A 42,058-nucleotide genomic window follows, 5' to 3' on the forward strand; every position below is an offset into this window, starting at 1 on the left:
ACTGCCATTTCAGTCTGCCACTGGACTTGGCAGTCCTCTCATCCCATCTGAGGTGGGTGGCGAAAAGACGCAGGGCGGCCAGAGGCAAGGGAGGAAACTTCCTCCCTTCCTAGGTGCTAAGAAAGAGTTTTTGGAAATGGAGAAGAAGAATTAGCTAGGGATTGCGGGCGTGGTGTAGTCCTTCAAAACCTGTGGCTGTCCGCCTTCGTCGCGCGTCCACTTGGCTTCGAGTGTCATTTTGACGCCGAGACAGGCATTGAAGCTGGAACCGTCCTGGAAATCAATGATGATCTCCGGACCGTATCTGCCGTCTTCAAAGAGTGTGATGGACCGGACGACTTTTCCGGCAAGGTCGCTGCATTCAATCATGGGGATGTCCTCCCGGGGTGATGGAAATTACGTTAGTGCAAGACTGCCCAAACTGGAACGACTTTCGGTGAGAATTATCGCTCTTAATCGGCTATCCCCATAGTCGTTTGCCGTTCTCTGGCACTGCCTCTGGGGCGGTTGATCGGAGGCTACGTTATACGCGGATCGGCTTCCGCAACTATTATACGCAGCGCGTAATATACTTGCGGTGCCACAGTGAGGTGTGGCGACATCAAAGACAAACAATCCGAAGAGCGATCCTTCCGTTGTCTTTGGTGAATTGTTACGCAAGCGACGCACAGAGCAAAAAATGAGCCAAGACGCTCTGGCGGCGAAGGCCGGATACGAGAGAGCGTTCATTAGTCTCATAGAACGCGGCAAGACCAACCCATCTCTACGTTCCATATTCGATATCTGCACTGCGTTGGATATCCGGCCCTCGGTCTTTCTCCGTCGGGTGGAGAAAGCGGCCAACTTTGAATTGCCTTCGTGAACCGCGCGCATAGAAGCTAGGCCGCGATCTGATGCACATAGTAAGGCACTTCTTTCTCGCTGAGAATTTGTTCGAGACGCCGCTTGTCGAGGCCCATCGGATTCAGCCACTCGGATAGGTAGGCTTCCTGAATCGCGATGACAGTGCGCTGATGACCTGTCGCTGACACTTCCGGCGTCGGTTCATCGGTGATCGCCGCGAACGAATCGAGCACAACTCCGTGCCGGTCGCTCCAATGATCCCAGAGACAGGCCACAAGCATGTCTCTGGAAGGCTGCGGATCGAACTCCAGGACAAGATTCTTTTCCTTCTCGTCCGGCGCAAGCTCTCGATGTTCGTAGAGGTGGAGCGGCACGTTCTCATAGAAACCGCTAATGACCATGACAGCGTGATGCTTGCCATAGATTTCGCGCCAGTAGTCGTCCAAGCTGTCGCGGCGCGCGTTATACGTCCCCGGAAACCTTTTGTCATAGGCTTCCGGCTTTCCAGCGAGACGGCAGGTGTAACGCATGGGGCGAATCACGGTGCGTCTATTCTCTGCGATGAGCACGGGCGCATACGTCATGGGAAAGATGCGCGCGTCTTCGTTGTTCGGTTCGGTCCGGCGAAGGTCGGCAAGGCGGTCAAGGAACGTCTGCACTTTCTTGGTCCCGATACGCAGGTCTTCTCTCGCCTTCTTTGTTTCACGCTTGGCGAGTGATTCCTCCGCGGCGACCAGGCGGCGGCGCTGGACGAAGATCTCGTTTTCCCATTCCGCCTTTTTGTCCTTCAGGTATCGCGCGATGTACTCGGCCGTGCGGCGTTCGGTATCGGTCTCGGGATTCTGAAAGTTGCGCTGGAGGTCGCGCGAGGCTTTGATGTCTTCTCCCTCGGCGCGGCGGCGAAAGAGATCCTCGAACGCAGCCCAATCCACCTCGGCGCTGTATCGCCGTGAGAGGTGTTTGAGATTTTGTTTCACCCGAGCCGAGTAGCACATCCCCGCATTATAGAACTCCACCAAAAGAAACTTCCCGCTTTAAATCTATGACTTACAAAGACTTGCACACGAAATGGGGCGCTCTGCGCTTGACTCAGGGCGGGGAGGAAAGGCGAATATAAAGCGAAGGTGTCTCAATGGTCTCCGCCGCCACAATCCGAATGCAGGTGGAATCCGCGCTCGCGCGGAAGATTCCGTCCGCACTGACACCGCAAGCGAAGATGGTGCGGCCCGTGGCCGCAACGGGGATCAAAGCTCTCGACGACGTGCTGCGAGGCGGTCTACCGATTGGGGCGGTGAGTGAGCTGGTTGGCCCGGAATGCTCCGGGCGAACGTCGTTGGCTCTCTCGTTTCTCGCTCAAGTCACGCAGGCCGGCAAGGTGTGTGCCTGGATTGATGTTTCCAACACCTTCGATCCGCTGTCGGCAGCGGCCATCGGGGTCGATCTGGCACGACTTCTTTGGGTGCGCTGCGGCGTGCAAGCTGGCAGAGTCGAACCGACGAGCCGGCACTTCTCTCTGCCGGAGAAATACCTGGCTCCTCCGTCGATCAAGAAGGGGCTGCATGGGGGTGGGTTTGGCCCTCATCCACGAACGGAAGCAAATGGGCTTTCAACGGCAGTATCCGGTTTGCTGCATCCGCAGGCCTTCGCGCCACGCTGCGCGGAACCGCAGCGTTCGATTCGGCCAAAGCAACAGACGGTCGAACCCGTTCGCTATGCAACGGAGCGTACTGTGCCGGTTGCGCGTTCTTCCAAGCCCTGGACGCGAATGGAGCAAGCCTTGCGGTCGGCAGACTTGTTACTCCAAGGCGGCGGTTTCAGTGCCATCGTGCTTGATATGGGCAGCTTGGCGCCCGAGTTCGCTTCGCGGGTCCCGTTGGCAACGTGGCACCGCTACCGGCTTGCCAGCGAACGAACGCAGTCCAGCATCCTGCTGCTAACGCAGCATCCGTGTGCGAAAAGCAGTGCGGAGCTACTGCTTCGTCTGTATCCCGCAGCTCCCCTTGCTGATGAAACCACGGTCTTTACGGGCATACAGCCGCACGCGGAGGTAGCACGGCAACGGTTCACGCAAAACGAGAGCAACGTCGTTTCGATACGCAAGCCGCCACAGCGGGTGAATACCGCATCCTGGCAAAGCCGGATGACATGGGCAGGTCGGCGATGACGCAAACCACGGAAGTGTATGCCTGCCTCTACGCAAAGGAGTTTCCGGCACAGGCATTGTTGCGGCTGCGGCCTGATCTCCATCCCAAGCCTTGTGTCGTGCTGGAAGGCAAAGCGCCTACCCAGCATGTGTGTTCGCTGAATACAAAGGCTCGACTGCTGGGCATGGAACGTGGCATGACGCGCGTAGAGGTCGATACATTTCCTGAGCCGGTGGCTCTCTTGCGCTCACCTCAATCCGAGGCAGCAACGAAAGCTGTGTTGCTCGAATGCGCTGGGGCATTTTCGCCTCGTGTCGAAGATCGGAGCGAAGCGAACGCATTTCTCTGTGGCATTGACATCGCAGGAACAAAGAACCTCTTTGGGCCACCGGAGATGTTGGCGCGGAATCTGCTGCAACGGGTGAGAGTTCTTGGTATCTCGGCGTCGGTAACGGTGAGCACGAACCTTCACGCGGCGGTGAGTCTTGCTAAGGGGCTGTCTCGGAAAACTCCGTTGCATGTAATCGCAACGGGGCGTGAGGCGGCAACCCTCTCCGTTCTGCCATTGTCGGTTCTCGACCTGACGGAAAAGCAGGTGGAGACGTTCGGGCTTTGGGGCATTCACACGCTTGGCATGTTGGCGGCCCTGCCGGAAAAAGAGCTTGTGGCCCGCATGGGTCAAGAGAGTCGCCGTCTTCGGCAACTGTCGCAAGGTGAACTGCCACACCTCTTTCAACCAGTCGAGCCGACCTTCACGCTGGAAGAGCGTGCGGAACTCGACTCCCCAGTAGAGATTTTGGAGTCCTTGCTGTTTGGGCTTGGCGTCATGCTCGAACAGCTCATACTTCGCGCGAAGGCCCGCATCCTGTCGCTGGCCTCGGTTACGGTGACGCTCACGCTTGATGGCGGCGGGACACACACGCGCACCGTTCGGCCTGCTCTTCCGACAACAGACAAACAACTCTGGATCAAGTTACTTCACCTCGACCTCGAAGCTCATCCGCCTTCGGCTGCGATTGTCGGCGTCATGCTTCACGCGGAGCCAGGCAGTACCACCAAAATGCAACTCGGCCTATTCTCGCCGCAGCTTCCCGAAGCATCTCGACTCGACGTGACACTGGCGCGCATCCGTGCGGTTGTTGGAGAGGACTGCGTGGGTCGCGCTGTCTTACAGGACACGCACGCGGCAGAAGCGTTTCGTGTAGAGCCGTTTACCGTGCCGACTGGGGAGTCGGTCGTGCCGACCAGCCCGCACTCCCGCGCATCGATGCGCCAGCTTCGACCACTGGAAACGGCCTCGGTGACCTTGCAGCACGCAAGGCCGACATACTTCTACTTTCGGGAGAAGCGGTACAACGTCGAGCACGCCTATGGCCCGTGGGTCGTGAGCGGCGACTGGTGGAACCCCACGCTATGGGGGGCCGAGCAGTGGGATCTTGTCGCTCGGGCGCAGGACGGAGCAATGCTTTGTTGCTGCATGATGCGCGATGTTTTGCAAAATCGCTGGCAGATGGCGGCGCTCTATGACTGAGCGCTATATCGAGCTTCACGCCGCCAGCGCCTTTTCTTTCCTGGAGGGAGGCTCCCCACCGGAGGCATTGATAGAACGGGCCGTCGCATTGCAAATGCCCGCACTTGCGCTGCTCGATCGCAATGGCTTCTATGGGTCGGCGCGTTGCCATACCAGTGCGAAACGGAATGACATCCGGGCACATGTTGGCGCGGAGGTTGCCGTGTCGAGCTTGGGTTCAAGGCTCACGCCTCCGGCATGGCTGCCGTACCAGCATCTCCCGGAACCCGCTCGTGTCTCCCTTCTGTGTGAGTCGCGCGAAGGCTATCAAAATCTCTGCCAGCTCATCACGCGCTTCAAGATGCGCGAAAAGACAAAGCAGGAAGGCGCAGCAAATCTCATCGACCTGCGGCAGTATGCTAAGGGACTCGTTTGCCTGACAGGGGGCGACGAAGGGCCTTTGGCGACGGCGCTTATGCGTGGCGGCGACGAAGCTGGCCGCGAAGTGGTCGAAAACCTAATCCGCATCTACGGCCCCCAAAATGTCTATGTTGAACTGCAACGGCATGGTGAGCGAGAGCAAGAGTGGAGGAATCAGGCAGCGATGCGCATTGCTGCGTCGCTTCGGCTCCCGTTGCTCGCGACAAACGGGGTTCGATACGCCACAGCATATGACCGGGAAATCCTCGACCTCTTCACCTGCGTTCGCAATCACACGGAGCTGGACAAGGCGGGGCGGTTGCTCACGGTGAATAACCATCGTCATCTGCGCTCGGCTAAAGAAATGACGACGGTCTTTCGGGATGTTCCCAAGGCAACGGAAAACACCGTGGAACTATCATCGCGCTTGCAGTTTGAGTTGAGCGATCTGGGCTACGAGTTCCCGCGATACCCGGTGCCGGATGGTGAAACGATGGACAGCTTTCTGCGGAAACGTGTGGACGAGGGTGTTGTTCGCCGTTATGGTCCAAAGCGCGACGCAGGGTTGTTGGGCCGTGCGCAGAAGCAAGTGGCGCATGAGTTGGAGCTGATCGCGAAGCTGGGGTTTGCGGGATACTTCCTCATCGTTTGGGACATCGTAGAATTCTGCAAACGCCACGACATTCTGATTCAGGGTCGAGGGAGCGCCGCAAACTCGGCCGTCTGCTATGCGCTCGAAATCACCGCGATTGATCCGGTAGGCATGGAACTACTCTTCGAGCGATTCCTGAGCGAAAGCCGCGGAGAATGGCCGGACATTGACCTCGATCTGCCCTCTGAGGACAAACGCGAACAGGCAATCCAGTACGTGTATCAGCGCTATGGAGAACTGGGCGCGGCCATGACAGCAAACGTCATCACGTATCGGGGCAAGTCCGCAGCGCGTGAGGTTGGCAAAGTCTTGGGATTCGATCAAGAATCGCTGGCTCGACTGACGAGCCTGGTCAGTCACTTTGAATGGCGCGGCCCAACCGACACGATGGCTCATTCGTTCCAAAACGCGGGCTTTGACGTAAACCATCCACGCATAGCGAAGTATCTCGAACTCTGTATGAGGATTCAGGATTTGCCGCGACATCTCGGCCAGCACTCAGGCGGCATGGTGATCTGCCAAGGGCAGCTCAACTCGATTGTTCCGTTGGAGCGCGCCTCCATGCCGGACCGAACCGTCGTGCAATGGGATAAAGAGGACTGCGCCGACCTCCATATCATCAAGGTCGATTTGCTCGGCTTGGGCATGATGGCGGTCCTCAAGGACTGTCTCGAACTGATTCCCAAGCACTACGGCGAAAAGGTCGATCTCGCGCAGTTGCCGGAAGATGGCGAGGTGTATCGCACGTTGCAACGTGCGGACACGGTGGGGATGTTTCAAGTTGAGAGCCGTGCGCAAATGGCGTCCCTGCCCCGAAACCATCCGGAGAAGTTCTATGACGTGGTGGTTCAGGTGGCCATCATCCGGCCTGGGCCGATTGTGGGCAAAATGATGCACCCGTACATGCGGCGACGCCAGAAGAAAGAGGCCATCACGTATCCGCATCCTTCGCTGGAGTCTGCGCTGAAGCGAACGCTCGGCGTGCCGCTCTTTCAGGAGCAACTTCTTCGCATGGCGATGGTGGTGGCGAACTTCACGGGCGCGGAGGCCGAAGAGCTGCGTCGTGCTGTTGGGATGCGGCGCTCTTGGGAGCGCATGAAGAATCTCGAAGGAAAGCTGCGAGCGGGCATGACCGCGAACGGCCTTGATGCTGCCACACAGGAGAACATCATTCAGAACATCAGCTCCTTCGCGCTCTACGGTTTTCCTGAATCCCACGCGGCGAGCTTTGCTCTCATCGCGTATGCGTCCGCGTACCTCAAGGTGAAATACCTTGCCGCGTTCACCTGCGCCATCCTCAACAACCAGCCAATGGGTTTCTATTCCGCTGCCGTTCTAGTGAAAGATGCGCAGAGGCATGGTCTTCGGGTAAAGCCGATTGATGTGCAGGTATCCGAATGGCCCTGCACGCTTGAACGTGAAGGTGATGATAGCTTGTCCCTCCGGCTCGGTCTGGGCTATGCGCGGGGCTTACGGAATCAGGCGGGCGAAGCGATAGCCACGTCTCGCAACACGGACGGAGCCTTTGTATCCGTCGAAGAGCTTGTAACGCGGGTGCCTTGGCTCAATCGCAAAGAGCTGACGTTGTTGGCTCGGGTTGGAGCCCTCAACGAACTAGACGGGATCGGACATCGTCGCGACGCGCTTTGGCAGGTCGAACGAGCCGGTAGACCCGAAGGCCCTCTATTTCGACAGCGGAGCGAGTTTTTGCAGGAAGAAGCTGGTGATATGCCACTTCAGCAGATGACCACCGAAGAGCGATTGATAGCAGACTACGCGGGAACGGGCCTTACGATCGGGAAACATCCGATGGCCCATAGGCGCCATGATCTGCGGAGACAAAACATCCTCTCGGCGGAAGACCTGAAGACCAGAATGGATGGTGAATTCGTGCGAATCGCTGGCTGTGTCATAGCGCGACAACGGCCCGGTACAGCGAAGGGCTTCATTTTTTTGTCGATGGAAGACGAAACCGGGATAGCCAATGTCATCGTCACTCCTGACCTGTACGAGCGGCAACGGCTGATTGTGACCGGCAGCAAGTTCCTCCTGGCAGAAGGGCCGTTGCAGAACCAAGACGGCGTAGTTCATGTAAAAGCGACGCGCCTTCTGTCGCTGTCCGACCAAACTTTGGAGGTTCGTTCCCATGATTTCCACTAACGGAGGGCCGCAGGTTGGTGGCTATCGGCGTGATGTCGACTACCAGAAGCTAGGGCCTGCTCTGCTCATCGCCTCCAGCCTAGTGCTTGCAATTCGAACAGCTCGATGGAGTCCTACAACCAGCGATGGCCTCGCTCATGTGGAGTGGGAGAAGGAAGTGGAGCACAGCGTGCGGATTGCGAAAATCGTGCTTTCACACCTGACTGCTCGAAGTCCTGAGCTTTTCCAGATGAAAGAGGTCCCTTGGTACGTTGCCACAGATCAAGAGGTGCCAAAATGACGAGTAGATCGCGTTTGTCGCAATGACGATCAGTTCACGAAGCCGCTCTTCGTGAACTGTTTGAGGAAGCTTCCTGAACGGTATTTATTCCGACTATAATCTTTATAATCAATACTATAAGCTCTAATGCTGAGGCTCCTATGGCCCCACTGTCTCTAGAAGAGAAGGGTGGTCCCGCGAAAAAATTGCTTCAGATTGCTCAATTCGAGCAAACGGGAGGAGGGGCAATGACCCATTTCGAGGAGATAACCAAAACGATTTCTACGATGCCAGCGGCCGCGATGCTTACGATTGTTCTGCTTGCAGCGTTCGCTCTTGCGGGGTACGCCATTTACGCGATCCTTACCGTCACGAAAGGAAAGCCCTGATGTTGATGAATAAGTGGGTGCGACTTCCCTCGGGCTGGATCGAAGCTCAAGGTCTCCGCAAGCTCCGCTGGGGTAAGCATGGGGGCTCAGGCAGCACCGCGGCTCTAATGGTCCTTGCGCCTATCGGCCATTTCGCCAATCCGGTCGATGGAGTGGCCCAGCTCACATACGATCAACTGCAGGTGGCCACCGGCCTCAGTCGGGCGAAAATTTCCGAAGGATTGGGTCTGTTGACCGAATTGGAGATCATCGCTCGATCGAGCGACCGCCGAAGCACGTTCGCGATTCAGTCTTATGGCCCTCCGGAGGCCGGCGGTTGGGCCAAGTTTCCGACGCGGCAAATGTATAACGCCGCCGGAAACATCATCGCCTTCGAGGATTTCAAACTTAGAAGCCGCGCCGAACTCGAGGCTCTCAAGCTCTTCTATCTTTTTGTGGCTCGAAGAGCGAATGACACGAATATGGCGAACATCAGTTACGACAAGATCGAAGACTACACGGGGATAGACCGCAAACGGATCAAGATTGCACTCAGTGTTCTGACAACCAACAACATGGTCCATGTTGAACAGTTACCGCGATCGTCGGGAGATCAGGGAATATCCTATGCGTATCGCGTCGTAGGAATTGACCCGCATGTACATCAGGGCACTCGTAATCGGCGAACTCTTTAGCTGCAACGAAGGTATGCGCATGGCAGAGCAACCGGACCTCCCACACCTACGTGATCTCCTGGGCGATGCTTGGGTCGATGCGGAAATATTCGGCGAAAACCCACAGCACGCTCTCGGCCGGTGGTGCCGTAAAGACCCTACAAACGCTTGGCTCCCGCATGTTGAATCGCTCGTGCGCAATCTGCTGACAAGCAACAGGGTCACGCTGGATCGTGCCGCGCTTGCCGTCAAATTGAAAGCTGAGTACGTGTCCACCCTGGCAGAGCTAGAAACCGCAGTGTTCCTCGAACAGTCTGAATTCCAAGTTGTACTGGAGCCTTTCGCTCCCGAGCGAGGAGCGGACCTCCGTGCAGATTTCAATGACGTGCCTTATTACTTGGAGGTTCGGGCGGTTGGTGACTCCGAAGAAGATGATCGCTTCAATGGCGTAAGCAATGAGCTGTTCGCTCTCCTCAACACAATTGATTCACACTATTCTGCAAACATCACTGTCGGAGAGGAATATGCTCCGCGTGGGCCACGTCTTCGTGAAGCAATGAAGGTGGCAGTTGAGGGTCTCAAGATTCTTGAGGAAGAACTGTGGGAGCGAGCGACCCTCTACTACTCACCGAAAGGCGGTTCATTGCTGAATCCTGGGGGCGACTACTCCGGTCATGCGACTGGCGCTTCTGGAGCGCTTCACCGGAACGTCGTCGAGACTGCCGACTTCGTAGTACGTTTTCAAAATACAGGACGGCGGAATGATCGGACAACTGCGACTGCCGCCCGACCGTTCAAACATATCCCAGAGCCCGATCAGACGCACAAGAGACTGAACAAGATCATGAACAAAAAAAGGGAGCAACTGCCTAAAGATTCTCGTGGGATTGTAGTAATTGATTGCTCAGATCTCTTTATGTTGACGGACTTCTCAATCGATGCCGCGCTTTACGGTGACCTGATGGTTCACTTCGAGCCAGTGGCGCCGGGCCAACCGGTTGGGCCGCCTATCCCGTATCGGAACGGCCGCGGGCTCTTCGCCAAGACTTCAAGAGTTTCAGCGGTCCTGTTCCATCGACGATTCGTGGAGACTGGAACGATTAAGCAGGATTGGCAGGTCTACCCCACAAACAGAGCGAACGCAGACACGATTCGCCTCAGTGCGGTCGAGCTGGCTCGGTTTGGCCAGTTGGGTGATCGCGCGAACCTCGCCGCCGAGGAAGCACCCGGCAATACTGCATAGTGTCCGGGGCGGTCACGGCTGACTCGAACTACCGACCCGGTTGTTGAGCAGTAAGACACATGGGTCACCTTGTGGGGTCAGAATCAGAGTCTTCTGTTTTGCGCGAGTGATTGCGACTCGGAAATTCTGCCGTGTCTCATCGTCGGCATTCGACAGGAGATTTGATTGCACGATGCGGTCGGGATTGGCAACGATTTGCCGCTTTGCGGTGCGCGGCCATCCTTCGAAGATGATGACTTCATCGAATTGTTTGCCTTTCGCTTTGTGCATATTCATGACGACAACGCCTGCCTCCGGTTTCGCTGTAGTGGCAAAGTGCTCCTGCAAGAAAGCATGTTGGATGATCTCAAGGGCGTTGCGATAGTATCCGTTGTCGCGCCAATCTTGCGAGAGACCCTGGCGTAGAACAGTTCCACGCTCAAGGAGGCGGACATTGCGCACTTCATGCGCAATGTCCCGCAGCTTCGGACAGCTACTATCTTTGAGAATGCGGCGCACGGCAATCCAATCTTTGTCTGGGTCGCCCAACAGTACTAACTGCCGCACTTCGTTGTAGGAGGAGAGAAGATTCACTAGGATGCTGTTCGCTCGAATTTGCTTTCCAGCTCCCTGGCGTGCAATGAACTCCTCGAATGCACTGCGAACACCTTTACTCGCTTGCATGTCCCCCTTGGTGATTTCTCCACCGCCACGTCCTTGAAAGTACTCAGACACCAAATCGACGAAGCGAGCGAAATGATCGGATGAAGGATCAGGTTGCAGTAAATAGGCAATGACATAAGCACTCAAAATCGGCCCCTCCATATCCACAGAGGAAACGTGACGAATGGCGGTCATGCCTGCAGGCGGTTCGCTAAAGACATCCGAGACAACCTGCATCAGTTTTTTAGTAGGAACAAGCACAGCCAGACACCAGTCGCGCCTACCTGTCTCAGCAAGTCGCTTCCGGGCGTTGTACACCTCCGTCACAAGGGACGAGTATGCTTGGCCGTCATTTGCGGGATAGAGTTTGCGTTCCACTCCTCGATAATCTGCTTGGCGAAAATGTCCCTTAAGGACATCGTTGCCGAAAACGGCGATGTCGGTTCCGTTACTTCGGTGGTTATCGTCGCTCAAATCGTTACAGGTCGGGGCGAACGCTTCGATGAAATGATTGAGTCGTTGCGGGTCCGCTCCAATCCACCCGTAGATACGTTGTTCCGGGTCTGCCAAGGCATGGAGAACGGAGGTTTTGCCCAGCTGCTGAACCACGTACCACTGAGCACCATTGGTGTCTTGAAATTCGTCCAAGACAATGACGGGATATCTGTTCGAGACAAGGGCTCTGACACGTTCACTCTCTGCGAGAATCTTTCCCGCGTACAACGCAAAGAGGTCAAAACAGATTCGCCCTTCTATCTTTGCCAACCTTTCACGTTCAGCCGCCTCCCGCGTACTTCTTTCAAGTTTCTCTTCCTTCGTCGCCTTGCGCCCGTACTCAGAACGGATCTCGGAAAGAGCTATGGACGCCTCGGGCGGAGTCATAATCGCAATGGAGCGCGGCAATCCGATCAAGTAGCCGTGGCTTTTCAGAATGCGCCAAAAGAACGAATGATAGGTGTCGACTTCGATTTTTTGTTGAAGGGCTGCCGGAATCTTCTGCTCGTATTGGATCGCCTGTAGGACGCGAGACACGGTGGCGCGGGCGAAACTGAGAAACAGAACTCTCTGCTCGGGCATGAGCTGTCTCTGAGCGAGATCGGCGGCCTTGATGATCGCAACTGTTGTCTTCCCAGAGCCAGGCCCACCCTTCACAAGCATGTGGCTTGTGGCGGCTAAGATGTCGAGTTGTCGCCGAGTTAGCTCCATTGGGCTATGGCGCAGACTGTGATGGGGGCGGAGGCACTGATCCCGCTGGAGGGGGAGGAATCGGTGGGGGCGGTGGGGGGTCACAGAGAAACGCTAGCGATTTGCAAGCATCACGCAACCATTGAGGTATTTCATCCTCGGTACACTGAGCGAGGAAATCCGCGATGCTCCATTCAGCTTTCGTAGCGCAAAAATATTCGAAGAGTGCGTCTTGAACCGATGAGCCTGGTGGCGAATATTTCACGGAGAGATGTGGCGGCCAAGTGATCATCTGCGCGAACCGCACCATTGCGGCTTGGGTCGTGTTTTTGAGAACGAGGTTCTCGAAACCATCTTCGGGATGCATGTAGAGTTGTTGCACTTGGCCCTCAATGAGAAGCCTGGCCGGGTCGAGCTGCTTGTCACACAAGGCAAACGTCGTTTTGCCAATGTCTTTATAGAGCTTTGCGAGATCGGCGATGTTCCCTTCGCCGCCCGCGTCGATTGTGCAGATTCCGAGCGATTCAAGAGCGCGATAGATGTTGGGGTGCATTTCTGCTAGATGGCGGCATACCACTGGGAAAGCCGAAGCCTCCGTTGCTCCCTCAGCAATCAGAACTCGACGAGCCAGCAAGCCTTCACAAAACCGAGTCCGAAACTCTTGCCGATACCGCTTGAGTTTTACGCTGTGGGGCAAAGCGATCTGCGACTGCGATAAAGTTCCAGAACTGGTTCGTGCAAGAACTATGGTCTCTTCGAGTTTGAACTCTTCTAGCACATACGGAGAGTGCGAGGTAAAGAGCGTCTGGGAGGCGAGCTTTCGAATCTCGTGAACGATGCGCTTCTGCGCATACGGTGGGATAGCGGTTTCAGGCTCTTCCATCGCAAAAATTACGTTCTGCTTGTCTTGAGCGATCTGCGAGAGCATCGCCAGCACAAGCATATTGATGAATCGCAGAGACGTCTGGAAGGTGATGGCGTCAAACTTCCACGGTGTTGCTGATGTAGTAGCAGCCGTAAATAAGGTAGAGGGCCACCAGCCCCGTCCGAAGCAAGGTCTAGTGCCATGACTGCATCTTCTTGGGAGATCGTGCCAGTCATCGATATCGCATGGAGGCCTAACAACTGTAGGAGCGGTACATCGGTCTCCCTTGCTGCGACGCTTATCGAGTGTAAGGCTGGATGACTCGGGACAGCACGTACCAACGCTTCGATACAGGCAGCTCGTTGACTTACGGAGAAAGCTTGTTGTGCACGTTGTGCTAGATCATCGATCATCCCCGAATCGGAACGAAAAATTGTCGAGAGCGTATTTGCCGCTCCTCGGACAACATAGTCGTCTTCATCGTTAAGGGCTCGCAGAGCAGTTACGCGCGTGAGTTCATCGGCGGGCCATCGCTCCAGTTGGCTAAGCCAGTTTGCCCTCCAAAGTCCACGAGCAACACACCATTGATCCAATTTGGGCTGAACGAGCTCGCGAGTCCGTCGAGCCTGCAGTCCGTTCAAACATAGATGGAGAATGCGGCGCCGACGCTCCAAGTGATTCGAATGCTCGATTACCTCGAAGGCAAGTGTTGCGATCTCTTTGACCTGCTGCAAGGGGAGATTGAAGTCACTGAAGGCGACCTCAATTCGAAATTCTTCGAATCCTTCGCGGGCATATGCGCTCACGGAGGAGTCAGGAAAAGCCGCTAGAAGGCGGGAAAGCTCATCTGCCCGTGGCGTTAGTGAGCAGAGGTGAAGCAAGGTCTCGCGCCACTGTGGATCGCCGCAATATTTCGTAACAATCTGCGTCTGGTCATCGATCGGCAGATTAGAGCAATAAACTGCAGCAAGCCGCTCCTGGAATGATCTGTGTAGGAACCCAAACGTGCGCAGTCCTTGGGGCACAAGCAAACCCAAACTGCCCTCTTCAATGTTGATGAACCCTTTAGCCACCTTCCTAGCATCGGCGTTTGGAAGTCCTAACCCAGCTCCCTCGTGTGACATGAGAACTTCCAAAAGCAATTTAAGGAAATCGTCTTCAGAAATCGTTCCGCCCGTCTGCCCAGTTTGAATTTCAAATGCGAGCCGGGCCAAGACGGTCTGAATCTCACGTTCGGAAAGCTGATCCGTGGGAATGATCGCAGCTGCTGTTCGCTTCCTTTGAGGATGATCGCGAAGCATGTGTTGAATAATCGAAGCGTATGCGTCGAACCTTCCCCCGGGAAGAGCTGCCCCCTGCAAACGAAGTGTGATGAGGAGCAGAAGGAACAACGGCACCCGAGACAACTCGTCTAGGTCACTTGATCGGTCAAGATCTGAGATCAGCGATTCGATCTCATGCTGAACGGCTTTTGGCCCGTCTAAATGTTCCCCTGGCGAAGTCATTAGAGAGAACCATATTTCGCAGACGGCGGCGCGCTGCCTACCAGAAAGACCGGCTACTCGTGCGACCCGCCATTCACCGGAAAGCTTTAGCCAGTTAAGAGCATAAGGGCGCGCAGCTGCCAGGGCCGGCAGTTTCCTCATGTCGAGAAAGCGTTCGAGTTGTGCAAACGCCAGCGAGCCTGTCGGTTCATCGACCCATTCGTCGAGCCCATCGACAATAAGAAGAAGCCGCTCGTCGACAATTGCTTCTTCGACAAGCAAAAAGAGCTGATCTTCTCCCCAACTGTGAAACCACGAGCGAAGTACATCCACGAGCGAAGCTTGTGGTTGCCGTTGAAGAGTGTGGGTCCAGTACGCGAAGGGTATCCATACTGGTAGATGCCTACCCAACCGTTCAGCAATTGCCGGAAGAGTTGGCTCCTCCGATAACAAATCTAAGATCATGTACCGTAGGAGCGTCGTTTTGCCGCTCCCGGCTGCCCCTACAATTAGCGCCCGATCGGTTCCACTGATCCAATCGTCTACCGGGAAACGGATCTCTCTGCTTTCAGAAGTTTCAGTTTCAGAAAGAAGCGAAAACGGTCGCGGGACGGCATTTTCATCGTCGATGGTCAGATCGAAAGCATCCGGTTTCCGACGCTGGCTTGAGGTCAATACCGTTTCTCTATTTGTGAGGTCTGGCAAAACAAAGCGCTTTGAGAGGTTCGTTCGTGGCGACATTGAACTCGCCAGTGAAGGAATTCCCGGATCGTTTTGCTCGAAGCTGTGTCGATAAAATGCTTCCAAACGCTTTCGGTATTGCTCCACCTTGCTCGGAGTGAGACGTGTCGAGAAACCTCCGCTACGTTCGGAACCACAAAACTTCGCGAGCCAGGAAGGGCCAAAAAAGTCGAACACGATTTCGGGCAGGCTCTTGAGCTTGATGGAGAGACGAGTGCGGTTCCAAACCTCGAAACCCGTCTTATATTCCTGTAGGCGTTTTTCTTGATTATTGATTTCATCTGCACATGCGGTCGTCCGCAGGGCATGTGAGGTGCAGAGAACGAAGTTCGCGGCCGTGCCGCACCAGCTTTGCGAGAGAAATTTCGTAACTGCAGCGGCTATGTCGGACGGCCCGAACTCTTGAACTCTCTTGCATTGGTAAACGGAAACTATCCCGTCCGTTCGATGCCGAGATAAGAGATCAATGCCTTGTTGGTCTTGTCCGCGAACTCCATATTCGAGGCATTGTTCAACGGTTGCTTCTGCCTCGACCACACGAAGGCACAGCCTCTCAAAGTTTTCCCAAGTGAGTTCATCAAAGGGTAAATCCTGAGCAAGCGTTTCTGCAGGAGGGTCCGGGAGCGGAGATTCTGGCCCGGGCACGAGCAAATATGTTGGGATGCCGGTGAGAGTCGCCGTACTGGAATGTGAGGTCATCGGAGTCCATCGTAACAACTAAGCAAGTTTTGCCTGTGATAATTCGGGCGTGACCGGGCCACGCAGGCCATTAGCCACGTTATAAAGATTGTTCAGTTTCGAGACTTTGGCCGACAGCCGCCTTGCCGATGCCAAACTCGATCGCAGAACTCTTTCCCGTCTCGTGGCTCAGTCTCTGAGCTAAGTCCGTTGCATCATTCGTGAAAATTTGCGCGTCGTGCGCCGCACGCGATACCGAAACATACGCAAAGCGCGAGTTAATCAGCTCTGGGTGAGTATTGGTGTCGATATTCACCAAGACGCGGTCCGCGGTGAGTCCCTGGGAGCTGTGGCTGGTGACAGCGTAGCCGTGGTCGAAGTGCCGCATTTGGTGGGTGTCGAAGCTGACGGATTTCCCATTGTCCATCTTCACGAGGAGATGGCCGTCTTTGTCGATCTGCTGGAGCGTGCCAAGGTCACGATTGGCAACGCCTAATTCTTTGGACGGCGCGGTGAATCCCAAACGGTCGCCAACCGCAAACTCCCCCTCCAACTCGCGATAGACGTTCACACCATACAGCCGCGCGGGGTTGTAGATGACGATGGTTCCATCTTCTTTCTGAACGGTCAGCAGGTTGTCTTTGGGTTGGGTAGCGATCACCTTCGTATAGCTTTGTCTCTCGATTCCGATGTCTTGGCTTCCACGGGGATAGTAGAGAACGTCATCTACGGCGTAGCGAGCAGCCCAGGTCCTATCGGCACCGGTCATGTCCGAACGGGGGGCGAGTACGCGCACCGCGTGGTCCTCCGAGGCGACTTTGCCAAGGGCCTGCAATTCGGAACGCACCGCCTGATTGATCTGACGGCGCGAGGCATTATCGGGGGAAACAACGATGGTGTTTTCCGGGCTGGCGGCGTAGCTCCGCGCAATCGACGCGATGCGCTGTTGCGGGTCGGCAATCTCGGTGACGCGGCCCTGCTGTTCCAAAAGCGCCACACCTTCGGCGATTTCGCCACGCGACAAATGTTCGACGGCCTTCAATAGCTCGGGGGCCTCTCGTTGGCGGACGATCTGGTCAAGCTGTGCCGTCCTCATCCCTGCATTCACTAACTGCTCGAATGGCTTGCCGGCTTCGACTCCCTGATGCTGTCGGGTATCTCCAATGAGCAATACACGATCGCCAGATTCTAACTTTGCGAGGAAGTCGCGCACCTGTTTGGTGCTGGCGAGGCTGGATTCATCGACCATGTACAGATGCCGGTCGGCGGTAGGCTGGCGGGCGCGAACCAGGAAGCCCTGTAAGGTATCGGCGGAAATCCCGGCATCGCGGAGCTGGTTCGCGGCGCGAGAGGTCGGGGCGAAGCCTTCGACCACATACCGACGCTGTTCTGCCGCTTCGCGTACCGATTTTAAGAGGGTCGTCTTGCCGACACCGGCCCGCCCCTCCAGCCCTTGCACCACATCGCGCGACGTCAAAATTTCTTCAGCGGCGGCCCGCTGTCCGGCGTTCAAATGCTGCTGCTTTTCTGTGTGGGCGACAGCGGCCTGGATAGACATGATCTGTTCGGCACGTCCGTGGCCCTGCTGCATCTGGCGCAGAATTTCTTTCTCGGTGCGTATCGTCTCTGCCGTCGTGAACTGCCGCCCGGTCTCATGTTTATCGCCGGGCACAAGCTGGAACTCGCCGGAGGCAATGCGCGACTCGAAGTTGGCGCGTACTTCGGCATAGTTGACTTCGCTCATTCCGCGGCGCAGGGCGTCGCGGAAGAGGTCGCGTTCATCGGTGACGGCTTCGCGCTCGAAGCTGCGCTCACGGGCAAAGGTGACCGCTTCGCGGGCTACTTTCTGCACGGTTTCGGGAGTGCGTTCGGCGGTGTGCATTCGCGCGCGCTCCTGGGCCTCAGCCACGACTTGATCGGGCTGGTTACCGTATTCGGCGGCAAGCTGCCGATGGGCGGCAAGCACCTCGGCGGGCGTCTGCATGAGTTTTTCGCTGCGGCTGGCGTGTGCCGCGATATCCGCCGCTTCATAGCCGTGGAGGCCGTGCTTTTCCATCCGCTCGCGTATCTGATCGCGGCGTGCGCTAGAGGCGTCGAGATACTCCAACGTGTATCCCTTGATCTCAGGTGCTCCGCTTCTACCGGCTTCGATTTCATAGCCAAGATTCCGAAGTCGATACGTCAGTTCTGATTGGTATACGGCAGTGGCGAACTGCTGGGAATCGAAGTAGCCGTGCTCTTGGAGTGCGCGGGTCTGCCCGTTCTCGCGCTGCGTGACATTGAAGATGACAGCGTGGGTGTGGAGCTGCGGCGCAGCATAGCCGTCAACTGGACGGGCGGTGTCGTGCTCGAACTTGGCAACGACGAACTGCCCGGTGGTTTCGGCTGGGTGGTTTCCGCCAAGCCGCGCCTGGGTATAGCGTTCCAACTCCGTCAACGCGATGGTGACGGCCTCGGAGTGCGCTGTTCGTATCCGTTCATCGCCGCCTACCAGGGCGGTCAGCGACACCGACTTGGGAGGCGAAAACGTAGCATCCCAACCTGCGCGATGTTGTACGGAGTTGACGGTCTTTCCATCAGCGTTCGCGTACTCAAAGGACTGCCGGTGCATGACAAGCTGCTCGGCAGTGTATGGATGTTGCCCTTCAGAGAGACGTTGAAACTCTTCCGCGCCTACCGCGCCGGACAGGCCAAACTTCTCCGCAAGCTGCCCCTGCCACTGGCCCTGCACTTGCTGTCCCTGACTCCAGTAGTTCTGGTCGGGCGAGGTGAATTCGCGCTTGTGGTAGTCCTGTAATTTAGAGGCTGAAAGCGCCTTGGAGATTTGCAGCATGGCCTAATCTCCAAGGGAGAATCCGGCCTGTACGGATTCTGCGGCTTCTGCGATCGCATCGGGTTGAGACGGCTTCTTCGTCAGCGTCTTCGGGTCGAAGGTAAGGTCGTCATCGTCCAGCGGGCGCGGCACGAACGCGGGCTGGGTGGCGGGGATGTCGTGATAGGCGAAGGAGAATCTGGCTACCGTGTTTCCCAGCTTCAGGAATGCGTGTCTGTCGGGGAGCCCGGAGATTTCCGAGTCCAGTACCAAAGGCTCAACCTGGCGCTCCACACTGAAGTTGTTGCCAGCCCGTAGACCTGTCGAGTGCGTCTCCCGCAGCCGCTCAATCTCGACCTTGCCGATGGCGTTCGACACCCATTCGGCAGCCTTGGGTTCCGTGATTTTCAGGAATATCTTGGTCGCCGGCTGAGACAGCATCACCTCGGCCAGATGCCCGTAGATCATCTCAAGCTGGGCCTTACCTTGGAAGCCAAGGATAAGGGGGTTCTTTGCCTTTCTGTTCTCGGTGATCGCAGTGTGAAGCTGTGGGAGACGCTGCAAACTCGCCAACTCGTCCAGGACAAACCAGACCGGGTGCTGGCTCTCTTTAGGCTCATTCAGGAGACGGAGCACAAGCAGGTCGATCCATAGACTGTGCAGTGGACGTAGTGCCTCCCGCTCGCTCGGTTTGGACGTAATGAAGATCCATCCCTTGCGATGCTCCGACCATTCGGTCGCGGTCCAATGGCTCGTCGCTTTCTCTTTCCGTGGGAGCATTCGCAAGCTGTCCGCGATTAAGCCAAGGGAGGCCAGGACGCCATTGCGCTGCTGCTGCGCACCTTTCGCAATCATCATCGCCATCTCGGTATTTTGCACCCGCCGGTCGATCTCGTCGGGGTTCGCCATCCACTCCACCAACTCCTGCGGAGTTGGCCCGAACGTCAGCAGGTGGGCAAAGATTTTCTGCGGTGTCTCGGTGAAGAATTCACCCTTCTTGTCTGTGGTCGGTTGGTACAGGGACGCGGCAATGGCTCTGGCTTCGGCACGACGACGCAGCTCCTCGGACGGTCCCCAATAGGGGCAGCGCGCATCGAGCGGATTCAAAATGATGTCGCCGCGGTCGGCGTCATAGAACCGCTGCACGAACTCGCAGGCGGGGTCATAGACGATGGCGGAATGGCCGCGCTCCTTGATCTGTGCGAGAAGCTGCATGACCAGCCGGGACTTGCCCGCGCCGGTATCGCCCATGATTTCGATGTGCTGCCCTTCGGCGCGTAGGGGGATGCGCATGAGCTCTTTGGACTCGGTGGTTTTGAACCCGATGCCATCGCCCTTAACGACCTTATTGAAGCCGTTTGGAGAGACCAGGACGGGGCCTTTTAGCAGTCGTCCATACTTCAGTTTTTTGAGCCGTCGAACGTCTTTGCGGACGGCGAATGGGAACTGGAGAAGAAACACGGAAAGCCCTGACCACAGCGGTATGCCGAAGATGCCTAAGAGAGAAGCACCGTCATAAACGAAGCGGCGAAGGTAGTCATGAAGAGGGCGGTTCATGTAGGCAACCTTAGGTCCCCGATAGAGAACAACGACGCCGGAGGCCTGGGCCGTTGGGGAGAGCGCCAAGGGTATCGGCCTGCCGATTAGCTGCGGCGTAGAACCTGGTTGCACATCGGCCTCCGTGACAGGCCGGGTGTGGCGCTGGCGGTCTGCCACCGTAACAAGCTGGTACTCGCTGCTCTGGCGCATGGTGCCAAGGAAACCCGTTTCGGCATAGCAGGAGAGATAGTAGCGTTGCAGCGGACTCATGACAAAAGCGAAGTGGAGGTAAACGCAGACGACGGTCACCATGAGCGCAACAAACACGGCTCCGAAGCTGTAGACGGGATAGTGCGGCGGACGAACGATGGTTTCTTTGCGGCCCCATTGTGTGTCTGTCATGGCTGTTCTGTTGTCCCTTCCGCATAGCTGGCGAGCATGTCTGCAGCCGCTTTGCGCTTATTGGTTTTCACGTACCGGAGCATTTCCTTGAACTGCTCCGGCGTCATCTTTTCGCCGCGCAGCAACGGCTCAAGGGTGTTGATGAGGAGGAGACGTAAGGCTTGCACTTCGGCAAACAACGCCGCCCCATCGCCGTGTTGCTGTGCGTTCGCGGCATCCAGCAAAACTTCCCGCGCCCATTCGCGGAGGTTCTTTCCGCAGCTTGCGGCAACCCTCAATAACGCTCGTTCTTCAGTGCGGGTAAACCGCGTGGCAATGCTTTGGGTGCGGGTTTCTCGTCCCTTGAGCCGCTGCAGGCGGCCTTCGATTTCAGAGGTCTGTGAAAGCATCGCTGATCCTTCTGAGGCCAGGTTCGGGCGCGGTTCCCAATGGAACCGCCCGAATTTGGCCTCGGCGGCAAGCCACTTGTTTTCTGCATGTTTCCCGTTGGAACCAATTGGTTCCCAACGCAACCCTTTCAGGGATGGATTGTCTACGTTCTTCCGGCGCGCAGCGCCGTAGTGGCCCTGCCCCGGAATTGGATGGAGGATCATGCTTTCGATCCTGCCGCTACAGCCGGGGTTTGTACTGCGGGCTGCGTCGCCACAGCAGGCTTTTTGCTGGCCTGCTCAACGGCATCAGAAACGGGGGCCTTACGAACTCGCAGGGTCTGCGTGACATTGGCCGCCTGTGGCGTTTTCAAATACTCCTGAAACTCACGATCCTTGTTGAAGGTGTAGCCGACACCGTGCTCGATCACGTCATCGGCAGTTGCGCGAGGCTGTCCATGGGAGCGGAGGAAGGTGACATACTGATCGACCAAGCGAGCGGTTGAGTCAGTAAACCGAACTAAGGCGTTGACGTGGCGGGTTTGAGTGATTTCTAGCAGTGGCATTGCATTCTCCTTTGGTTGATGAATCAGGCAATCTTCGAGCGGGCAATCATGCGGTTAGCCGTCGTCGCGATCTCTCTCGCACGAGCGGAACATAGCGTGGCGGGCATCTCGGAGCGACGGCGTAGTTCGAGCATCGTGATTACGTCGTCTATGGGTGCGCCTTCGAGCAGCCAGAGACGGGCTGAAGCCATGTCCACGGTGCGCTGGGCGTAATAGAGAGGGTTGGGTTTGTCGGCGCGGTGGGAAGCCAGCGTATGCGTGAGCTTCACCGCATCCTTGCCGTGGGCCAGTTCGTCGAGAACCCAAACCCAATCCTGCTCGGAATGTGTGTGCTTTCCGGGCTGCATTGGCCGTGAGATTCCGCGCAGCGGGAGCGCGGCATTGTGGAGATGAAAGTCGCCAGGATTCCAGACTGAATCGGATAGATATTCAACGGTGACGAGGTGTGCCGGCGAATACTTCTGATTCAAGAATCCGGGAATGCGGAGTACCCGGTTGCAGTCGGTGCAAGCGCGGTCACCACCAAAGGCAATGGAGAGCTGCTTCAGCGTGGTCTCCTGACGCTCGAAGTCAAAGCCGTCAACACGCCAAAGCGCTTGATACTTGCCTGGGGATGTGGCGAGGACCACGGTCGGGGAAGGAACCACATCTGAAGCCCTAAGCGCAGCGACACGGGCATCCCCATCGAAGTCGATATCTATATACAGGTGACGGACGGATGCAATGCACTCTTTAGTGCGACGGCGGCTGCCGGAGCGGAGCGGATTGGCAGCGACATAGACGTTGGCACCAGCATGGTTCTCGTGAGCGAGCCACCGAATGTAGGCAGGCGCAAGCGCCTGTTCTAGTCGAACGATCCGCTGCGCGGGGCGGTCGGCGCTCTCACTGCGCAGCAGGAGAGCAATGGTCTCCCCCGCAGCGAAGCAATGGGTAAGAAAGTCTTTGGCAGTTTGGCTCATGGCGAATACCTCGGATGCGATGGAATGTTGCAGGTCCTTTAGCGTGAGGAAAGCCCGGCTCTCACCGGGCCTTCCTGCGCATGATGACAAGCCCTAGAACGGGATGTCATCGGACGGCTCCGGCTCGTTGTCGAGATCCTCTTGGGCCGCCTTCTCGGCCCGGTCAAGTTTGAGGATGGTGAGAACCTGGATGCTGTCGGTGCGTACCGGCTTCTTGGCCTTCTTGGGCGTGTACTCGTAGTGGCGAATCCTGCCTTCGAGGTAGATGTGCTCGCCCTTCTTGAGCGTGGCGGCAAACTCGCCGAACTTGCCGAAGACGATGCAGCGGTGCCACTCGGTGATCTGCTTGTACTCGCCGCTCTCTTTGTCCTTGTAGCGTTCCGATGTGGCTAGGGAGAAGGTAGTGAAGTTGCTGTCGTTCTTGCCGGTGCGAACTTCGGCATCGGCTCCGAGGAATCCCATCAGTTCTGCTCTGTTCTTGTTCATGGTCGTGTCTCCGTTTTGAATTCCCGTTCTTGCTCGGGTCACCCTTGGCAAAGCCAGCGAGTGGGCCCGGCTCCCAAGTGCCAAGGAGTGCTTTCTTGGTGGGGCCCGGAAGAAGTTTGTGCGGCGTTCTCGGCCGCGTTTACAAACTTGTTTTGGGAGGAGCCGAGACCCCGCAGGGGCGCTGCAAGCGAAGCAGAACGACGCCGAGCCGCAGGGCGCCGGTTTGGCCCCGAAGCAGTGACCGAGCATGACGAGGAATTCATGTGGAGAGATACGCCTGAAAGACAGAGCGCCTGAAGGGGTTCCTGACGATGCCGTATCCCGGCAATGCGACTTCTTTCTTCTTGCCACGAACGCTGGAAAGACGAACGGCAAAGCACCACCGTTGGCACCGCGATTCAGGCTGCGGTCTTCACGCACAAGAGCACAGCTTTCCGTCAAAGGTCTCGACACCCGATGCCCAGTAAGAAGACCGTCTGCAACGAATCCGGTTGTCATTCTTCACCTCATGCCCGGGCGTTAGTCGGCCTCGGCCGGAGCGCGGTAGATTTCTTCCGTCTGGAATGCTTGCTCGGCATGGGCGTATCCGGTGACCAAGATCAGCTCGCGCACGCGGCGGCGGCCTGCCGCATTTCGCTCGCAGTAGAGAACGAAGTCGATGGCTTCTGCGGTCTCTGACCGCACGAAACCATGATTCAGATTAGGTCTGGCACTGAGAGCCAAGTCGGATAGCCGATTGAGAGCGTCCCACGCCGACTTTGCGTGGATGGTCGAAAGCGTTCCGCCGTGGCCGGTGTTCATGGCTTGCAAGAGGTCATAGCCGCACTCATCACGGATTTCACCCATGACGATGCGGTCGGGCCGATGCCGAAGAGCGGCGGCCAATAGCTGGCTAGGAGTGACGGCGACTTGGCCAGGAATGGCCTCCACTGCTTCCCAACGAACCGCATTGGGATGCGCAATCTTTAACTCCGCCGGTTGTTCAATAACAATGAGGCGATCATGGTGGGGTACATGATCGAGCAGCGACTTCATCAAAGTTGTCTTCCCCGAACCGGTTCCGCCGCTGATGATGCCGTTCTTTTTCGCGTTGACAAGCTCGACAACCGTATCCCGGACATGCACCGGTAAGCTGCCTGAAGCGATCAATTCATCGCTGGTGTACCAGCGGTTGAATTTGCGGATGGTCAGCGTAGGCCCATGAATGGAGGATGGAGAGCCGACGACGGCGACACGGGAGCCATCGGGCAGGCGCGTATTCAGGATCGGATTCTGGCTCGTGAGGTCTTGTCCCAGGAGCCGTGCGACGCGCTCAATCGCCGCCTGCAGCCGGTCGTTCGTGTACGGGGTCGTCAGCGGGATATGCTGAACGACCCCTCCACGATCTGCGTAGACACCCGTAGTTCCATTAATCATCAGGTCAGAGATGGACGGGTCTAGCAGAAGCTCACGCAGCTCTTCCGGGAAGAACGGCAGGATCAGTTGGTAGCTCACCGCGATACTCCTACCGCTGGCGTCGCCGGTACAGCCGGCGACGCGGTAGTTGCTCCGGGTGCAATCGGATCTACGGAGAGCCGGTTCTCGTGGAACTCTGTGATGGTCAATCCAAGCGGATTGATCGTCTCGAACTGCGGGAAGATGCGGGCTTGATCGCTGACCTGTTTGGGGTTCAGGTAGTAGGTCACGCTGATTCCCCAATGCTCCACGCGCGGTTCGTGCGAGTAACGCGGAGAGTAGAGCTTGTCGATCGCTACAAGCGCCGTTCCACGCGCCATCATGACGCCCTGCACCACCTCCTGTGACATGGACGTGATCGTGACGTTCTTGACTTCAACATCGCTCTGCTCGATCTGACCGGCGATAACTTGCGAGACGAGGTGATTGGCGTTGTCGTCAGTCATGAGTTGCGAGGATAGATTGCCTGACAAGAAGTAATAGTTCAGCGGATATTTCTTGGCGATGGTCTCGCGACTGATGGTGTAGCGATAGTTGGCCCAATCAGTCAGGTATGTACGCACCTCACCCTCGCGCGGGCTGTAGTTGAGATCGCTGTATTGAATCGCCTGGGCGCGACCCATCTCATCGATGCGGATGTAGCGATTGGCGATAGGACGACGGGCGAGCGAAAGATTCAAGCCCATCGAACCTAAAAGCAGAACCGTTCCGCATCCGATGGTGAGGCGGTACGCCTTCCGTTCGGAGTAATGGGAGGCGTAGACCTCATTGCCGATCTCGTCGGCAAGCGCAGCCTGTTTCGGGGTAAGAGACGTATCAATTGGAAGAGTGTGGGTGGACATGGCTCGGATGACTCCTTTCCGTTACCGCACGGAACACGACAGCCGTATAAATCAGCGCGGCAATCAGTGCTCCGAATAAAAAGAGCGCCAGCAAACGCCGAAGGACACTTGACCTGCCTACGGCTCGGGCAGAGAAAAACGCGAGTAAGAAATTCCACATATCAAGCACCTGCTTTCACCACTAACGCGGCTACACCTGCGGCTGTTTGCGTCGCTGCGGACGTGAGTCCAGCGGCGCCGCCAAAGATCGCCTGCGTCATGCTGGGGATAAAGAGCATGTTGATGATGAACGCCACAAACACCATCAAGCACGGAATGAGGTTCGCCATCCACATCTCCATCGAATAGTTGCCGTTGAACGTCTGCTGAATAAACCCGTTCATGAACCCCGCCCAGACGAAGATAAATGCAGCGGCAACGGCGCGAATCATGGCGAAGCTGATGAGCACATCAAGGAAGTGAAAGAACTTGGCGCGGAAATTCTTGGTCATGAGAAGGGGTATAAACACCGGACCGAAGAGAGCAGTCACGCCGTACAGAATGAACGCGCTGCAATTAATCAAAAACAGGATCGCGGATGCGAGTCCAAGCATGATCTGAACGACGACGTAGCAAAGGATCTGGAGCGGCGCGGTAAAAGACGGCATCGTCGTACTGTCGCCAGCCGTTTTCAAGAGCTGCAGCAAATTGTTGAGTGAGCTTTGATCGAAGGCCGCGACCATTGCCTGGGCAATGTAGGAAAAGAAGTGATTAATACCGAAACTCGCGCCGGGGAACGGGTTCACCCAATAGTTTTCGAGCAGACAGCAAATAATGAGTTTCAGGAGAAAGTTCGTAAGGTCGCCCACATGGACATGATCCTGATGAAGCCGGAAGGTCATGCCTGTGGTGCTCCAGTTGATCGACATGCTGACCAATGTAAAGAGAGCGATACAGCTCAATTCTGTAAGCCCAAGCTGGGTCAACACCCCGCCGTTCTGAGTGGTGAGGTTCGTCAGATTGTTGGTGAACTGATACAGCCAATCGACGCCGGAACTGGCGGAAGGAAGGGCCTGCGCTAACACAAGTATGGATGCCATATCGCTCTCTCAATCGTGGGTTGTGGTTGGATTAGGGAAGGTAGGTCGTCCAGGTACTACCTTCATTCGCGGCGCTCACATCGTTCGTGGAACGCTGCTGCTGAACGAACGCTGCCGTATTCATGTCCTCCGCAGCGGCGTTGCGGCGCTCCATGTTGGCGACGGTCATCTGTCCAGCAAGGCAGACCTGCAAGCTGCCCTGGGACTGCATCTCCGACATCCGCTGACCTGCTGCGGCGTTCAGGAGATTGAGCTGCTGGACCTCCGCGTTGGTCGAATCGCTGTTGTCGAACTGGTTGGACATCAGCGAACCATTGGCCGTGAGGTTCGTTGTTCTGCTTGAGCGGTACTGACCCATCGCCGTGAGGCAGTCGGGCGAGACGCCGTCGGACGTTTCGATCATGGCGAGCTGCGACATGCGGGAACTGCCGAGTTGCTGTCCAGCAAGGTAGGTGTTGGCATTGCTGTTCATCGGCACCGTGGCGGTCTGCCAACCGGTCAGCGAAGCACTCGGGTTGTTAGAGTTCAGCGCAATCTTGATGCCGGCAGTTTCGCCGAACATGCTGGCGACGTTGACGTTCTCTAGGGCATGGAGTTCGGTCTGCCACAGTTGCTTTGCAGAAAAATGCGTGATGTTGTTCTTCAGCATGTTGTACTGCGATTCCAGCGTGGTGAGTTGCGATACAAGGCTGGCGTAACTGGTCGGGTCGAAGACGATATCTCCGATGCCAAACAGGGCAAAGCTCGGGGTCGCGGTGAGAAGCAGAGCCGTTCCTGCCCCTAAGAGCCACTTACGGCGGTTGGTCAGTGTGACTTTCATAAAGCCTCCTGTGCTTGGGTTGAACTACATGCATTGCGGGCAGGTCGCGTCGAGCCTGTCCAGGGGAAAACCGTGGACGTGGGTTGCATTTGCAATCGCGTCCGTGGCTGTGAGGTAAATCCATGCAAGCGTTTCGCGCCCGGTAGTTGTCCCGATGAGCAGGAGAGCGAGCACTAGAGCGGCCGTGATTGCGGAGACCTGATAAAAGCGATCAAGACTAATCCTCTGCATAGCGTTCACTCCTCCTCTGCAAGCTGGCGGGCAGTCTGCGGAATCATCGCTATCCACTCCACGCCGCTGCGCTCGATAGCCTCCGGAAACGTCTATCCGATCGCGGCGAGCCAATCGGCGCGATTGAGAACCAGGGCGACGGCAACTTTCTCACCGGTAGATTGCACGGCCCAGGCTTCGTGACCGCCCTGCTTGGCATCACGGGACTTGCGAAGCAAATGTGCGAAGCGATCATTCATCACAGTGCTCCTCTCTACAAAGTGGGGCTGACGCGATGCTCCGCGTAGGACGGGACAAGCAAATCCGTGCCGATATACACACGCGCGCGGGAACCTTCCTTGAGCGTGATGACAGGCAGGCGATTCAGGAAGTGATTGAGAACCTGCTCACCCTCTTGGGCGGACTGCTCGGAGATGCCGTTGCGAATCTCGGTTGAAGGCGTGAAAACGCTTCCGTTGTTGCCGATCTGAGCAAGGCCGCCCAAGCCACCGATCGCAGCCGCGGCTGCGAATGCTTCGAGATAGCCGTGATTCACCTTCGTGGCCATACCGGTCGTGCCGATCTGGTCAAGGCCGATGAACTTCGCGAACTCCAAAGAGAATCCGTCCGGGCAGATTGCGCGATGGAAGGTGACGAACATCTTGCGCTGCTGTTCGCTACCAACGCTCTGTACAGTTCCAAGCAACCGCGTTCCTTGGGGCAAGAGAAGCTGCTGGTGGTCATGGGAGTAGAGGTCGGTGGTCAGGTCCAGCATGATCGGGCCGCTGAATCCGCCGTCGATGTGGTTGGTGACGACCGCCTCCAACACTGTGCCCTCAAAGATCCGATACAAGCGCCCATCGTAGGTGTCGAAGTCATACGGCCCCATCGGGTCGGCCTTTGCGCTCGCTCTCGTTTGTTGCTCTGCGCTCGCCTCTGCAATGGGCGGCTTCTTGGCAGGTGCATCAAGAGCAGGAGTAATGGTTTCGCCGGTTGCCTTGGGCGACGCCTCCTGACGCTCGCCGAGTACGGCGGTAGCTGTGGGCGCGGCCACAGCGGTGCTGCCGGAGTGCTGGAAGTCGATGGCGACGGTATCGCTATTGATGGCATCCTGTTGTTGTTTCTCACGCGCAAGCTGTTTTTGCTTGGCCTCCGCCTGCGCTTCCGAGACGTTGGAAGTGTGGGACGGTGCATTCGCGCTGTTGCCGTAAATCGCGTCGCGCTGGGCGGCGGTCATTGGAGGTGCGCCTGGGGCCTCCGGGCCGGGTGTCTCCTGCGCCGCCTGTAATTGCTGCATGGCGGCTGCGAGCTGCTGTTGCCTCTGGGCGAGGTCGGCATCTTGCCGGGCTTGAGCCTGCTGCTGGGTCTCGAAGCTCGACACCTGCTGCGGGTTTGCTGTGGCCGGGCGCATCGGCAACGCGCTCAGCGACGCCGCCCTTTTGTTGCCGCTAACTAGGGTCGATAAGTTGGCGATGCCAATCAGCGCGATGATGACGACAAGCGCGATGACCAAAGGCATTCCTTTGCGCACGGGCGGCTTCGCTTCGGGCTGTTCTGGAACGGTGGCGGGTTGATTCAGATTTTCGTCGGCCATGACTACTCCTTTCCTTCCGCACGGTGAAACTCGACTTTCTGCTTGCCGATGGCGAGGTAGCCGTTGTCGAGCTCCTTCGGCACTGTGTAGAGACCGTTACTGAAATCGAAGTTGATGAGCGACGGCTTCTTCTCCTTCACCTCATAAAGCGCGGGTGTCTCTTGGAAGTGGCCGCGCAAATAGGTGAACTTGTCGTCATGCCATATCTGTTCAAGCCCCAGCGCGCTGCCTTTCTTGGTGTCCCAGGTGTAGTCGAAGTGCAGTGTGCCGGGATATTTGCTGCGGTAGGTCTCGGCCTTGGTGTCCTCGGCCTTCAGCTCGGCGATCTGGGCGGCTTTGGCGGCTGCCGCCTCCTGCTTTGCCTTCTCCAAGTCAGCAGCCGGGACGAACACCGGCAAGTCGGTCAGCCGCTCCTTCGCGGCCTTGTCGCCCGGCGTGATGAAGACTTTGGAATCGAAGTGAGAGTCGGCGTCACTCGACACTTCGCGGAGTTGAAGGGTGTACTCATTGCCGTGGTCGGACACGATGTGAATGTCCGTCGTGGCGTTCGCTACCTTCGGCTTGACACTGATGAAGCGACTGGCGACGTGGCCACCGTCAAATACCCAATTCACCGTGTCGCCGGCGAACACGTTGGCTACCTTCTCCTCAGCAGGCAGCATGATGAGCGTCGATTGCAGCAAGCCAGTGCGGATGGCGGGAGGAGCATCCGCCTCCGACACCGTAACGGCGCGCGGCGCAGCGGGTTCAAGGTGGTGAGGCTGATCCGTTGCTGCGTGGGCGGCGGCGGTCAAGCCGAGACCGAACGAGATGATGAGAATGATGGGCGGTTTCACTGGTAGTCCTTTCGGTGGAGGGGGATTGGTTACACAGTCTCGCCCTGGGCGAAGCGCGTGATGCCCTCGGTGAGTCCGTACTTTTCGATCAGCTTGGTGCGGCGAACACGATCCTTCGGCTTGGTAGAGAACGTGGCGTAGCTGCGCTTATCAAGCCGCAGCGTCACCACTTTGGTGAGCCCGTCGCGACGGATGTATAAGCCCTCCCGATCCTGCAAGCTCTCGAAGAGAGCGAGTTGCTGTTCGTTCATCTTGAACAATTCGGCGTAACGCTTCCGATTGAAAGTCGCATCTTTGAGAAACAGGAAGGACGTGCAGGAGTTCACGATGCTGTCGGCGTTCGCGCCGAGGTCATCGGCGGACTGGCCAATCATGGTCACGCCACCGAGGTTCTTACGAACCGTCTTGATGGAAGCGAGCGCGCCATCCAGGAGCTGCTTGTTTTTCATCGATGAGAAGATTTCTTCGATGAGGATGTGCTTGGGCAATCCGAGATTGGCAGGGTTATAGAGAACATCGTTGATGCGGCGGAGGAGCCATACCATCAACGGCTCAATCAGGTCTGCATACTGTTCGTTGTTCACGCCCTGGAAATCGAAGCACTGAAGGCGCGAGAGCGAGAGGCTGTCCTCAACGTTGTCGAAGACGGCGTTGTAAATGCCCTTGCCAACCCATTTCGAGAGATAACGGTCGAGCTTCTTGGGCAGAAAGAGATTCGAGAGGCGGCGGTTCTCAGGATCGAGCAGGTACATGTCCTGCACGGCCTTATGGATCACGTCGTCGTCTTCAGGCTCCAGCTCTGCGCCGCCATTAGTGAGCAGCAACTTGATGAAGGAATACAGGAACTTGATATTGCTTTCGGTGGGTTCAAGAGAGAATGGATTGATGCGCGGGCCGTCTTTGCCTACTCGATCAACCTTGCCACCGTACAGCTCGACTACGCTTTCGTAGCTGCCGCCAATGTCGAAAATGTAGGTAAAACCGCCATACTTCTGCTCAAGAGCAATCGCCGCGTTCCCATGCACGGACTTACCGGAGCCGGTTGGCCCAATGATGAGCATGACGCGAACGCCATCCACATAGACATCCTGAAAGAACGGCGTGCGCGTACGCGTCTCGAAGATGTTGAGATATTCCGAATCCAAGTCGTCCGAGTGTGGATGCCCGATACTGGGCGCGAAGACGGAGCACAGCCGCGCGTGATGATCCTCTGACAACCACAGCGGGAAGACGTTGACTTGTGATTGCCCGGGAACAGAGCGTAGAAGCCTGAAAGGTTTCCAAGCGTCTCTTCCATCACTTGGGCCCGTGCATCAACGAAGATCCGATGCACAGCCGGGACAACATCGCGAAGTTGCTCCTGGCTTCGCGCTGCAAGTAGGAGACGGAGGGAGAATTCACCCTGGGCCTTCTTGTCGAGTCCCCGGATAACTTCGCTGAGGTCATCGACGTTGATGTTTGCGGCCTTCGCTCCCGCGCCGGTTTCTAACGACGCAGTATCGCGTCCGCTCATCACACGGGTCAGAACACCGACCTTGAAAAAGGAGATGAACTTTTCCTGGGAGTCGATTTCCTTGCGAGCTGCCGCCGTGGACTTCACTCGCCATGTGGAGCACAGCACGCTATCGCAGTCGAGAGTGAGCAAGCCAGAGAAAAGGCAGGGCCGCGACGCTTCAGGTGTTGTCTTGAGAGAGAACATCTGTACGTGGCGTTTGCCAACCGTGACGTGGTCGCTGTGCCATGCGACCGGACTCTTCACGATCTGCCTGTCCACTCCGGTGTCGCTGCGAAGCTGGTCCTGCTCGGCCCACTCTTCGAGGTTGAAAAGATAGCTGAAAAACTGGAAGATTTCGGTCTTGTCGAGCAAACGCAGTCCCAACGAGCTGCCGAGATGGGACTGAAGAATGGTTGCGGTCTTCTCAAGATCGGACAACATGCGCGAGGTATCGATGGCGTTCTCTTGTGGCTTGCGCTCGAACGCTTTGGCTTTTGATGGCTCCAGCGTGAGGCACCAGTGAAGGTCAATGCGGCGGAAGGCTGCATTTTGGTTCAGGAAGTTCAAACGGTCGGACGCAAACACCTCAGTGATGGGGTTGGCATACTTTGCCTGGCGTGGAAGCTCGAAGCCCGACATCACGCGCGTGTACTGATAGAGACAGGAGCCTTCGGGGAGTCCACGGAGTGCGCCTTCAATGGAGCGCATACGCGAGTCAAGCTCAAGATCGGTGACACCCTCTTCGTCGATACCGGTCAGGGAGAAAAGGCATCCATAGCCACCCCCCTTCAGCGCGAAGATATTGGGGCTAACGAAGCGTGCAATCGGAACGATGCTGCACGCGGCTCCGGCCTTCGCGAACCACGGCGTATGTTTTATTTGCTCAGTGTTTGCGCGGGTCATAGTAGCTCTTCTGGTTGAGGCTCAGGCCCCAGAGCTGGAACATCTTTGGGTGTTTGCGAATGATGAGCCAAGCCGCGACGGCCATCGTCGGGAAGCTCAAAATCGCCAGCAGTCGGAACCCAACGAGGAAAACCGTCACGTTCACAAACACAATGGCCATCCATGTCGAGAGGTCGAGCCCTAGCTTGGCTCTGGGCCTGTTCATGGCCTGATTGATCGGTAACGGTTCTCCCCGCTTGGTCATGTCGATGCAGCTCCTACATCGACTGTCCGGTCAGGCTGCCTATCCAACCGGCACCCCAGCCGAGCACTCCGGCACCGAAGAGCGCACCGAAGAGGCCTGGTATAGCATCCTGAAAACGACCACTCATCATGCGGATTCCCGCGAAAATGAGCCCGCCGAAGCAAATCACGGCACCTGCGTAGATCGCAAAAGTTTTGAAGGTGCCCATTAAGGTTTGCGCCCCTGAGAAATCCATCGTTCCCTGGGCATGAGCAACGCCGGCGAAGGTAAGGGCGACCAGAGTCGGCCCCATCACGCGCGCGGCACGGAGTATCGTCTGTTTTGAGAAGAGTCTTGCCCACCTCTGGATGGGCCGGGAATCGAGCCTAACTTTGATCTGCATTGGCACCTCAATCAACCGTGGATTCGGTTGCGATATGGGCAACGTAGAATTACTCGGTCGGCGAAGTCCAATAAATGGCAGAGGGTCGCTTATTCATCAGAGGAATAAGGGGCGGTCTTGAAACGCCGTTCGCGGCTGCTAATACGCGGTGGTTCGGCACTCGCACTATTTGATCAGCCGATTTGGCGTTACGCACTTCTGCGTGGCGCAAACGTACGTGATGAATGCCCGGTTTGCGTCGAGCGGTCCAACAACGCACGGTCCGTATGTGAGTGGAAAATCCTACTACCGTCTCCAGTCGTGCCCTCTTGATCGAACATGCCCCACTAGAAGGCGATCAATGGGCAACAAACTGCACGTTCACACCATGACCTACTGAAAGGAGAAGCGGTTATCTCCTTGTACACCGACCCTGGATGAGATCAAGAACGTTAAAGACACGAAAGAAAGCTTGACGACTGCTAACTGTGCTACACGAGATTTCTTATGAGGCGACCATTGCGATCTGGAATTAGTCTCCAGAATCCTCGTCTGGCAATGCCAGGGTCCAGATTTGCTTCAGCGGTAGTTCAGCTTTGATTTCGGCATCTAGCTTGTCATAGTTTGCGAATAGCGCCTCGAAAAGCTCCGTGGCTGACCATAGCCGCAGCCTGAAGAATGTAGTCGCAAGGTCCTTCTGAACATTGGTCTTGAAGCCGCTCAGAGACACGAAAAGCCCCTCTTGCGCGCCGAACTTAGTCATAGCGCCGAGGAGTTTGTCGACTGTCGGGCGGTCTATGGCCGAAGCCTCGGACTTTACTTCGACACAGAGCCTGGGCGAGCTAAAACCTAATGGACCCAACCCGGCGAGAATGTCTACACCGCCATCAGCTCCTCTCGGGCTGACATAGGTCGTGTATCCCTGAGCTTTGAGGATTGCGTCGACGAGCCTAGTGAGACCATGACCAGAAAACTTCGCCTTCACTGTCGCAGCGATCTGGTCCTGGGCAACCTGCCCGATATCGAACTCCGTATCATCCGCATCAGTCGCTTCCTCTGGGAGCCTACTCTCAACCAAGGCCTTGCCTCTCCCTCCAACAACGTCGGACAGATTCTCTGTTCTCCACTGGTTAGACCTCATGGCTTCGATCCGCGCCACCGCATTGTTTCGCGTGATTCGGCAGATCGTCATGAATGCCCCGAACGAATACAACAAGTCTTGGCTAAAATTGCTCCTTGGGATAGCGTCGCTGATCCACTTCACACTACGCCAGTGGAAGAATGGATCAGGCCCCTGTGGCGCGTACTGGTAGTCCCCCGATATCTCGGCCACAAAAATTGAGGCTTGCATCTTCGACGGAAGGATTAGAAGATCCCCGCGCTCCATTGCATGAGCAAACGGCCACACCTGGCTGACATTGTTCTGAAGTGCTCGGAGCTTACTTCCCGGGTACGTGTTCACCATCGTTTCGAGAAGCTGCTTGCGATCGGTCATCTTTCCGATATCGACGGACAGGTGATCCCAGGTAACGTAGACGCGTCCCTCTTGCAGGAACTTTTCTTCGAACTCACCGTGTCTTCCAGCTCTGACCAGCCAAACATTCATAATAGGTCTCCGGTACAGCAAGTCTAAAGCTTTTCTACGTTAACTCGCCCTGACTAGACTGCCTTGCCCGCTGCCTCCACGCGATTGATAGTGCCGATCTGGAGGCCACTGGCACAACAGTGCTCATCCGACGCAATTGAGAAATCGCATGACGATACGGTAAGCCGGTTCGTAGCTTTTAAAAGCGCGCTCGTCTGGCTGCAACTCGCCGTGCAGAAGCGAATTCCGTAGTGCATAGATCACCTCGACCAATCCAAAGAACAACTCCTCACTCGAACAGCGGAAAGATTGCTCTCCTGCAATGATTGGCCTCTCCGTTCCTGCCAAAAGATTGCTCAACGGACGCGGGCAGCAAGCTTGGTAGAGACCACGCAAGTGCCCCTGCATTGTTGGGGATAAGGTCGCGTATTGTGAATGCGTGATCAGACCCGACTCTTCGTACTCGGGTTGAGTGATCGTTGTCGTAACCTGCCCTGCGCGATTCGCAACAGTCGAAATCCATTGGCCGCTTTGCTTATTGACCATGTAGGTTATGGAGTTGCTGGTCTTGGATTGGGGCAGCGACAGGCGTCGACGTATCGCCACCGAGCTAAAGGTAATCTGTTCTAGTACGTCAGACTCGTTCATTACCTCGATTCGGAACTGCTCAAGTGACTTATGCAATTCGGCAATTAGTAGCTTTAACTCTTGAGCATCTTCGCTGTCCGCAAGCGGCCGTCCGTCTAGCCCGTTCTCAGCTGGCGTAAGAAGAGGCAGGATTACAGACCTGACAGGGTTTGCGTGAGTCTTGACGTACTCGAGTCCTTCGCGATCCTTGCGTGAGCCAGACTCTTCGCGAAACCAAGCGTTGAAGGCTGCCCATGCCTTCACGAACGGGCCGATGTAGTCGATCTCGGCTCGTTCCTTCCACATTCTGGCGTTGTTTGGTAAACGGGGAGGCATCAGGTAGCCTCCGATGCTTGGTCGAGGCAGGCAATGGCGGCGGGCTCCCCGTCCTCGACTGCTATCTCAACGGCGCGCTTTGCGAGGTTCAACATGCTCGCGGCCCTTGCCTTCGCTGACCTTGCATTCCGCACTTTTCGAGTGATTCGAGCAGCCACATCGGAGGGGATGGAAGGCAGAGGCAAATTGAAGATGTCAGCGTCGGTGATCGCGGGATACATACTGGCACTGGCATAGAGGTCGAGAAGCTCGCAGATTACTGGGAGGCGTAGGTATGTCAGCAGCACTTCAGGCGCGATACCACGAGGTTCTAGTACCTCAAATCCAGAAGAACAGACAAAGCCATCTTGCGTTGGGCCGATCTGTGCCGAGAGACGGCGGATGGGACGGACCGTAGAGGTGATGACGTCACCTTCGCGCACGTACCACGTGGCCCGGCTTGGCGCTTCGCTGCAAGGAATACGACTGCTAGTGGTCGCTCCTGCCCCATCTATATCTCCAATCTCGATATAATCGAAATCCGCGCCCTGTTTAGCTCTGAATCTCTCTCGCCGCGGTCGAGCCACATCCGCCACTGTTCCTCCGTCGGCGGCCAGTAAGTCAAGCAGCACCCGGATTCGGGGCGCAAAGAACCGCGCATCCAACCGACCCTTCAGCTTCACCTGTTCAGCGCGAGCTGTATAGGCTAGTGGTTCAGGCGGAGTCCAATCAGCGATTCCGAGGAAGCGCATGAGTTCTGACTCGGCATCACTCATAGTGTCGGAGACACTTTCGTACGCTTTATATGCTCGTTCAGCGACTTCAGATATGCGGCCTTCTGTCACGTCCGTCAGGCGCGGTATTTTTAACTTTTGAATCATCCAAAGAAAAACATGCTGTTGAACACTTCCGACCGGCAGCCTGTCGATTTGAATTCGACCGAACCGGCAAGAGAGGTAGGCTGCCATGTAGAACGGGGAGACGCCAGTCGGGATGATCTTCGCAATGTCTTGATTCGAGTTGATTGGATAGTCCCAACTATCTAACGCAACAGCCACACTCCCAACGCTCCCTGACATGGAAAGCAATACCATGCCTGGAAGCACCTCAGACTTGTGCAGGAGTCTGTTCGCCTCCTCCGAGATCCGCAATACGTCAGTGAAGTTGATGTAATCTCCCGAAAAGTTTGTGCCGCGCAGGAATGGGATTCCGTCTTCCTGATATGCGAACTCGTTCGTGAGGGCGTAAGCTCCGAAGCTACGGACGTCGGTGGAAAGTTGCGATACCGGCTGAGGATCGTGAAGCGCAATCATTGCGTCGGTCGCCAGCGCCATACGCTTGAAGTACTGACTGTCGATCCGTTGATCCCGATTGTCTGTCATCGCGGAACTGAGGCGCAGGACGGAGATTTCGAGCCCCTTCAACAGTCGCGCTAGGCGACTCTGGTCGAAGGGGCGTTGAGAAAAAAACTTAGATTCTCCTTGTGCGCAAATTCTTCGAACGCTTCAGCTATTCCTTCACGTCCTGGGATTGAAATACCGTCCGGTCCCATGGCATCCTGCCTGAAAAGGTCCTGCTCTACGATGAAGTGGCCGTGTTCGTCTCGCATAAAGTTTCCGATGGCATCCCGTCGGTAGACTTTGCGGCCCGAGTTGTCGACACTTTCCACCTGTTGGGTCGCGAAAAAGATTTCGTAGTCGCTAGCCTTTTGGCAAAGTGGCCCCTTAGCCGGATCGTCGTTCCATTTCTGAACAAAGAGAACGCTAGTTTTGGTGCCGGTGTGCGGCTTGAAGGTGTTTGGGTGCAGTCCTACAACAGCGAGAATGCGGCAGCGTTCCATGATGAACTCCCGCATCTGCTGATCGCCCGAATTGTTAAACCGTCCTTGAGGTAGGACGACGGCCATGCGCCCGCCGGGCTTGAGGAAGTCGAGATTGCGCTCTATGAAGAGCAAGTCTCGGGCCACGGCGCGATCCAGCTTGCCGTCTCTCTTGTGGCGAGATCGTATGGCGAGAGCATGTCGGATTGCTTGATGTCACCGGCGAACGGAGGATTGGCCATCAGTACATCAAAGGCGAAATTGCGATAATCATGCTGCCGCGCATTCGCCCGCAGTTTGCGCAGCCGCCTCCAACCGTCACCATAGGTATCTAGCCAGTCGTTCTGCTTCGCCGTTTCGTCCCACTTCGTCCAGTCAAGAGTGTTCAGGTGCAGGACGTTGGTTTCACCGTCACCAGCTATCAAATTTAGACAGCGCGAAACGCGAACGCTCTTTTCATCGAAGTCAATGGCGAAAACGTTGTCGCGCACATAGTCGATGCAACGTTCAGGCTTGGTTTCCATGGTGAAGAGATGGCTGTCCTTCATTCCCATGGCCTGGATAATTTGGCGCCAGACATGGAACATAGTGTGCACGGTGAATCCCGCGGAGCCGCAGGCTGTGTCAATCACCGTCTCCCCTTCTTTCGGGTTCATCATCTTCACGCACATATCTATGACCCAGCGGGGCGTGAAGTATTGGCCCTTCTCACCCTTCGACGATTTGGAGACAAGGTATTCAAAAGCGTCGTCGATAACGTCAAGATTGGAGTTGAAGAGCTTCCATTCTTCAAGTGACCCGACACAGACCTGCAGATGGTCGGGTGACAGGCGAATCCGTTCATCTTCGAGAAACACACCCGGCCATTTCTTCTTAGCGTCATCGAACAGGTTTTGAATGGCTGTCTTGAGTTGGGCTGCGGTGTTCTGGTTTCGGAAGCGCAGGGGTGTGTTTCGGCGATGCGAGGTCATCTCGTCGTAGAGCTTCGTGAAGATGAGTTTGAAAACCTCCTCGAACACGTCCACACCAGCATTCGCCAGCACTTCGTCTTCCATGTCTTCGATCAAGTCGCGCAGGGAACGGGCAAACTTTCCCTCTCTGACACGTTCAGCTTCGAGATCGATTAGAGTTTGGATAGTCCAAGGTTGATCGACGACCTGCTCTATCGTTTGATCCGCGCGCGGAAGCTCATGGATCGGCATGAAGTAATTAGGGTTCTTGCGGTGCCAGACCTCTGAAACGATACCGTCGCTCCATACGGCGAGCGGTGCACCAGTGGCATGGGCATAGGAGCGGAGCTGCTCCTTGCCGTCCTTATACTTCTTTTGCTTGACCTCGACAATGATGTAGGGCACTGTCGGACGGTCGGCATCAAAGACGACAATGTCTGCTCGCTTCGAGCTGTCGCGTCCAAAAGTGATGGGGTATTCAATCGCAATACGTGACGGGGCGTATCCCAACTTGTCGATCAAGTAGGTAAGCCAAAGCTGGCGGGTCAGTTCTTCGGGCTTGAACTGGACCTCCTTATTGCGAACCAGGCAGGAGATGTAGGGCACCTGAGTACCACGGCTCTCCCGATAGACAACTCGGCCAGTGAGCGCTCGTACGTCGTCTTCGGAGAAAAGTGAAAAGTCATTGAACTCAGTCGTCGTCTTGGCCATATGAATCAATCTTCCTCTGCCTGATCTCGCCGTGGCGGAATAGGCATTGAACTACACTTCCCGCCTTGATCCTCGATGTTGCACTGAGTTCAAGACTGTATTGGATCATTTTCTCTCACCAGGCAGCCTATGACCAATCGATCGTAAGCGATGAGACCTTTGTCATAAGGGTACGTGTGATGGCACTTACTCCGGTCGACAACTCTATCAAGCAACTCGACTGTCGACATCTTGAACGCTGTGATTACCAGATGGAGCATCTGTAAGCAGATTTTGTTGCGGCCCATCACCAGGTACGAACAGTTTTCGTGGACGCCTTGCTGTCACGGAAGTTAGTCCTCAGTGATCGGCTTGCCCATCACAAATAACCCCGGTTTGCGTCTGCCCACAGCACTATCCTGAGAGTGTCTCCGCACCCTTTCGAACACTTGCTGGCAATTCGAGCAGAGCTAGAGCCCTCTGAATAAATGGCTTGCCAGAATGTATGTCGCAGACCTCTGCCGTACCCGAGTAGAGGTCGTCCGATTCGATCTGTGAAGTCGGCTTCTCGTCAGCAATGATGCTACGGGTTGCTAAGTTACACCGCAGGTACAGTCATGTGGATACGATCTTTCCGCTGAGAGCCAGCGATGCCCGCAGAGCATCATTGATCCGCGTTTGCCAGCCATCCCCGCTCGCCCGAAGCGCCGCCATGACATCGGCATCCAACCGGATTTTGACCGCCTCTTTCGTGGCCTCCTGCTTGCTTCCGATTGGGCGGCCGCGACGGCGAGCGACAATCTGTTCTGGTGTGTGAACCCGCGCAAAATTGCCAGCCTTAGCTTGAGCCAAAGACTCGCGCAATCCCGGCAACGCTTGGCCCGCATCGTCTTCGATTGCGCGGGCTACTTTGTTTACGTCCATCTTCTTCAGTGTCTTCATGTTTCACCCCCGCTTTATGTCCTTGGGTTTTACGCTGGCTCGCACAGCCTTCGCATAGACCATCACTAGCAACACAATCTCTTGGTCTGTCAGGTGAAAATAGATCACCCTCACGCCGCCGCGCTTACCCATTCCAGCACGGCTCCAGCGTACTTTGCGTGCGCCGTCCGCGCCTGGAATGACATCGCCTGCATCCGGGTTGCCAGCGATCCAGTCGATGAAGGCTTCGCGCTCTGCATCGTTCCATACCGCTCGCGCCTGCTTCTGGAACTCGGCAGTTTCTACGACAGTATGCACGTTTTTATTGTACCCCCATTTAAATACATACGGAGCCCTTGGTCGCGACATTCTTATACGTGCTCTCGCGCGCACATCGCTTCGGCGAGGCTTTCAAGCGGCTTGAGGTTGCCCTTCTCAATGAACTCGACAGGTGCTTGGTTCTCAAGATGTTTGTTGGGCGCGTTGAGGAAGATGCGGGCGCTCTTCTTGTTACCGGCGTAAAGCTCCACGATGGCTGCCCAAACGCGATACAAGCGACGAAGTTCCGGCTGCAGGCTGCTGGCGTCGGGGTGCTTGCGAACACTCGGGGCCTTCTTGCCGATAGCCACGGCAATCGTTGAGACCGGCAGTTGGATCTCGCTCGCGATACGCGAGGCATCGAGTCGGCCGGACTTGGGATTGAAGAGGGCCGGGTCGGCGCTCGCAAAGGTAGGGCTAGCCGACATTCAGATCACCTCTACGCACCATGATAAGGTCTCGTTCAGGTATCGAAAAGGTATCGTCAAAGTTACTCTCGCCGGGTTGGAAATCCAAAGGTCGTTGGTTTATCAACCCGGTTTCAACCCGATGTAAAAACTCCCTCTTCCTATTTTCAACAACTTACGGCTACTTTAGGCTCCCGATCGGGCCTTGTAACTCGTTGAAACTACGTTTCTACTGCCACTCATAACCCAAAGGTCGTAGGTTCAAATCCTACCCCCGCAACCAAAGAATCAATCACTTACAGACTTCGATTTCCCAAACAAGACCCCATTATCCCCCAATCGGAAATGGCTCCTCCTGAACAGTCCTTCTTTATTGAAGGACTGTGGTGTTTAAGCCCCCCTTCTCACGTCGAGCGTTTCGCCAAACACCAGCCCTACGACTTGGCTATTGGCTTTGCGCTTCGAGTCTGTCATTGCTCTTCCGTAGACATTCATCGTCGTCTGGATCGAGGCGTGACGCATCAACTCTTGCTGCACTTTCATCGGAGCGCCGGTCTCATCGAGCCATGAGCGATAGGTGTGGCGGAACGTATGCCACCCGATCCCTTCTGGCAGACCGATGATGTCGGCGACCCTGCGAAGCTGGCGCTTCTTGAGGCTCTCCTGGTGATACGGCTTTCCAGTTTGTGGATTGGCGAAGACCCAATCCACATCCTTGGAATAGGTGCTGAAGCTCCGCCACCGAAGCAGCAGTTCTTCCAGACGCGGGTCGAGCGGAACATAGTCCTTCGAGTATTCCGTCTTCGCCGCATCGATCCGTCCACCGACAGAGCTGCGCTGAACCATGAAGGTGTGCGCTTCGAAATCGAAGTCGCCCCACTGCAGGCCCAAGGATTTCGCTGATGCGAAGTCCCGTACACTGCGCCACCATCACCATCGTGCGGTACGGCTCCGCGAGATGCTTGAGCATCTCGAAGAACTGAGCCACTTCGAGGATTTGGGGCCGCTTCAGTCGCTTGCTTGCGTTCTTGACGCGCACCAGAGTTACGGGGTTCTTTCCAATTTCAATGACTCCCCATCGCTCCGCACACTTCAAGGTGCATCAGGCTGCGTATATGAACCTTCGACTTTGGAGCAAGCGGCAGATCACGCAGCCACAGCTCCATCGCCATCGGTTTCATCTTGTTTACTGGTTGTTCGTTCCAGCGCGGTCGAATGTGTTTCCGAATGTTCGACAGATGCGAACTCCGGGTGGAGTATCGCTCTGGCAACTCATGCTCTATGTATTTATCGAGCAGAGCCCCGAACGTCGGAGCTCCATTTCAGCGCGTGGAGCTTCCTCATTGAGCTGCATAAGAAGCGTTTGCGTTGCCTTACGTGCTTCGGCCTCGGTCCGATACAGAGCTTGTTCCCCAAGGATGATGCTCCGTCGTATCCGCTTGCCTTCCGGGTTGGTCTCGTAATAACGAAACTCCCACACGTCGGTACTCCGCTCGCTCTTCCGTAGCCGCAGACTGCCATATTGAAATCGTGTCCGAACAAACATGGATATTCCTCCTGTTAGTTGCGGACACAAGTGGTACTTAA

38 protein-coding genes and 2 pseudogenes are annotated in these 42,058 nt (G+C 56.3%); 8 read left to right on the top strand and 32 right to left on the bottom strand.

Features of this window, described 5'->3' with window-relative positions:
* Positions 1 to 150: 150 nt before the first annotated feature.
* Positions 151 to 369, bottom strand: coding sequence for a hypothetical protein (locus tag GSQ86_RS13885; RefSeq protein ID WP_158750558.1), 219 nt, complete (start codon positions 367 to 369; stop codon positions 151 to 153).
* Between the two features lie 223 nt (positions 370 to 592).
* Between GSQ86_RS13885 and GSQ86_RS13890 the strand changes: the two genes are divergently transcribed.
* Positions 593 to 862 (top strand): helix-turn-helix domain-containing protein, encoded by a 270-nt coding sequence (locus tag GSQ86_RS13890; RefSeq protein ID WP_256366841.1) that lies wholly within the window; start codon positions 593 to 595, stop codon positions 860 to 862.
* 16 nt (positions 863 to 878) lie between these two features.
* Here the strand turns inward: GSQ86_RS13890 and GSQ86_RS13895 are convergent, their stop codons facing one another.
* The gene (locus tag GSQ86_RS13895; RefSeq protein WP_158750560.1) at positions 879 to 1,859 is read right to left on the bottom strand and encodes an SOS response-associated peptidase family protein; all 981 of its coding nucleotides are present in this window, start codon (positions 1,857 to 1,859) and stop codon (positions 879 to 881) included.
* A gap of 116 nt (positions 1,860 to 1,975) precedes the next feature.
* Here GSQ86_RS13895 and GSQ86_RS13900 point away from each other — a divergent pair, with 116 nt between their 5' ends.
* From GSQ86_RS13900 to GSQ86_RS13930, 7 genes are all read left to right on the top strand, one after another.
* Positions 1,976 to 3,007, top strand: coding sequence for a recombinase RecA (locus GSQ86_RS13900; RefSeq protein ID WP_158750561.1), 1,032 nt, complete (start codon positions 1,976 to 1,978; stop codon positions 3,005 to 3,007).
* Positions 3,004 to 4,518: a DNA polymerase Y family protein gene (locus GSQ86_RS13905; protein ID WP_158750562.1), complete on the top strand. Its 1,515-nt coding sequence runs from the start codon at positions 3,004 to 3,006 to the stop codon at positions 4,516 to 4,518. Before GSQ86_RS13900 ends, GSQ86_RS13905 begins: the two co-directional genes overlap by 4 nt.
* A complete protein-coding gene (locus GSQ86_RS13910) occupies positions 4,511 to 7,729 on the top strand; it encodes a DNA polymerase III subunit alpha (protein ID WP_158750563.1) in 3,219 nt (1,072 codons plus the stop codon). Before GSQ86_RS13905 ends, GSQ86_RS13910 begins: the two co-directional genes overlap by 8 nt.
* Entirely contained in the window at positions 7,716 to 8,009 is a 294-nt protein-coding gene (locus tag GSQ86_RS13915) for a hypothetical protein (RefSeq protein ID WP_158750564.1), read from the top strand. The genes GSQ86_RS13910 and GSQ86_RS13915 overlap by 14 nt, the downstream gene beginning before the upstream one ends.
* A 227-nt stretch (positions 8,010 to 8,236) precedes the next feature.
* Positions 8,237 to 8,377, top strand: coding sequence for a hypothetical protein (locus GSQ86_RS13920; protein ID WP_158750565.1), 141 nt, complete (start codon positions 8,237 to 8,239; stop codon positions 8,375 to 8,377).
* Positions 8,377 to 9,051, top strand: coding sequence for a hypothetical protein (locus tag GSQ86_RS13925; protein WP_158750566.1), 675 nt, complete (start codon positions 8,377 to 8,379; stop codon positions 9,049 to 9,051). The genes GSQ86_RS13920 and GSQ86_RS13925 overlap by 1 nt, the downstream gene beginning before the upstream one ends.
* Positions 9,052 to 9,070: 19 nt before the next feature.
* On the top strand, positions 9,071 to 10,273 hold the full coding sequence (locus tag GSQ86_RS13930; RefSeq protein WP_158750567.1) for a hypothetical protein: 1,203 nt from the start codon (positions 9,071 to 9,073) through the stop codon (positions 10,271 to 10,273).
* A 12-nt stretch (positions 10,274 to 10,285) separates the two neighbouring features.
* Here GSQ86_RS13930 and GSQ86_RS13935 read toward each other — a convergent pair whose 3' ends face one another.
* From GSQ86_RS13935 to GSQ86_RS14075, 30 genes and pseudogenes are all read right to left on the bottom strand, one after another.
* The gene (locus GSQ86_RS13935) at positions 10,286 to 12,121 is read right to left on the bottom strand and encodes a UvrD-helicase domain-containing protein (RefSeq protein ID WP_158750568.1); all 1,836 of its coding nucleotides are present in this window, start codon (positions 12,119 to 12,121) and stop codon (positions 10,286 to 10,288) included.
* A 4-nt stretch (positions 12,122 to 12,125) separates the two neighbouring features.
* Positions 12,126 to 13,043, bottom strand: a complete 918-nt coding sequence (locus GSQ86_RS23960) for an ATP-dependent endonuclease (protein ID WP_371720658.1) — start codon at positions 13,041 to 13,043, stop codon at positions 12,126 to 12,128.
* On the bottom strand, positions 12,992 to 15,889 hold the full coding sequence (locus tag GSQ86_RS13945) for an NACHT domain-containing NTPase (RefSeq protein WP_158750570.1): 2,898 nt from the start codon (positions 15,887 to 15,889) through the stop codon (positions 12,992 to 12,994). The genes GSQ86_RS23960 and GSQ86_RS13945 overlap by 52 nt, the downstream gene beginning before the upstream one ends.
* Before the next feature lie 79 nt (positions 15,890 to 15,968).
* Positions 15,969 to 18,701, bottom strand: coding sequence for a MobF family relaxase (gene mobF, locus GSQ86_RS13950; protein WP_158750571.1), 2,733 nt, complete (start codon positions 18,699 to 18,701; stop codon positions 15,969 to 15,971).
* Positions 18,702 to 18,704: 3 nt separating this feature from the next.
* Positions 18,705 to 20,621 carry a type IV secretion system DNA-binding domain-containing protein gene (locus tag GSQ86_RS13955; RefSeq protein WP_158750572.1) on the bottom strand — a complete coding sequence of 639 codons (1,917 nt, stop codon included), beginning with the start codon at positions 20,619 to 20,621 and terminating at the stop codon, positions 18,705 to 18,707.
* Positions 20,618 to 21,214: a hypothetical protein gene (locus tag GSQ86_RS13960; protein WP_158750573.1), complete on the bottom strand. Its 597-nt coding sequence runs from the start codon at positions 21,212 to 21,214 to the stop codon at positions 20,618 to 20,620. Before GSQ86_RS13960 ends, GSQ86_RS13955 begins: the two co-directional genes overlap by 4 nt.
* The gene (locus GSQ86_RS13965; RefSeq protein ID WP_158750574.1) at positions 21,211 to 21,555 is read right to left on the bottom strand and encodes a hypothetical protein; all 345 of its coding nucleotides are present in this window, start codon (positions 21,553 to 21,555) and stop codon (positions 21,211 to 21,213) included. The genes GSQ86_RS13960 and GSQ86_RS13965 overlap by 4 nt, the downstream gene beginning before the upstream one ends.
* A 23-nt stretch (positions 21,556 to 21,578) precedes the next feature.
* Positions 21,579 to 22,514 carry a RepB family DNA primase gene (locus GSQ86_RS13970; protein ID WP_158750575.1) on the bottom strand — a complete coding sequence of 312 codons (936 nt, stop codon included), beginning with the start codon at positions 22,512 to 22,514 and terminating at the stop codon, positions 21,579 to 21,581.
* Positions 22,515 to 22,607: 93 nt separating this feature from the next.
* Positions 22,608 to 23,000 (bottom strand): single-stranded DNA-binding protein, encoded by a 393-nt coding sequence (locus GSQ86_RS13975; RefSeq protein WP_158750576.1) that lies wholly within the window; start codon positions 22,998 to 23,000, stop codon positions 22,608 to 22,610.
* Positions 23,001 to 23,519: 519 nt separating this feature from the next.
* A complete protein-coding gene (locus GSQ86_RS13980) occupies positions 23,520 to 24,494 on the bottom strand; it encodes a CpaF family protein (RefSeq protein ID WP_158750577.1) in 975 nt (324 codons plus the stop codon).
* Positions 24,491 to 25,297: a VirB8/TrbF family protein gene (locus GSQ86_RS13985; protein ID WP_158750578.1), complete on the bottom strand. Its 807-nt coding sequence runs from the start codon at positions 25,295 to 25,297 to the stop codon at positions 24,491 to 24,493. The genes GSQ86_RS13980 and GSQ86_RS13985 overlap by 4 nt, the downstream gene beginning before the upstream one ends.
* Before the next feature lie 161 nt (positions 25,298 to 25,458).
* Positions 25,459 to 26,376, bottom strand: a complete 918-nt coding sequence (locus tag GSQ86_RS13990) for a type IV secretion system protein (RefSeq protein ID WP_158750579.1) — start codon at positions 26,374 to 26,376, stop codon at positions 25,459 to 25,461.
* A gap of 31 nt (positions 26,377 to 26,407) precedes the next feature.
* Positions 26,408 to 27,196, bottom strand: a complete 789-nt coding sequence (locus GSQ86_RS13995) for a hypothetical protein (RefSeq protein ID WP_158750580.1) — start codon at positions 27,194 to 27,196, stop codon at positions 26,408 to 26,410.
* Between the two features lie 24 nt (positions 27,197 to 27,220).
* On the bottom strand, positions 27,221 to 27,427 hold the full coding sequence (locus tag GSQ86_RS14000) for a hypothetical protein (RefSeq protein WP_158750581.1): 207 nt from the start codon (positions 27,425 to 27,427) through the stop codon (positions 27,221 to 27,223).
* A gap of 92 nt (positions 27,428 to 27,519) precedes the next feature.
* A complete protein-coding gene (locus tag GSQ86_RS23540) occupies positions 27,520 to 27,666 on the bottom strand; it encodes a hypothetical protein (RefSeq protein ID WP_254062382.1) in 147 nt (48 codons plus the stop codon).
* A 14-nt stretch (positions 27,667 to 27,680) separates the two neighbouring features.
* Entirely contained in the window at positions 27,681 to 29,000 is a 1,320-nt protein-coding gene (locus GSQ86_RS14010; protein ID WP_158750582.1) for a TrbI/VirB10 family protein, read from the bottom strand.
* A 2-nt stretch (positions 29,001 to 29,002) separates the two neighbouring features.
* Positions 29,003 to 29,836: a TrbG/VirB9 family P-type conjugative transfer protein gene (locus GSQ86_RS14015; RefSeq protein WP_158750583.1), complete on the bottom strand. Its 834-nt coding sequence runs from the start codon at positions 29,834 to 29,836 to the stop codon at positions 29,003 to 29,005.
* A 29-nt stretch (positions 29,837 to 29,865) separates the two neighbouring features.
* Positions 29,866 to 32,234 (bottom strand): annotated as a pseudogene (locus GSQ86_RS14020) (VirB4 family type IV secretion system protein).
* A complete protein-coding gene (locus GSQ86_RS14025) occupies positions 32,215 to 32,478 on the bottom strand; it encodes a VirB3 family type IV secretion system protein (protein ID WP_158750584.1) in 264 nt (87 codons plus the stop codon). The pseudogene GSQ86_RS14020 and the gene GSQ86_RS14025 overlap by 20 nt, the downstream one beginning before the upstream one ends.
* Before the next feature lie 13 nt (positions 32,479 to 32,491).
* On the bottom strand, positions 32,492 to 32,860 hold the full coding sequence (locus GSQ86_RS14030) for a hypothetical protein (protein WP_158750585.1): 369 nt from the start codon (positions 32,858 to 32,860) through the stop codon (positions 32,492 to 32,494).
* A 511-nt stretch (positions 32,861 to 33,371) separates the two neighbouring features.
* Complete coding sequence (locus tag GSQ86_RS14035) at positions 33,372 to 34,445, bottom strand: restriction endonuclease (RefSeq protein ID WP_158750586.1); 1,074 nt, start codon at positions 34,443 to 34,445, stop codon at positions 33,372 to 33,374.
* A 123-nt stretch (positions 34,446 to 34,568) separates the two neighbouring features.
* Positions 34,569 to 35,387, bottom strand: coding sequence for a hypothetical protein (locus GSQ86_RS14040; protein WP_158750587.1), 819 nt, complete (start codon positions 35,385 to 35,387; stop codon positions 34,569 to 34,571).
* Positions 35,387 to 36,748 carry a hypothetical protein gene (locus GSQ86_RS14045; protein ID WP_158750588.1) on the bottom strand — a complete coding sequence of 454 codons (1,362 nt, stop codon included), beginning with the start codon at positions 36,746 to 36,748 and terminating at the stop codon, positions 35,387 to 35,389. The genes GSQ86_RS14040 and GSQ86_RS14045 overlap by 1 nt, the downstream gene beginning before the upstream one ends.
* A gap of 50 nt (positions 36,749 to 36,798) precedes the next feature.
* On the bottom strand, positions 36,799 to 37,332 hold the full coding sequence (locus GSQ86_RS23105) for an N-6 DNA methylase (RefSeq protein ID WP_216841154.1): 534 nt from the start codon (positions 37,330 to 37,332) through the stop codon (positions 36,799 to 36,801).
* A complete protein-coding gene (locus GSQ86_RS14050) occupies positions 37,308 to 38,846 on the bottom strand; it encodes a type I restriction enzyme HsdR N-terminal domain-containing protein (RefSeq protein ID WP_216841155.1) in 1,539 nt (512 codons plus the stop codon). The genes GSQ86_RS23105 and GSQ86_RS14050 overlap by 25 nt, the downstream gene beginning before the upstream one ends.
* A 594-nt stretch (positions 38,847 to 39,440) precedes the next feature.
* Positions 39,441 to 39,767 (bottom strand): BrnA antitoxin family protein, encoded by a 327-nt coding sequence (locus GSQ86_RS14055; protein ID WP_216841156.1) that lies wholly within the window; start codon positions 39,765 to 39,767, stop codon positions 39,441 to 39,443.
* 3 nt (positions 39,768 to 39,770) lie between these two features.
* Positions 39,771 to 40,115, bottom strand: coding sequence for a hypothetical protein (locus tag GSQ86_RS14060; protein WP_216841157.1), 345 nt, complete (start codon positions 40,113 to 40,115; stop codon positions 39,771 to 39,773).
* Positions 40,116 to 40,117: 2 nt separating this feature from the next.
* Positions 40,118 to 40,492 carry a hypothetical protein gene (locus GSQ86_RS14065; protein WP_158750590.1) on the bottom strand — a complete coding sequence of 125 codons (375 nt, stop codon included), beginning with the start codon at positions 40,490 to 40,492 and terminating at the stop codon, positions 40,118 to 40,120.
* Positions 40,493 to 40,861: 369 nt separating this feature from the next.
* Positions 40,862 to 41,362, bottom strand: coding sequence for a site-specific integrase (locus GSQ86_RS14070; protein WP_254062383.1), 501 nt, complete (start codon positions 41,360 to 41,362; stop codon positions 40,862 to 40,864).
* 388 nt (positions 41,363 to 41,750) lie between these two features.
* Positions 41,751 to 42,058, bottom strand: a pseudogene (locus tag GSQ86_RS14075) (hypothetical protein); the annotation flags it as partial.

The organism is Acidobacterium sp. S8, assembly GCF_009765985.1.
Lineage (GTDB): Bacteria > Acidobacteriota > Terriglobia > Terriglobales > Acidobacteriaceae > Alloacidobacterium.

Excerpts from the sequence above, each read along its gene's own strand:
- GSQ86_RS23960 (WP_371720658.1), bottom strand. The coding sequence starts at position 13,043 with ATGCTTGTGCTGGCGATGCTCTCGCAGATCGCTCAAGACAAGCAGAAC.
- GSQ86_RS13985 (WP_158750578.1), bottom strand. The coding sequence starts at position 25,297 with ATGTCCACCCACACTCTTCCAATTGATACGTCTCTTACCCCGAAACAG.
- GSQ86_RS13960 (WP_158750573.1), bottom strand. The coding sequence starts at position 21,214 with ATGATCCTCCATCCAATTCCGGGGCAGGGCCACTACGGCGCTGCGCGC.
- GSQ86_RS13975 (WP_158750576.1), bottom strand. The coding sequence starts at position 23,000 with ATGAACAAGAACAGAGCAGAACTGATGGGATTCCTCGGAGCCGATGCC.
- GSQ86_RS14060 (WP_216841157.1), bottom strand. The coding sequence starts at position 40,115 with ATGTCGCGACCAAGGGCTCCGTATGTATTTAAATGGGGGTACAATAAA.
- GSQ86_RS13970 (WP_158750575.1), bottom strand. The coding sequence starts at position 22,514 with ATGAGCCAAACTGCCAAAGACTTTCTTACCCATTGCTTCGCTGCGGGG.
- GSQ86_RS13925 (WP_158750566.1), top strand. The coding sequence starts at position 8,377 with ATGTTGATGAATAAGTGGGTGCGACTTCCCTCGGGCTGGATCGAAGCT.
- GSQ86_RS13955 (WP_158750572.1), bottom strand. The coding sequence starts at position 20,621 with ATGACAGACACACAATGGGGCCGCAAAGAAACCATCGTTCGTCCGCCG.
- GSQ86_RS14000 (WP_158750581.1), bottom strand. The coding sequence starts at position 27,427 with ATGCAGAGGATTAGTCTTGATCGCTTTTATCAGGTCTCCGCAATCACG.
- GSQ86_RS23540 (WP_254062382.1), bottom strand. The coding sequence starts at position 27,666 with ATGAATGATCGCTTCGCACATTTGCTTCGCAAGTCCCGTGATGCCAAG.
- GSQ86_RS13935 (WP_158750568.1), bottom strand. The coding sequence starts at position 12,121 with ATGGAGCTAACTCGGCGACAACTCGACATCTTAGCCGCCACAAGCCAC.
- GSQ86_RS13965 (WP_158750574.1), bottom strand. The coding sequence starts at position 21,555 with ATGCCACTGCTAGAAATCACTCAAACCCGCCACGTCAACGCCTTAGTT.
- GSQ86_RS13900 (WP_158750561.1), top strand. The coding sequence starts at position 1,976 with ATGGTCTCCGCCGCCACAATCCGAATGCAGGTGGAATCCGCGCTCGCG.
- GSQ86_RS13945 (WP_158750570.1), bottom strand. The coding sequence starts at position 15,889 with ATGACCTCACATTCCAGTACGGCGACTCTCACCGGCATCCCAACATAT.
- GSQ86_RS13930 (WP_158750567.1), top strand. The coding sequence starts at position 9,071 with ATGGCAGAGCAACCGGACCTCCCACACCTACGTGATCTCCTGGGCGAT.
- GSQ86_RS13920 (WP_158750565.1), top strand. The coding sequence starts at position 8,237 with ATGACCCATTTCGAGGAGATAACCAAAACGATTTCTACGATGCCAGCG.
- GSQ86_RS14035 (WP_158750586.1), bottom strand. The coding sequence starts at position 34,445 with ATGAATGTTTGGCTGGTCAGAGCTGGAAGACACGGTGAGTTCGAAGAA.
- GSQ86_RS13910 (WP_158750563.1), top strand. The coding sequence starts at position 4,511 with ATGACTGAGCGCTATATCGAGCTTCACGCCGCCAGCGCCTTTTCTTTC.
- GSQ86_RS14055 (WP_216841156.1), bottom strand. The coding sequence starts at position 39,767 with ATGAAGACACTGAAGAAGATGGACGTAAACAAAGTAGCCCGCGCAATC.
- GSQ86_RS14040 (WP_158750587.1), bottom strand. The coding sequence starts at position 35,387 with ATGCCTCCCCGTTTACCAAACAACGCCAGAATGTGGAAGGAACGAGCC.
- GSQ86_RS13885 (WP_158750558.1), bottom strand. The coding sequence starts at position 369 with ATGATTGAATGCAGCGACCTTGCCGGAAAAGTCGTCCGGTCCATCACA.
- GSQ86_RS13915 (WP_158750564.1), top strand. The coding sequence starts at position 7,716 with ATGATTTCCACTAACGGAGGGCCGCAGGTTGGTGGCTATCGGCGTGAT.
- GSQ86_RS13995 (WP_158750580.1), bottom strand. The coding sequence starts at position 27,196 with ATGAAAGTCACACTGACCAACCGCCGTAAGTGGCTCTTAGGGGCAGGA.
- GSQ86_RS14050 (WP_216841155.1), bottom strand. The coding sequence starts at position 38,846 with ATGGCCAAGACGACGACTGAGTTCAATGACTTTTCACTTTTCTCCGAA.
- GSQ86_RS14025 (WP_158750584.1), bottom strand. The coding sequence starts at position 32,478 with ATGACCAAGCGGGGAGAACCGTTACCGATCAATCAGGCCATGAACAGG.
- mobF (WP_158750571.1), bottom strand. The coding sequence starts at position 18,701 with ATGCTGCAAATCTCCAAGGCGCTTTCAGCCTCTAAATTACAGGACTAC.
- GSQ86_RS14030 (WP_158750585.1), bottom strand. The coding sequence starts at position 32,860 with ATGCAGATCAAAGTTAGGCTCGATTCCCGGCCCATCCAGAGGTGGGCA.
- GSQ86_RS13905 (WP_158750562.1), top strand. The coding sequence starts at position 3,004 with ATGACGCAAACCACGGAAGTGTATGCCTGCCTCTACGCAAAGGAGTTT.
- GSQ86_RS14065 (WP_158750590.1), bottom strand. The coding sequence starts at position 40,492 with ATGTCGGCTAGCCCTACCTTTGCGAGCGCCGACCCGGCCCTCTTCAAT.
- GSQ86_RS14010 (WP_158750582.1), bottom strand. The coding sequence starts at position 29,000 with ATGGCCGACGAAAATCTGAATCAACCCGCCACCGTTCCAGAACAGCCC.
- GSQ86_RS14045 (WP_158750588.1), bottom strand. The coding sequence starts at position 36,748 with ATGACAGACAATCGGGATCAACGGATCGACAGTCAGTACTTCAAGCGT.
- GSQ86_RS13990 (WP_158750579.1), bottom strand. The coding sequence starts at position 26,376 with ATGGCATCCATACTTGTGTTAGCGCAGGCCCTTCCTTCCGCCAGTTCC.